The 42,249-nt window shown below is 66.5% G+C and carries 42 protein-coding genes; 23 read left to right on the plus strand and 19 right to left on the minus strand.

The window, feature by feature from the left end; genetic code table 11:
* The 4 genes from BMZ19_RS20990 to BMZ19_RS21005 all read left to right on the plus strand — a co-directional run.
* Nucleotides 1–1,152 (plus strand): OprD family porin (locus BMZ19_RS20990; protein ID WP_090313546.1); only part of this gene is annotated, 1,152 nt, incomplete at its 5' end.
* A gap of 103 nt (nucleotides 1,153–1,255) precedes the next feature.
* Complete coding sequence (locus tag BMZ19_RS20995; RefSeq protein WP_090313611.1) at nucleotides 1,256–2,239, plus strand: TRAP transporter substrate-binding protein; 984 nt, start codon at nucleotides 1,256–1,258, stop codon at nucleotides 2,237–2,239.
* Between the two features lie 80 nt (nucleotides 2,240–2,319).
* Nucleotides 2,320–2,820: a TRAP transporter small permease gene (locus BMZ19_RS21000; RefSeq protein WP_090313548.1), complete on the plus strand. Its 501-nt coding sequence runs from the start codon at nucleotides 2,320–2,322 to the stop codon at nucleotides 2,818–2,820.
* The gene (locus BMZ19_RS21005; RefSeq protein ID WP_090313550.1) at nucleotides 2,817–4,109 is read left to right on the plus strand and encodes a TRAP transporter large permease; all 1,293 of its coding nucleotides are present in this window, start codon (nucleotides 2,817–2,819) and stop codon (nucleotides 4,107–4,109) included. The genes BMZ19_RS21000 and BMZ19_RS21005 overlap by 4 nt, the downstream gene beginning before the upstream one ends.
* A gap of 26 nt (nucleotides 4,110–4,135) precedes the next feature.
* Here the strand turns inward: BMZ19_RS21005 and metR are convergent, their stop codons facing one another.
* Nucleotides 4,136–5,056: a transcriptional regulator MetR gene (gene metR / locus BMZ19_RS21010; protein ID WP_090313551.1), complete on the minus strand. Its 921-nt coding sequence runs from the start codon at nucleotides 5,054–5,056 to the stop codon at nucleotides 4,136–4,138.
* Nucleotides 5,057–5,270: 214 nt separating this feature from the next.
* Here metR and metE point away from each other — a divergent pair, with 214 nt between their 5' ends.
* The gene (gene metE / locus BMZ19_RS21015) at nucleotides 5,271–7,574 is read left to right on the plus strand and encodes a 5-methyltetrahydropteroyltriglutamate--homocysteine S-methyltransferase (RefSeq protein ID WP_090313552.1); all 2,304 of its coding nucleotides are present in this window, start codon (nucleotides 5,271–5,273) and stop codon (nucleotides 7,572–7,574) included.
* Between the two features lie 146 nt (nucleotides 7,575–7,720).
* Here metE and BMZ19_RS21020 read toward each other — a convergent pair whose 3' ends face one another.
* Both BMZ19_RS21020 and BMZ19_RS21025 read right to left on the minus strand, forming a co-directional pair.
* The gene (locus BMZ19_RS21020; RefSeq protein ID WP_090313554.1) at nucleotides 7,721–8,527 is read right to left on the minus strand and encodes an SDR family NAD(P)-dependent oxidoreductase; all 807 of its coding nucleotides are present in this window, start codon (nucleotides 8,525–8,527) and stop codon (nucleotides 7,721–7,723) included.
* Nucleotides 8,528–8,580: 53 nt separating this feature from the next.
* Nucleotides 8,581–9,579: an NADP-dependent oxidoreductase gene (locus BMZ19_RS21025; RefSeq protein WP_090313613.1), complete on the minus strand. Its 999-nt coding sequence runs from the start codon at nucleotides 9,577–9,579 to the stop codon at nucleotides 8,581–8,583.
* A 3-nt stretch (nucleotides 9,580–9,582) separates the two neighbouring features.
* On the opposite strand from BMZ19_RS21025, the gene BMZ19_RS22490 reads away from it, so the two are divergent.
* Nucleotides 9,583–9,858 (plus strand): hypothetical protein, encoded by a 276-nt coding sequence (locus BMZ19_RS22490; RefSeq protein WP_170847821.1) that lies wholly within the window; start codon nucleotides 9,583–9,585, stop codon nucleotides 9,856–9,858.
* 46 nt (nucleotides 9,859–9,904) lie between these two features.
* On the plus strand, nucleotides 9,905–10,348 hold the full coding sequence (locus tag BMZ19_RS21035) for a winged helix-turn-helix transcriptional regulator (protein WP_090313556.1): 444 nt from the start codon (nucleotides 9,905–9,907) through the stop codon (nucleotides 10,346–10,348).
* A 238-nt stretch (nucleotides 10,349–10,586) separates the two neighbouring features.
* Here BMZ19_RS21035 and BMZ19_RS21040 read toward each other — a convergent pair whose 3' ends face one another.
* The gene (locus tag BMZ19_RS21040) at nucleotides 10,587–11,402 is read right to left on the minus strand and encodes a DNA-binding transcriptional regulator (RefSeq protein ID WP_090313558.1); all 816 of its coding nucleotides are present in this window, start codon (nucleotides 11,400–11,402) and stop codon (nucleotides 10,587–10,589) included.
* 426 nt (nucleotides 11,403–11,828) lie between these two features.
* Here BMZ19_RS21040 and BMZ19_RS21045 point away from each other — a divergent pair, with 426 nt between their 5' ends.
* The 8 genes from BMZ19_RS21045 (at nucleotide 11,829) to mhpT (ending at nucleotide 20,040) form a co-directional block, all read left to right on the plus strand.
* The gene (locus BMZ19_RS21045; RefSeq protein WP_090313560.1) at nucleotides 11,829–12,767 is read left to right on the plus strand and encodes a 3-carboxyethylcatechol 2,3-dioxygenase; all 939 of its coding nucleotides are present in this window, start codon (nucleotides 11,829–11,831) and stop codon (nucleotides 12,765–12,767) included.
* A gap of 79 nt (nucleotides 12,768–12,846) precedes the next feature.
* Nucleotides 12,847–14,043 (plus strand): acyl-CoA dehydrogenase family protein, encoded by a 1,197-nt coding sequence (locus BMZ19_RS21050; RefSeq protein ID WP_090313562.1) that lies wholly within the window; start codon nucleotides 12,847–12,849, stop codon nucleotides 14,041–14,043.
* A gap of 64 nt (nucleotides 14,044–14,107) precedes the next feature.
* The gene (locus BMZ19_RS21055) at nucleotides 14,108–14,665 is read left to right on the plus strand and encodes a flavin reductase family protein (protein ID WP_090313564.1); all 558 of its coding nucleotides are present in this window, start codon (nucleotides 14,108–14,110) and stop codon (nucleotides 14,663–14,665) included.
* 17 nt (nucleotides 14,666–14,682) lie between these two features.
* Nucleotides 14,683–15,546: an alpha/beta fold hydrolase gene (locus BMZ19_RS21060; RefSeq protein WP_170847822.1), complete on the plus strand. Its 864-nt coding sequence runs from the start codon at nucleotides 14,683–14,685 to the stop codon at nucleotides 15,544–15,546.
* 368 nt (nucleotides 15,547–15,914) lie between these two features.
* Nucleotides 15,915–16,709 (plus strand): 2-keto-4-pentenoate hydratase, encoded by a 795-nt coding sequence (gene mhpD / locus BMZ19_RS21065; protein WP_090313568.1) that lies wholly within the window; start codon nucleotides 15,915–15,917, stop codon nucleotides 16,707–16,709.
* A 38-nt stretch (nucleotides 16,710–16,747) separates the two neighbouring features.
* The gene (locus BMZ19_RS21070; protein WP_090313570.1) at nucleotides 16,748–17,683 is read left to right on the plus strand and encodes an acetaldehyde dehydrogenase (acetylating); all 936 of its coding nucleotides are present in this window, start codon (nucleotides 16,748–16,750) and stop codon (nucleotides 17,681–17,683) included.
* An 11-nt stretch (nucleotides 17,684–17,694) separates the two neighbouring features.
* Nucleotides 17,695–18,714 (plus strand): 4-hydroxy-2-oxovalerate aldolase, encoded by a 1,020-nt coding sequence (gene dmpG / locus BMZ19_RS21075; protein WP_090313572.1) that lies wholly within the window; start codon nucleotides 17,695–17,697, stop codon nucleotides 18,712–18,714.
* A gap of 78 nt (nucleotides 18,715–18,792) precedes the next feature.
* Nucleotides 18,793–20,040 carry a 3-(3-hydroxy-phenyl)propionate transporter MhpT gene (gene mhpT, locus BMZ19_RS21080; RefSeq protein ID WP_090313574.1) on the plus strand — a complete coding sequence of 416 codons (1,248 nt, stop codon included), beginning with the start codon at nucleotides 18,793–18,795 and terminating at the stop codon, nucleotides 20,038–20,040.
* Nucleotides 20,041–20,090: 50 nt separating this feature from the next.
* Here mhpT and glpD read toward each other — a convergent pair whose 3' ends face one another.
* Nucleotides 20,091–21,710, minus strand: coding sequence for a glycerol-3-phosphate dehydrogenase (glpD, locus tag BMZ19_RS21085; protein WP_090313576.1), 1,620 nt, complete (start codon nucleotides 21,708–21,710; stop codon nucleotides 20,091–20,093).
* Between the two features lie 120 nt (nucleotides 21,711–21,830).
* Here glpD and ybaK point away from each other — a divergent pair, with 120 nt between their 5' ends.
* Both ybaK and glpK read left to right on the plus strand, forming a co-directional pair.
* Nucleotides 21,831–22,301, plus strand: a complete 471-nt coding sequence (gene ybaK, locus BMZ19_RS21090; RefSeq protein WP_090313615.1) for a Cys-tRNA(Pro) deacylase — start codon at nucleotides 21,831–21,833, stop codon at nucleotides 22,299–22,301.
* A gap of 122 nt (nucleotides 22,302–22,423) precedes the next feature.
* Entirely contained in the window at nucleotides 22,424–23,917 is a 1,494-nt protein-coding gene (gene glpK / locus BMZ19_RS21095; RefSeq protein ID WP_090313578.1) for a glycerol kinase GlpK, read from the plus strand.
* 21 nt (nucleotides 23,918–23,938) lie between these two features.
* Here the strand turns inward: glpK and BMZ19_RS21100 are convergent, their stop codons facing one another.
* The 4 genes from BMZ19_RS21100 to argF all read right to left on the minus strand — a co-directional run bounded on the left by BMZ19_RS21100 (nucleotide 23,939) and on the right by argF (nucleotide 28,361).
* Complete coding sequence (locus BMZ19_RS21100; RefSeq protein WP_342028262.1) at nucleotides 23,939–24,721, minus strand: type IV pili methyl-accepting chemotaxis transducer N-terminal domain-containing protein; 783 nt, start codon at nucleotides 24,719–24,721, stop codon at nucleotides 23,939–23,941.
* A gap of 77 nt (nucleotides 24,722–24,798) precedes the next feature.
* Nucleotides 24,799–26,046 (minus strand): alginate export family protein, encoded by a 1,248-nt coding sequence (locus tag BMZ19_RS21105; RefSeq protein WP_090313579.1) that lies wholly within the window; start codon nucleotides 26,044–26,046, stop codon nucleotides 24,799–24,801.
* A 288-nt stretch (nucleotides 26,047–26,334) separates the two neighbouring features.
* Nucleotides 26,335–27,429 (minus strand): ABC transporter ATP-binding protein, encoded by a 1,095-nt coding sequence (locus tag BMZ19_RS21110; protein WP_090313581.1) that lies wholly within the window; start codon nucleotides 27,427–27,429, stop codon nucleotides 26,335–26,337.
* 14 nt (nucleotides 27,430–27,443) lie between these two features.
* A complete protein-coding gene (gene argF, locus BMZ19_RS21115; RefSeq protein WP_090313583.1) occupies nucleotides 27,444–28,361 on the minus strand; it encodes an ornithine carbamoyltransferase in 918 nt (305 codons plus the stop codon).
* 280 nt (nucleotides 28,362–28,641) lie between these two features.
* On the opposite strand from argF, the gene grxD reads away from it, so the two are divergent.
* A complete protein-coding gene (gene grxD / locus BMZ19_RS21120) occupies nucleotides 28,642–28,965 on the plus strand; it encodes a Grx4 family monothiol glutaredoxin (protein WP_090313585.1) in 324 nt (107 codons plus the stop codon).
* Nucleotides 28,966–29,032: 67 nt separating this feature from the next.
* Here the strand turns inward: grxD and bfr are convergent, their stop codons facing one another.
* From bfr to pyrC, 4 genes are all read right to left on the minus strand, one after another.
* A complete protein-coding gene (gene bfr, locus BMZ19_RS21125; RefSeq protein ID WP_090313587.1) occupies nucleotides 29,033–29,503 on the minus strand; it encodes a bacterioferritin in 471 nt (156 codons plus the stop codon).
* Nucleotides 29,504–29,695: 192 nt separating this feature from the next.
* Complete coding sequence (locus tag BMZ19_RS21130) at nucleotides 29,696–29,914, minus strand: bacterioferritin-associated ferredoxin (protein WP_090313589.1); 219 nt, start codon at nucleotides 29,912–29,914, stop codon at nucleotides 29,696–29,698.
* A gap of 171 nt (nucleotides 29,915–30,085) precedes the next feature.
* Entirely contained in the window at nucleotides 30,086–30,763 is a 678-nt protein-coding gene (gene rnt, locus BMZ19_RS21135; RefSeq protein WP_090313591.1) for a ribonuclease T, read from the minus strand.
* Nucleotides 30,760–31,806: a dihydroorotase gene (gene pyrC / locus BMZ19_RS21140; RefSeq protein WP_090313593.1), complete on the minus strand. Its 1,047-nt coding sequence runs from the start codon at nucleotides 31,804–31,806 to the stop codon at nucleotides 30,760–30,762. Before pyrC ends, rnt begins: the two co-directional genes overlap by 4 nt.
* A 172-nt stretch (nucleotides 31,807–31,978) precedes the next feature.
* On the opposite strand from pyrC, the gene BMZ19_RS21145 reads away from it, so the two are divergent.
* Entirely contained in the window at nucleotides 31,979–33,196 is a 1,218-nt protein-coding gene (locus tag BMZ19_RS21145) for an argininosuccinate synthase (protein WP_090313595.1), read from the plus strand.
* Nucleotides 33,197–33,283: 87 nt separating this feature from the next.
* Complete coding sequence (gloA, locus tag BMZ19_RS21150) at nucleotides 33,284–33,676, plus strand: lactoylglutathione lyase (RefSeq protein ID WP_090313597.1); 393 nt, start codon at nucleotides 33,284–33,286, stop codon at nucleotides 33,674–33,676.
* Between the two features lie 61 nt (nucleotides 33,677–33,737).
* Here the strand turns inward: gloA and BMZ19_RS21155 are convergent, their stop codons facing one another.
* The 3 genes from BMZ19_RS21155 to BMZ19_RS21165 all read right to left on the minus strand — a co-directional run bounded on the left by BMZ19_RS21155 (nucleotide 33,738) and on the right by BMZ19_RS21165 (nucleotide 34,977).
* Nucleotides 33,738–33,983, minus strand: a complete 246-nt coding sequence (locus tag BMZ19_RS21155) for a DUF2790 domain-containing protein (protein ID WP_090313599.1) — start codon at nucleotides 33,981–33,983, stop codon at nucleotides 33,738–33,740.
* A 69-nt stretch (nucleotides 33,984–34,052) separates the two neighbouring features.
* Nucleotides 34,053–34,463: a hydroxyisourate hydrolase gene (uraH, locus tag BMZ19_RS21160; RefSeq protein WP_090313601.1), complete on the minus strand. Its 411-nt coding sequence runs from the start codon at nucleotides 34,461–34,463 to the stop codon at nucleotides 34,053–34,055.
* A 13-nt stretch (nucleotides 34,464–34,476) separates the two neighbouring features.
* Nucleotides 34,477–34,977, minus strand: a complete 501-nt coding sequence (locus BMZ19_RS21165; protein ID WP_090313603.1) for a GlcG/HbpS family heme-binding protein — start codon at nucleotides 34,975–34,977, stop codon at nucleotides 34,477–34,479.
* 149 nt (nucleotides 34,978–35,126) lie between these two features.
* Between BMZ19_RS21165 and BMZ19_RS21170 the strand changes: the two genes are divergently transcribed.
* From BMZ19_RS21170 to BMZ19_RS22495, 3 genes are read left to right on the plus strand one after another with little or no spacing between them, the layout of a single operon-like run.
* Nucleotides 35,127–35,798 carry a heavy metal response regulator transcription factor gene (locus tag BMZ19_RS21170; protein ID WP_090313605.1) on the plus strand — a complete coding sequence of 224 codons (672 nt, stop codon included), beginning with the start codon at nucleotides 35,127–35,129 and terminating at the stop codon, nucleotides 35,796–35,798.
* The gene (locus BMZ19_RS21175; protein WP_090313607.1) at nucleotides 35,795–37,165 is read left to right on the plus strand and encodes a heavy metal sensor histidine kinase; all 1,371 of its coding nucleotides are present in this window, start codon (nucleotides 35,795–35,797) and stop codon (nucleotides 37,163–37,165) included. Before BMZ19_RS21170 ends, BMZ19_RS21175 begins: the two co-directional genes overlap by 4 nt.
* Nucleotides 37,166–37,169: 4 nt before the next feature.
* A complete protein-coding gene (locus tag BMZ19_RS22495; protein WP_170847823.1) occupies nucleotides 37,170–37,334 on the plus strand; it encodes a Rossmann-fold NAD(P)-binding domain-containing protein in 165 nt (54 codons plus the stop codon).
* A 175-nt stretch (nucleotides 37,335–37,509) separates the two neighbouring features.
* Here the strand turns inward: BMZ19_RS22495 and BMZ19_RS21180 are convergent, their stop codons facing one another.
* The 3 genes from BMZ19_RS21180 to BMZ19_RS21190 all read right to left on the minus strand — a co-directional run.
* Nucleotides 37,510–39,612: an efflux RND transporter periplasmic adaptor subunit gene (locus BMZ19_RS21180; protein WP_244517295.1), complete on the minus strand. Its 2,103-nt coding sequence runs from the start codon at nucleotides 39,610–39,612 to the stop codon at nucleotides 37,510–37,512.
* A gap of 2 nt (nucleotides 39,613–39,614) precedes the next feature.
* A complete protein-coding gene (locus tag BMZ19_RS21185) occupies nucleotides 39,615–40,979 on the minus strand; it encodes an efflux RND transporter periplasmic adaptor subunit (RefSeq protein ID WP_090313609.1) in 1,365 nt (454 codons plus the stop codon).
* Nucleotides 40,979–42,249 (minus strand): VCBS domain-containing protein (locus BMZ19_RS21190; protein WP_212633263.1); only part of this gene is annotated, 1,271 nt, incomplete at its 5' end. The genes BMZ19_RS21190 and BMZ19_RS21185, both read right to left, overlap by 1 nt.

Below are 42,249 nucleotides of genomic sequence, written 5' to 3' on the forward strand. Positions count from 1 at the left end.
GCGCGCAACTACTACTTCAGCCGCGACTTCCGCGACGTTCCCGCGACGGCCCAGTCCAAGCAGGAAGAGTGGGCCCAGGGCTTCATCCTCAACTTCAAGTCCGGCTACACCCCGGGCCCGGTCGGCTTCGGCGTCGACGCCATCGGCCTGCTCGGCATCAAGCTGGACAGCAGCGCGGATCGCGCCGGTACCGGCCTGCTGCCGGGGGCATTCGGTGACGAGGCGCCCGACGACTACAGCCGTGCCGGGGCGGCGCTCAAGGTCAGGGTCTCCAAGACCGAGCTGAAGATCGGCGAGCTGCAGCCCAACCTGCCGGTGCTGACCTTCTCCGACATCCGCCTGCTGCCGCCGACCTACAGTGGCGCCAGCATCGTCTCCCAGGAAATCGCCGGGCTGACCCTGCAGGGCGGCCAGATGCGCGCCACCAGCCTGCGCAACGAGGCGGGCGATGACGACATCCGCGCCCTGATCCCCACCGGCACGCGCTACCGCCCGACAACCACCAGCGACGGCTTCAACTATCTGGGCGCCGACTACGCCTTCAACCAGAACCGCACCAGCGTCGGCGCCTGGTACGCCCAGCTGGAAGACATCTACAACCAGCGCTTCTTCAGCCTCAAGCACAGCGAGCCGCTGGGCGCCTGGACCCTGGGCGCCAACCTCGGCTACTTCGACTCCGCCGAGGATGGCGACGAACTGGCCGGCGAGATCGACAACCAGGCGTTCTACACCCAGCTGTCGGCCAAGCGCGGCGGCCACAACTTCCTGATCGGCTACCAGGCCATGTATGGCGAGCACGGTCTGCCGCGGGTGTTCGCCAACGTGACGCCGCTGGGCAACGAAGTGCCGACCTTCGAATTTGCCGCGCCCGACGAGCGTTCCTGGCAGGCGCGCTACGACTACGACTTCGCCGCCCTCGGCATTCCGGGCCTGATCAGCACCGTGCGCTACATCACCGGCGACAACGTCGATACCGGTGGCGCCGAGGAAGGCAAGGACTGGGAGCGCGACCTGGACCTCGGCTACACGGTGCAGAGCGGCCCGCTGAAGAACGTCAGCGTACGCGTGCGCAATGTGGTCGCGCGTTCCAACTACCGTCCCGATATCGACGAGAACCGTCTGATCGTCAGCTACAGCCTGGCGCTGTTCTAGTCGTTGGTCAGCGCGCCGATGGGCGCCAGCGGACTGGCCGCAGCCTGTTGCGGCCAGTCCGCCTGCTTCACAACCCATAACAACAACGAGAGAGGTGGACATCATGGCTTTGTTCAACAAGGCACTGACTGCAGCGGCGCTGGCCGTGGCAGGTATCCTGGGTAGCGCCGCTGTGCAGGCGGAAAACCTGCGCCTGGCCCACATCGTGCCGCCCAGCCATGTCTGGCATCAGATTGCCGAACGCTTTTCCGCACAGCTGGACAAGGAGAGCGCCGGCCGCTTCGCCACCAGGATCAGCCCCCAGGCCAAGCTCGGCCGCGATCCGCAGCTGATCAAGCTGCTGCAATCGGGTGGCATCCAGTTCGCCATCCTCACCGCCGGCGACCTGTCCAACCGCAGCGAGTCGATGCAGGCCTGGTTCCTGCCCTACACCTTCACCGATGTGGCCCACGCCGGTGCGGCCGCCCGCACGCCGGCGGCCCGCGAAATGCTCCAGCAGCTCGATGGTCACGGCATGGTCGGCCTCGGCTACGCCTTCGCCGGCATGCGCCATGTGCTCTCCACCAAGCCGGTGCGCTCGCCGGCCGACCTGCACAACAAGAAGATCCGCTCCTTCCCCAACGAGATCTACAGCGACTGGTGGCAGGCCAACGGCGCGGCGCCGACCGCCCTGCCGCTGAGCGAGGTGTCGCCGTCGCTGACCACCAACCTGCTGGATGCGGTGGACGTCGATCTGGATGTGGTGGTGGGCCTCAAGTTCTACCAGCAGGCCGGCAACCTGGCACTGACCAACCATATGGCCTTCCCCGGCGTGATGGTGGTGTCGAAGAAGTGGTGGGAGCGCCAGAGCAGCGAGGATCGCGAGCTGATCGGCCGCGTGTTCGCCGAGGCGGAAGCCTGGGGCATCCAGAAGCAGGTCGAGGCCGAGGCCGCCAACCTCAAGACCCTCAAGGACGCCGGAGTGAATGTGGAGGAGATCGCCCTCGCGCCGTTCCAGAGCGTCGGCAAGGACATCGCGGCCAAGTACACCGCGCGCAACCCGACCATCAAGGCCTTCGCCGAGCAGGCTGCTGCACTCGCGAACTGACCCGCTCGCATTGATCTTGCTGCGATGCCCGCTGCGCGCTTGCGCGAGCGGGCTTGTGCCAACCGATAAGGTGATCCGCCATGCTGTCCTTATTCTACAAACTGGATAACGCCGTCGCGTCGCTGGAAAAGTTGTTGATGGTGATCATGTGTGGCGCGCTGGCGCTGCTGCTGATTGCCCAGGCGACACTGCGTTACGTGTTCAGCGCGCCACTGTTCTGGGCCGAGGAAGTGGCCCTGTTCCTGCTGCTGGGGGTGACCTTCTTCGGCATGAGCTATCTGCTGCACGAAAACAAGCTGATCAACATCGACTTCGTGCTGGTGGCCCTGAAGGCGCCGCTGCGGGCGCTGGTCGAGTGCGTCAATGCGCTGCTCGGCGTGGCGCTGCTGGGCTTCCTCTGCTGGCTCAGCTACGCATGGGTGGCGGCGCCGGAAGTCCGTATGGAAATGTCGGCCACTACCGGCCTGCCGCGCTGGCTGAACTACGGCTTCCTGCTGGCGGCCCTGTGTCTGATGCTGTTCCACCAGGTCGTCGCACTGTTCAAGCGCGTCGAGCTGCTGCTGGCCGGAGCGGCGAAATGAGCGTGCTGCTGAGTTTCCTCGCCCTGCTGCTGGGCGGCCTGCCGATCCTGTTCACCCTGCTGGCGGCGACCCTGCTGTTCATCTATGTCGAGGACGTGTTCGTGCTCGCCGAGAGCTTGCCGACCCAGTTCTACGGCGCGCTGGAGCAGAATGGCCTGCTGGCAATCCCGGTGTTCATGCTGGTCGGCGAGGTGATGAACAAGGGCGGCCTGACCGAGCGGCTGATCGCCGCCGCCAACGTGCTGGTCGGCCGCTTCAAGGGCGGCCTGGCCTACGTCAACCTGCTGACCAACGCCATGGCGGCGTCGATCCTCGGTTCGGCCATCGCGCAGATTGCGGTGATGAGCCGGCTGATGGTGCCGGCCATGGAGAAGCAGGGCTACGACAAGTCGTTCGCCGCAGCGGTGACCATTTCCGGCGGACTGCTCGGGCCGATCATCCCGCCATCCATGCTGATGATCATCTACGGGGTGATTTCCCTCCAGCCGGTCGCCACCCTGTTCGTCGCCGGCATCCTGCCGGGCGTGCTGATGGTGATGGGCTTTGCCGCGGTGATCATCATCACCGGGCTGTTCGTCGAGCTGCCCGCCGGCGGCGCCGCGGCCGCCGCGGACGACGGCGCGCAGGCGAGCGTCTGGAGCCAGCTGGCGCCGGGCCTGTTGCCGGGGCTGGTGCCCTTCGCGGTGATCGCCGGCATCGTCTCCGGGGCGATGACGCCGACCGAGGCGGGTGCCGTGGCGGCGCTGCTGTCGATCCTCATCGGCGGGGTGATCTACCGCGACCTGAAGTTCGCGGACATTCCAGCGATCCTGCTGGAGGTGTCGAAGAGCACCGCGATGATCACCAGCCTGATCGCCGCGGCGACCGTGCTCGGCTGGGCGCTGTCGTTCCAGGAAGTGCCGGACCTGCTGGCCGGCTGGATCCGCGAGTTCAGCGACTCGCCGCTGATGTTCCTGCTGCTGGTCAACCTGCTGATGATCGTGCTGGGCATCTTCCTCGAGTCGATCGCGGTGATGATCGTGTTGGTGCCGATCCTGCTGCCAGCAGCCGTCGCCATGGGCGTTGATCCAGTGCACTTCGGCGTGGTCACCGCGCTGGCCACCCTGGTCGGTCTGGTCACCCCGCCGGTCGGCCCCGGCCTGTTCGTGGTAATGAGCCAGAACCAGATGAAGATGGGCGATCTGTTCAAGGCGATGATCCCCTTCCTGGCGATGATGCTGGCCGTGATGGCGGTGATCAACGCCTTGCCGGCGTTGTCGACCTGGCTGCCGAAGGCGCTGGGCATGTAGCGCTTCGCGGGGACGGCGGAGGACGCTCAGCCCCGCGCCGCACTCACCCCCTCGAGGGTGGCGAACGAGGTGTCCTTGGCGGTGAGCAGGAAGTCGCGCATGAACGGCGCGTCCAGCATGTCGGCGCGGATGCCGGCGTAGAGGGTCGCGTACAGGCCCTTTTCGCCGAGCTTCTTCGCCGTGACGTAGCCGCGCGAGCTGTATTCGTGCAGCGCCCAGTTGGGCAGGCAGCTCACCCCGCGGCCGCTGGCCACCAGCTGCAGCATCATCACCGTCAGCTCGGCGGTGCGCACGCCGGCCGGCTCGACGTCGGCCGGGTCGAGGAAGCGGGTGAAGATGTCCAGGCGGTCGCGTTCCACTGGATAGTGGATCAGCGTCTCGCCGGCCAGGTCCTCGGCGCTGACATAGGCCTTGCTCGCCAAAGGATGCTGGTTGGCCACCGCCAACTGCGCCTCGTAGGTGAACAGCGGCACGTAGGTGATGCCGGCCAGCTCGACCGGGTCGGAGGTGACCACCAGGTCGAGGTCGCCGCGCGCCAGCGCCGGCAGCGGGGCGAAGGAGAAGCCCGAGGCCAGGTCCAGCTCCACCTCCGGCCAGGCGTCGCGGAACTGGTCGATGGTCGGCATCAGCCACTGGAAGCAGCTGTGGCATTCGATGGCCATGTGCAGCCTTCCCGCCGTCCCTCCGGCCAGGCGCGCCAGGTCGCGCTCGGCGCTGCGCAGCTGCGGCAGAATCGCGTCCGCCAGCTGCAGCAGGCGCAGGCCGGCGCTGGTGAAGCGCACCGGCTTGGTCTTGCGCACGAACAGCGACAGGCCGAGGCGCTCCTCCAGTTCCTTGAACTGGTGGGAGAGGGCGGACTGGGTTAGGTGCAGGCGCTCGGCGGCCTCGACCAGACTGTCGGATTCGCGCAGGGCGTGCAGGGTTTTCAGGTGGCGCAGTTCGATCATGGCGGAATGTCCGGGGCAGGCTTTGCGCGTGTGGGAGGCGCGCCCTCGCGGCGATGCGGGCCGCAGGCCTGCCGGAAACCGGGCGTCACCCGGCGGTCGGGCCTCTCACGCTGCAGTGTGAATAAAAATACAGATCATCACGAATTTATTGAGTTTGTCTCATGTGGCGCCGACTGTCGAGAATGACGGCCATCACCCACATGGAGACAGACAAATGGCATTGGCGCACACCCTCGGCTTCCCGCGCATCGGCCGCGACCGCGAGCTGAAGAAGGCCCTCGAAGCCTACTGGAAGGGCGAGCTGGACGAGGCCGGCCTGCGCGCGGTTGGCCGCCAGTTGCGCGCCGAGCACTGGCAGGTGCAGAAGGGCGCCGGCATCGAGCTGCTGCCGGTGGGCGACTTCGCCTGGTACGACCAGGTGCTCAACCACTCGTTGATGTTCGGTGTGGTGCCGGATCGCTTCCGCGACGGCGAAGGCCGCGTCACCCTCGACACCCTGTTCGCCATGGCCCGCGGCGTGAGTGGCGGCTGCTGCGGGGGGAGCGGGGCCCAGGCGCAAGAGATGACCAAGTGGTTCGACACCAACTACCACTACCTGGTCCCCGAGTTCAGCCGCGACCAGCAGTTCCAGCTGAGCTGGGAGCAGCTGTTCGAGGAGACCGCGGAGGCGCTGGCGCTGGGCCACCGGGTCAAGCCGGTGCTGATCGGTCCGCTGACCTACCTGTGGCTGGGCAAGGTGCGCGGAGATGAGTTCGACAAGCTGGAACTGCTCGAGCGCCTGCTGCCGGTGTACGGCGAGGTGCTCGGCCGCCTGGCGGCGCTCGGTGTCGAGTGGGTGCAGATCGACGAGCCGATCCTCGGCCTCGACCTGCCGCAGGAGTGGAAGACCGCCTTCGAGCGCGCCTACAACCTGCTGCAGCAGACGCTGCCGAAGAAGCTGCTGACCACCTACTTCGCCGGCCTGGAGGACAACCTCGGCCTGGCCGCCAATCTGCCGGTGGACGGCCTGCACATCGACCTGGTGCGCGCCCCCGAGCAGTACCCGACCATCCTCGACCGCCTGCCGGCGTACAAGGTGCTCTCCCTGGGCGTGGTCAACGGCCGCAACGTCTGGCGCTGCGACCTGGAACAGACCCTGGACGTGCTGCGCCATGCTCACGAGCGTCTCGGCGAACGCCTGTGGGTGGCGCCGAGCTGCTCGCTGCTGCACAGCCCGGTGGATCTCGGTCGTGAAGACCAGCTGGACGCCGAACTGCAGGGCTGGCTGGCCTTCGCCGTGCAGAAGTGCGCGGAGGTGGCGACGCTCGCCCGCGCCTTGAACGAGCCGGACGCGCCCGAGGTGCAGGCCGCGTTGGCGCAGAGCCGCGCCGTGCAGCAGGCGCGCGCGCAGTCGCCGCGCATCCACAATCCGGCGGTGGAGCAGCGCCTGGCCGCGGTGACACCGGCCGACAGCCGCCGCGCTTCGCCGTTCGCCGCGCGCATCGAGCAGCAGCGCGCCCGTCTCGACCTGCCGGCGTTTCCCACCACTACCATCGGCTCCTTCCCGCAGACCGGGGCGATCCGCCTGGCGCGCCAGGCGTACAAGCTGGGCAAGCTGAGCGAGAGTGACTATATCGAGGCCATGCAGGCCGAGATCCGCCATGCGGTGAGCGTGCAGGAGAAGCTGGGCCTGGACGTGCTGGTGCACGGCGAGGCCGAGCGCAACGACATGGTCGAGTACTTCGCCGAGCAGCTCGACGGCTACGCCTTCACCCGCTTCGGCTGGGTGCAGAGCTACGGCTCACGCTGCGTCAAGCCGGCGGTGATCGTCGGTGATCTGAGCCGCCCGCAGGCGATGACCGTGGCGTGGATCGCCTACGCGCAGAGCCTCACCGCCAAGCCCATGAAGGGCATGCTGACCGGCCCGGTGACCATGCTGATGTGGTCGTTCCCGCGCGAGGACGTCAGCCGCGAGGTGCAGGCGCGCCAGCTGGCGCTGGCGATCCGCGACGAGGTGCAGGACCTGGAAGCCGCCGGGATCGGCATCGTGCAGATCGACGAGGCGGCGTTCCGCGAGGGCTTGCCGCTGCGCCGCGCCGCCTGGCAACACTACCTGGACTGGGCGGTGGACGCTTTCCGCCTGTGTTCCAGCGGGGTGGCCGATGCCACGCAGATCCACACCCACATGTGCTACAGCGAGTTCAACGACGTGATCGAGGCGATCGCGGCGATGGACGCCGACGTCATCACCATCGAGACCTCGCGCTCGCAGATGGAGCTGCTGGAAGCCTTCGAGGCGTTCGAGTATCCCAACGAGATCGGCCCGGGTGTCTACGACATCCACTCGCCGCGGGTGCCGACGGTGGCGGAGATGGTCGCGCTGATCGAGAAAGCGGCGGAGCGTATCCCGGCCGAGCGGCTGTGGGTCAACCCCGACTGCGGCCTGAAGACCCGCGGCTGGGGAGAAACCTTCGCGGCGCTGGAGCACATGGTCGCCGCGGCGCGTCAGCTGCGTGAGAGGGTGAGGGTGGCGGCGTGATCTGCAGCTCGATCGTTCCCACGCTCCGGCGTGGGAGTGCCATGACGGGTGCTCCCGCGCCCTGGTCGGCTGTCCAGGGCAATCGCATGAACGCCGGACAGTCTGAGTGTCCGCATTCCTCGCAGGCATCCTGAGGGCGGTTGCACTCAGTTTTTGCGGTCGCCCCTGGCTTGTGGCTGATAATGTTCAGCCGCATGTGCTTGTCGAATGTCCGACATCAGCCCTTGACGCGCACCATCCAGCGCATCCCAGCGCTCGGCAACATGAAGCGGCGGGATCGTGACCAACTCGCGACGGTCGAAACCGACCAGTGCCGCATCGACCAGTTCACCCACTTCCATCACCTCGGGGAGGGTGTTGACGTCAATGCCGGCACGCTCCCAAATCTCGGTGCGGGTCGATGCCGGCAGCACTGCTTGCACGTAAACCCCCTTGGGTGACAGCTCCAAGTTCAGACCCTGTGACAAAAATAGAACGAAGGCTTTGGTGGCTCCGTAGATCGACATACCGAACTCGGGCGCGAAACCCACCACCGAGCCAATGTTGACGATCGCGCCAGTACCGGACTGTGCGAAGCGCGGAGCGATCGCCGCAGCGAGCCGCGTCAGCGCTGTGGTGTTGAGTGTGATCAGGCGTTCGATGGTCTCAGCGGATTGCTCCAGGAAGCCCCCCGATTGAGGCGTGCCCGCGTTGTTGATCAAGACGCCGATACGGGCGTCATCGCGCAGTCGAGTTTCCAGCGCGGACAGGTCGGCGGGGCTTGTCAGGTCGGCCTGCAGCACTTCAACGGCCACATCGCTTGCCTCGCGCAAGCGCGCGGCCAGGTTATCCAGGCGCGACTTGTCGCGCGCTACAAGGACGAGGTCGTGGCCCCGGCGGGCGAAGCGCTCGGCGTAGGTGGCGCCGATGCCGCTGGAGGCACCGGTGATGAAGACAGTCGGAAGCGTGGTCATGGATTTTTCCTTTGTATCAGTCGTTCTGGTGGGGGGGGCAAACACGGTTGCCATCACATCTTGACCACGACCTTGCCCTTGGATCGTCCCTGGGCAAGGTACTCAAGCGCATCCTTTGCTTCCTCGAACGGAAACACCTTGTCGATCACTGGCTTGATGCGCTGGGCTTCGAGAAGTTTGCCGATTTCGGCGAGTTGAGCGCCATCGGGATGGACGAAGAGAAATGAGTAGGTGACTTCCCGCTTTCTGGCGAGCCGCATGACCTTGCGGCTCATCAGGCCGAATACGAACGTCAGGAACAAGTTCAGCCGTCGAGCGCGAGCGAACGCTGCGTCCAGCGGCCCGACGAGGGAGACGATCTTGCTTCCCGGCTTGAGGATGCCGATGGATTTTTCAATCGCGTCACCCCTGACGGTACCAAGCACAGCATCGTAGCCGCTCAGCACGTTCTCGAATGCTTGCTTCTTGTAGTCGACTACCTCGTCTGCACCCAGACTACGCACCAGTTCGACGTTGCCCGTGCTGGTGGTCGTTCCCACCTTGGCGCCAAGGTGCTTTGCCAGCTGGATGGCAAACGTGCCAATACCGCCGGACCCCGCAGGGATGAACACCTTCTGGCCGGCCCGAAGATTGGCGCGCTCCTTCAACGCTTGCCACGAGGTGAGTCCGACCATCGGGATCGAGGCCGCCTGCACGAAGTCCAGATTGGCCGGCTTCAGCGCGGCAGCGTTCTCCGGTACCACCGCGAGTTCGGCAATCGACCCCGTACCAAGGCCGAAGATGCTGGCGAAGACGGCATCACCTACCTTGAAGCGAGTCACGTCGCTGCCGACCTCCGTCACCACACCGGCCAGATCGCTGCCCAGCGTGGCCGGCAGTTGGAAATGCAGGACCGGTTTGAAGGTCCCGGTCGGAATCATGTTGTCGATCGGGTTCAGGCCGGCAGCGTGGACCTTTACCAGCAACTCGTTGGGCTTCAGCGTCGGGCGGGGAACATTGGCGAGCCCGATCTCGGGCGACTTGCCATAACGTTTGAAGATGAGTGCTTTCATGATTTGATTTTTCATCTCTTGGTCTTTCGTTTTCATCTGGTCGGTTCAGTCAGCGAGGAAGTCCAGAACCTCGGACACAAAGTCCTGGTGGTGCTGGAAAACGCCGCCGTGCCCGGAGTCCGGGTAGATCGTCAGCTGGGCATGACGAGCCTGGAGCGAGATGGCCTCGTCGCAGTCCTTGGTGCGTTCCTTCAACCCGGCGAAGTAGTCTTTCGCAACGCGCTTGCCTTGCGGCGTGCGGGTGGATTGCCTGTTGTCGAGGTGTTACTATCAAATTGAAACTAACGGTACTATCGATTTGAGAGTGAGTCACTATCAAAAACGTATGAACGGCGAAAATAATTGCAATGAGCCCTGCCCGATCGCGCGCAGCCTGGCTTTCGCTGGTGACGCGTGGAGCCTGCTGATCCTGCGGGACGCCCATGCCGGCCTCACGCGCTTCGACCAATTCCGGAAAAGCCTGGGCATCGCACCGACGATGCTGACCCGGCGGCTGGCGACGTTGACTGAGGAGGGATTGCTGGAGAAAAGGCGCTACTCGGAGCATCCGCCGCGAGAGGAGTATCTTCTGACCGCTGCCGGTCGCGATTTTCTGCCGGTGCTCTTCATGATTGGCGAGTGGGGACGCCAATACCGGGGGGGCGGCAAGCTGGTTCGTTTCTTCGACGCTGAAACAGGAACAGAAATCAAGGCGGTGGCAGTGGATGAAGTGACCGGGGCAAGGATCGGGACTCGTCCGATACGTATAGTCACGCCAGAGGAAAGCTGACAGGAGACTTGATCGACCGGATGGCTGCCCTACGTATCAGACGGTGGTGGACGCAGCCCTTTGAGCACCAAACTTCACCACAGTCAGCCTTTGTCGGCCACGATCACCTCAGTTGCGGGGAGCTGCTCGATCAGCTCAGGTGCCGCGGCTCAGATCATTGATCTGCCCACCAGCGATTTCGAACCCCACCGACAAATCATGCGCATCCATCGACAGACCCTAGGCTTTGCGCGGGGGGTCACGACAGCACCGGCCCGGCCTGCTCGCGCTCGCGGATGCCCTGCTCGATGGTGGCGGCGAAGCGCTGCAGCGCCGGCAGGTAGCGCTGGGCGGCCTGCTCGATGGTCATCGCCTTGAGCACGTAGACCAGGTTGACGCAGCCGTACACGCGCTGTTCGCCGCGGATCGGCACGGCGATGGAGGCGATGCGTTCCTCGGTGTTCCAGCTGCCGTAGTTCTCGCCGTAGCCGCGGTGGCGGGTGCGGCGCAGCAGGTTGTCCAGCGCCACCGGGTTGCGCGCCAGGCGACTCTCCTCGTCGTCGCGCTTGGCCAGCAGCTCGACGATCCGTTCGCGCTCGGCGTCCGGGCAGAACGCCAGGTAGGCCAGGCCGGTGGCGGTGATCAGCATTGGCAGGCGGCGGCCGACCATCGAGCGGTGGAACGACAGGCGGCTAAAGCGGTGGGTGGTCTCGCGCACCACCATGGCGTCCACGTCCAGGGTGCACAGGTCGGTCGGCCAGTGCACCTCCTGCAGCAGCTCGGCCAGCAGCGGTGCGCCGAGTTCGGAAATCCACTGCTCGTCGCGGAAGCCCTCGCTCAGTTCGCGCACCTTGAGGTTGAGGCGAAAGCTGTCGTCCGACTCGCTGCGCCGCACGTAGCCCTCGTCCTGCAGGGTTTCCAGCAGGCGGCGCACCGTGGTGCGGTGCAGCCCGGTCAGCTCGGCCAGCTGCGCCGGACTGGCGCCGCCGTCCACGCGGTTGAGGGCGTTGAGGATCTGCAGGCCACGGGTCAGGCCGCGCACGGTCTTGTATTCGGTCTCGCGCGTGCTGCTCATCTTGCGGTTACCAAGGGAAGGTCCGGTTTCCCAATATTCAAACACGCCGGCCGCTTGCCGGCCCAGAGCCGAGGCGCGTCGCGCGGCCGGTTTTCCACAGGCAAAAAAGGGTCTTTGCGCCGGCGGCAGACGCCGCGCTGGGGCTGCACACCTCCAAAACGCCCCGCGCTTCATGAAAAATCTTTTTAAAACAATGGCGTGCACATAGTGCACGGAAGGGCAGATAGTTTTTTTCCTTCCCGAGTCACGCCCCTAGAATGGCCAGCGTACGTTCTGAACAAAAAACAACCAGGGAATAGACCGGCCTGAGGACGAATGGATGGCGGGCTCGCATGCGCGGTGCTACCGGTAGTCCACGGCAAATTTCCTGACACGTTGCGCTTTGGTCGGCGGAGGCGGGTGGTCTCCAACGATCACGGAGGTTTCATGACTGTAAAACTCAAATGCCTGTCGCATACCCCCTTGCGTGGCTTGAATGACCCGGGCGCCGCTGTCGTCGCCGAAGTCGATGCGGCGCTGGCCAAGGCCCGTGCCGAGGTCGAGGCCTTCGATCCCGAGCTGATCGTGATCTTCGCGCCGGACCATTACAACGGCCTGTTCTACGACCTGATGCCTCCGTTCGTGATCGCCACCGCCGCCGACTCGGTGGGCGACTACCTGACCCAGCCCGGCCCGCTGTCGGTGGACCGGAGTCTGGCCCTGGAGCTGACTCGCCACGTGCTCGACAGCGACGTCGATATCGCCCTGTCGCACCGCCTGCAGGTTGACCACGGCTGCACCCAGACCCTGGAAGAGCTGACCGGCAGCATCGACCGCTACCCGGTGATCCCGATCATCATCAACTCGGTGGCCCCGCCGTTCGCCCCCTATCGCCGGGTGCGCAAGCTGGGCGAGGCGGTCGGTCGCTTCATCGCCAAGCTCGACAAGCGCGTGCTGATCCTCGGTACCGGCGGTCTGTCCCACGAGCCGCCCGTGCCGCTGCTGGCCGATGCTCCCGAGGCCATCGCCGAGTTCCTGATCGCCGGACGCAACCCGACTCCGGAAGCCCGTGCCGCCCGCCAGGCGCGCACCATCGCCGCCGGCAAGATCTACGGCACCTCGGAGTCGCTGCAGACCCCGCTCAACGCCGACTGGGACCTGGCCTTCATCGACCTGCTGGTGCAGGGCCGCCTCGACGAGATCGACGAGTTCAAGATCGACGAGATCTCCAAGGCCGCCGGCCGCTCGGCCCATGAAGTGCGCACCTGGGTCGCCGCCTTCGCGGCGCTGGCTGCCACCGGCGCCTACACCGCCCGCCAGGACTACTACCGGGCGATCAACGAATGGATTGCCGGCTATGGCGTGGTAAGCGCCGAGCAGAACTGAGCCCCTGCGCGGGTTGCAGCCGTCCACCACAAGAATGCGTCACCCGCCGCGTGTGCAGCGGAGAGAGAGGACTAGAAACATGAGCAACATCGACACCCAGATCCCCAGCGAAGCCGAAATCGTCGCCCGTGCCGAGGCGATGATCCCCTGGCTGCGCGAGAAGGCCGAGTCCTGCGAGAAGGCGCGCATGGTTTCCCGCGAGACCATCCAGGCCTTCCAGGAAGCCGGCTTCTTCAAAATCCTGCAGCCCAAGCGCTGGGGCGGCTACGAGATGCACCCCAACGTGCTCAACAAGGTGCTGATGGAACTGGCCCGCGGCTGCCCGTCCAGCGCCTGGAACGTGATGGTGCTCGGTGTGCATCCCTTCGAGATCGGCCTGCTCGACCCGCGCTGCGGCGACGAGCTGTGGGGCGAGGACAACACCCGTCTGGTGTCCTCTTCCTACGCGCCCTTCGGCACCGTCACCCGCGTTGACGGCGGCTACCAGCTCAACGGCGAGTGGCTGACCTCCAGCGGTTGCGACCACGCCGCCGGCGGCGCCTTCCTCGGCGGCCGCGTGGTCAACGATGCCGGTCAGATGGAGTTCCGCTCGTTCTGGGTGCAGGCCAGCGACTTCGAGATCGTTGACGACTGGCATGTGGTCGGCCTGGCCGGCACCGGCAGCAAGAAGCTGATCATCAAGGAAGTGTTCGTACCGACCTATCGCAGCCACGTGATCGGCGACTACGACGAGCACTCTCACGGCCACGTCAACAACCTGTTCAAGATGCCGTTCTTCTACGTGTTCTACGCCGCGGTGTCCTCGGTGATCATCGGCATGGCGCGTGGCATGGTCGACCTCTATGTTGACCACATGAAGCCGCGTCAGAACCTCAACCAGGCCGTCGGTGCCGCGGTCAACGACCCGTTCATCAAGAGCCGCCTGGGCGAGGCCTACGCCAAGATCCTCGGCGCCACCACCCGCGTGCTGCACAACACCGAGGAAGCCTGGAGCTATGCTTCCCAGGGCCAGCTGGTGCCGCTGGAGGTGCGCGTGCGCCACTTCGCCACCAACCAGTTCACCGGCGGCGAGTGCTTCGATGCGGCGCACATGATCTTCAAGAAGACCGCCACCCGTGGCGTGTGGCTGAGCAGCCCGATGCAGCGCCAGATGCGCGACATCCTGGTCGGTGCCAACCACATCACCCAGAACCAGGACAACATCGGCGACCTGCTCGGCGGCCAGCTGCTTGGCAACCCGATGCCGGCGGCTAACCCGTTCGGCGTCAAGGCCTGAGTCGCCATCGATGGGCGGACCATGTAGTCCGCCCGCACCTGCCTGCTGCGTGAGAGATAAAGCCGTGAGCAAAGAGATCAACCAGCTGCTGGACTGGATTCCCAACGCCGACCTGGCCGCCCTGCCGGTGGTGAGCGCCGACGACCACCGCGTCGGCATGCGCAACCTGGCCGCCGCCGTCACCATCATCACTGCGCGCGACGGCGATACCCATCTCGGCCTGACCGCCACCGCGGTGTGCTCGGTGACCGCCGAGCCGCCGCGCCTGGTGGTGTTCGTCAACAAGAAGGTCGCCGCCAGCGAGGCCATCCTCAAGAGCGGCGCCCTGTGCGTCAACGTGCTGTCCGGCGACCAGGAGCATGAAGCCAAGGTGTTCGCCGGCATGGTCGAGGGCGTGCATGGCGAGGCGCGCTTCCAGCATGGCCAGTGGCATGACCTGGCCAGCGGTGTGCCGGTGCTCGACGGCGCCGTGGCCAATTTCGATTGCCGCGTGGTCAAGGTCTTCGATGAAAGCACCCACCACGCCTTCCTCTGCGAGGTCCTGGCCACCCGTGGCCAGCCGGGCGGCGAGCCGCTCCTGTACCTGAACGGCGCCTTCCGCCGCCTCGCCCCCCAAGCCTGATTTCGAGGAACACGTTGATGACCAGTATCACCCTGAGCGAAGCCTCCACCAGCAAGTTCGTCCGCATCCAGGACGGCGAGCTCGACCTCAACATCCACTACAACGACTGCGGGGAAGGTGCGGAAACCGTGGTCATGCTGCACGGCTCCGGTCCCGGCGCCAGCGGCTGGGCCAACTTCAACCGCAACATCGAGCCGCTGGTAGCCGCCGGCTTCCGGGTGATCCTCATGGACTGCCCGGGCTGGAGCAAGAGCGACAGCATCGTCTGCACCGGCTCGCGTTCCGACCTCAACGCCCGCGTGCTCAAGGGCCTGGTCGACGCGCTGGAGCTGGATCGCGTGCACATCCTCGGCAACTCCATGGGTGGCCACAGCGCCGTCGCCTTCGCCCTGGCCAACCCCGAGCGCGTCGGCAAGCTGGTGCTGATGGGCGGTGGCACCGGCGGCATGAGCCCCTTCGTGCCGATGCCGAGCGAAGGCATCAAGCTGCTGCAGGGCCTGTACCGCGAGCCGACCATCGAAAACTTGAAGAAGATGATGAACATCTTCGTCTACGACACCAGCGACCTCACCGAGGAGCTGTTCCAGGCTCGTCTCGATAACATGCTCAACCGTCGCGATCACCTGGAGAACTTCGTCAAGAGCCTGGCGGCCAACCCCAAGCAGTTCCCCGACTTCAGCCCGCGTCTCGCCGAGATCAAGGCGCAGACCCTGGTCATCTGGGGCAGCAACGACCGCTTCGTGCCGATGGACACCGGCCTGCGCCTGCTCGCCGGCCTGCCCAACGCCGAGCTGCACGTATTCAACCGTTGCGGCCACTGGGCGCAGTGGGAGCACGCCGACAAGTTCAACCGCATGGTGCTGGACTTCCTGAGCCACTGATCCGCTTGCGGCCGGCGCCTCGCTGCCGGCTCCGTTTATCGGTCTACCCGGCCTCTGGCCGAAGCCGGGTCTCCTGCCTGTACCACCCGTCCGCCGGCACACCGGAGCGCGGGCCAGTACAGGCTTTTTATTGTTAAAAATCCTTTAAAAACAATAGCGTGCACTAAGTGCACGCTTGGCTTGTTTTTCATTGTCGGGGTTTTCCGGCCGTTCCTATACTCGCGGCGACAACAAAGGCCCCACGGCAGGTGCGGCCAAGCCTGCGGGCTTCGCCCCGTCGCTCCCTGCCCGGCCACCGACAGCCACCGGTCCACGATCCGCTCACGGTTCGACGGCGGCACCCGAATTGCGCGCACCCGAGGTAAGCCATGAGCGTGACCCAACAGACCCTGGAACAACTGGCCGCCGCCCTGCGCGGCGCCGAGGCGAGCGGGGTGGCCGTCGAGCCGCTGCGCGAGCTGATCGGCGTGGATAACGGCGCGGCGGCCTACGCCATCCAGCGCCTCAACATCGCCCACGGCGTCGCCAACGGCCGCCGCGTGGTCGGCCGCAAGATCGGCCTGACCAACCCCAAGGTGCAGGCCCAGCTCGGCGTCGACCAGCCGGACTTCGGCACCCTGTTCGCCGACATGGGCTACGGCGACAACGAGGTGGTGCCGTTCAACCGCGTGCTGCAGCCGAAGATCGAGGCCGAGATCGCCCTGATCCTCGAGCGCGACCTGCCGCGCGCCGACACCACCTTCGCCGAACTGGTAGCGGCCACCGGCTGGGTGCTGCCGGCGCTGGAAATCGTCGGTTCGCGCGTGCAGGCCTGGAACATCCGCTTCGTCGACACCGTGGCCGACAACGCCTCCAGCGGCTGCTACGTGCTCGGCGGTCCGGCGCGGCGCATCGCCGATGTCGACCTGCGTCTGGCCGCCATGCGCATGACCCGCAATGGCGAGGAGGTCTCCAGCGGCAGCGGCGCCGAGTGCCTCGGCCATCCGCTGAATGCCGCCGTGTGGCTGGCGCGCACCATGGCCAGTCTGGGCGAGCCGCTCAAGGCCGGCGACGTCATCCTCACCGGCGCCCTCGGGCCGATGGTGGGCGTGGCCGCGGGCGACCGCTTCGAGGCCGAAATCGAAGGCATCGGCCAGGTCGGCGTCAGTTTCAGCGCCGAGTGATTTCCTCGCCCCACCTGGGTGCAGTAGAGAGAACCAGAATGAAAAAACTCAAAGTCGCCATCGTCGGCTCCGGCAACATCGGCACCGACCTGATGATCAAGATCCTGCGTAACGGCAAGAACCTGGAAATGGGCGCCATGGTCGGCATCGACCCGGCCTCCGACGGTCTGGCCCGCGCCGCGCGCATGGGCGTGGCCACCACCCACGAGGGCGTCGAAGGCCTGACCCGCATGGACGTGTTCAAGGACATCGACTTCGTCTTCGACGCCACCAGCGCCGGCGCGCACGTCAAGAACGACGCCTTCCTGCGCTCGCTCAAGCCAAACATCCGCCTGATCGACCTGACCCCGGCGGCCATCGGCCCGTACTGCGTACCGGTGGTCAACCTGGAAGAGCACCTGGATGCGCTGAACGTCAACATGGTCACCTGCGGCGGCCAGGCCACCATCCCGATGGTCGCCGCGGTATCGCGCGTGGCCAAGGTGCACTACGCCGAGATTGTCGCCTCGATCGCTTCCAAGTCGGCAGGACCGGGCACCCGTGCCAACATCGACGAGTTCACCGAAACCACCACCCAAGCCATCGAAGTGATCGGTGGCGCCGCCAAGGGCAAGGCGATCATCGTCATGAACCCGGCCGAGCCGCCGCTGATCATGCGCGACACCGTGTTCGTGCTGTCCGAGCTGGTCGACCAGGCCAAGGTCGAAGCCTCGGTCGAGGAAATGGCTGCCGCCGTGCAGGCCTACGTGCCGGGCTACCGCCTCAAGCAGAAGGTGCAGTTCGACGTGATCCCGGAGGACGCGCCGCTGACCATCCCCGGCCACGGCCAGTTCTCCGGCCTCAAGACTTCCGTGTTCCTCGAAGTCGAAGGCGCCGCCCACTACCTGCCGGCCTACGCCGGCAACCTCGACATCATGACCTCCGCCGCGCTGGCTACCGCCGAGCGCATGGCGCTGTCCATCATCAACGCCTGAGGAGACCCGCCATGACCTTCGACCCGAGCAAGAAGCTGTACATCTCCGACGTGACCCTGCGCGACGGCAGCCATGCCGTGCGCCACCAGTACTCGATCCAGAACGTGCAGGACATCGCCCGCGCCCTGGACGAGGCCAAGGTCGACGCCATCGAAGTCACCCACGGCGACGGCCTGCAGGGCTCCAGCTTCAACTACGGCTTTGGCGCGCACACCGACCTGGAGTGGATCGAGGCCGCCGCCGACGTGATCAAGCACGCGCGGATCACCGTGCTGCTGCTGCCCGGCATCGGCACCGTCCACGACCTCAAGGCTGCCTACGACGCCGGCGCCCGTTCGGTGCGCATCGCCACCCACTGCACCGAAGCGGACGTGTCGAAGCAGCACATCGAGTACGCGCGCAGCCTGGGCATGGACACCGTCGGCTTCCTGATGATGAGCCACATGATCCCCGCCGAGCAGCTCGCCGCCCAAGGCAAGCTGATGGAAAGCTACGGCGCGCAGTGCATCTACATGGCCGACTCGGGCGGCGCGATGAACATGCAGGACATCCGCGACCGCATGCGCGCGTTCAAGGCCGTGCTCGATCCACAGACCCAGACCGGCATGCACGCCCACCACAACCTCAGCCTCGGCGTGGCCAACTCGATCACCGCGGTGGAAGAGGGCTGCGACCGTATCGACGCCTCGCTGGCCGGCATGGGCGCCGGCGCCGGCAACGCGCCGCTGGAGGTATTCATCGCCGCCGCCGAGCGCATGGGCTGGAACCACGGCACCGACCTGTACCGGCTGATGGACGCCGCCGACGACCTGGTGCGTCCGCTGCAGGACCGTCCGGTGCGCGTCGACCGCGAGACCCTCGGCCTGGGCTACGCCGGCGTCTACTCGAGCTTCCTGCGCCACGCCGAAGTGGCCGCCGAGAAGTACGGTCTGAAGACCCTGGACATCCTCGTCGAACTGGGCAAGCGCCGCATGGTCGGCGGCCAGGAAGACATGATCGTCGACGTCGCCCTGGATCTGCTCAAGCGCTGAGTCTGCGGAAAAGAACCATCTCGGCTGCCGCAAGGCAGCCGGTTGTCGTCGTCCCCCCAAATGAGAGGCACAACAATAATGACGACCTACACTGCGCAACACACCGAGGTCACTGCCGTGAATCAAGACAGTCGCCGTACCTGGCTGACCATCGCCCTGTGCTTTGCTGTCGCCGTGCTGGAAGGCATCGACTTCCAGGCGCCGGGCATCGCCGCGCGCGGCATGGCCGCCGCCTTCGAGCTGGACAAGCTACAGATGGGCTGGGTATTCAGCGCCGGCATTCTCGGCCTGCTGCCCGGCGCGCTGGTCGGTGGCTGGATGGCCGACCGCATCGGCCGTAAGCGGGTGTTGATCGCTTCGGTGGCGCTGTTCGGCATCTTCTCCATCGCCACCGCCCATGCCTGGGAGCTGTACAGTCTGATGGGCGCGCGTCTGTTGACCGGCGTTGGCCTCGGTGCGGCGCTACCCAACCTGATTGCCCTGTGCTCGGAGGCTGCCGGCGAGCGCCTGCGCGGTACTGCGGTGAGTCTGATGTACTGCGGCGTGCCGCTGGGCGCGGCCTCGGCGGCGATGATCGGCATCGTCGGCTTCTTCGACGACTGGACCGTGCCGTTCTATGTCGGCGGCGTATTGCCGCTGCTGGTGTTGCCGCTGCTGGTACTGTGGCTGCCAGAATCCGCCGCCTTCCGTGCCAAACAAGCGTCGTCCTCCCAGCAGGTACGTGTGCCGGTGGTTCAGGGACTGTTCCACAACGGCGCGGCGCTGCCGACCGTGCTGCTGTGGGTGGCCTACTTCTTCACCCTGATGGTGGTGTACATGCTGATCAGCTGGCTGCCGAGCCTGCTGGTCGGCCAGGGTTTCAGCGGCGTGCAGGCCAGTTGGGTGATCTTCTCCCTGCAGATCGGCGCCACGCTCGGCACCCTGATGCTCGGCGTGCTGATGAACACCCTGCGTCCGCTGGCGATCGCCGGGCTGATCTATATCGGCCTGCTCGCCGCGCTGGCTGCCCTCGGCATCGCCGAGAGCTTCGCCAGCATGCTGGTGGCCGGATTCGCCGCCGGGGTGTTCGCCACCGGCGGGCAGGGCGTGCTCTATGCCTTGGCACCTCTGTTCTACCGCACCGAAGTGCGCGCCACCGGCGTCGGCAGCGCGGTAGCGGTTGGGCGGCTGGGCGCCATGAGCGGCCCGCTGGTAGCCGGCAAGATGCTGGCGCTGGGCACCGGCACCGCCGGGGTGATGATTGCCTCGGCTCCGGGCCTGGTGGTCGCCGGCATCGCGGTGTTCTACCTGTTCGTGCGTTCGCGCAAGAACCCGTTGGCGAACTGATCGTCGGCCCAGCGGCGGTACCCGGTCAGGGACCGTCGCGGGCAGGCAAGTTAGCGCTGCAGCGGTCGGGGCGAGGTGCCTTCGTCCCCGGCCTGCGGCAGCAGGGCACGCGGCGCCAGCCGTTCGTGCACGACAACCGGGGCAGCCTCGCTGCCGCCGGTTTTCTGCGTTTGCAGGTAGCGCGCCAGTTTCTGCTGCTGCATCGGGCCGAGCAGCAGGCCGAGTTTGCTGCGCCGCCAGAGGATGTCCTCCAAGGTGACGGCCCACTCCTCCTCGCACAGATAGTCCACCTCGCGGGCGTACAGGCCGGCGCCGAAGTTCTCGCCCAGATCCATCAGGCAGTGCACGTCCTCCAGCAGTTGCCAGGCGCGGGTGCCATAGCTGTTTGCCCAGCGCCGCGCCAGGTCGCTGGCCAGCCAGCCGTGGGCATCGCACAGCGCCTCGGCCAGGGTGCTCACTGAGTCCAACTCCTCGGCGCCGGGTAGCTTGCTGCTCGCCGTCCAGGTCGGTCCCATCGGCGGCAGGAACGGCGCCAGTTGCTCCAAAACCGCCTCGGCCAGCTTGCGGTAGGTGGTCAGCTTGCCGCCGAACACCGACAGCAGCGGCGTGCCGTCGTGCTCGCTGCTCAGCTTCAGGTGGTAGTCGCGGGTGACCGCCGAGGGGTTGTCCTCGGCATCGTCGTACAGCGGGCGCACGCCGGAGAAGTGGCTGACGATGTCGCGGCGCTCGATCTGCTTGCGGAAGTGGGCGTTGGTCACCTCTAGCAGATAGTCGATCTCCTCGTCGCTAATGCGCACGTCGGCCGGATCGCCCTGGTACTCGCGGTCGGTGGTGCCGATCAGGCTGAAGCGCTGCAGATAGGGAATGACGAAGACGATGCGGCCATCGCGGTTCTGCAGGATGTAGGCCTGCTCGCCGTCGTGCAGGCGCGGCACCACGATGTGGCTGCCCTGCACCAGGCGCAGTTGCTGCTTGCCCGGCTGGTGCAGGGTGTCGCGCAGGACCTGCGCGACCCAGGGCCCGGCAGCGTTGACCAGCGCCCTGGCGCGCAGGGAAAAGCGGCTGCCATCCGCGCGCTCCAGTTGCAGGTGCCACAGGCCCTTGCTGCGTCGCGCGCCGATGCAGCGGGTGCGGGTGTGGATGTGCGCGCCGTGCTCGCGGGCGCTCATGGCGTTGAGCACCACCAGGCGTGCGTCGTCGACCCAGCAGTCGGAGTATTCGAAGCCTTCGCTGATCTCGGCCTTGAGCGGGCAGCCGGCGCCGAAGGTCAGGTGGCGCGAGCCGGGCAGGCTGTGGCGGGCGCCCAGGTGGTCGTAGAGGAACAGGCCGGCGCGGATCATCCACGCCGGGCGCAGGTGTGGGCGGTGCGGCAGGATGAAGCGCATCGGCCGCACCAGGTGCGGCGCCATGCCGAGCAGTATCTCGCGTTCGCCGAGGGCCTCGCGCACCAGGCGGAACTCGTGGTGCTCCAGATAGCGCAGGCCGCCGTGGATCAGCTTGCTGCTCGCCGAGGAGGTGTGCGCGGCGAGGTCATGCTGCTCGCAGAGAAATACCGACAGGCCGCGTCCGGCGGCGTCGGCGGCAATGCCGCAACCGTTGATGCCGCCGCCGATCACCGCCAGGTCGTAGACCTCGGCCAGCGGGGCGGTGCCGTACAGGGATGCTGTCATGATGGCTGCGCCTTTTCTTGTGTGTCTGGAGTCCATTGCCCGTTCTCTGGGCCTGACTGCCCGACTGTTGGCTTTTGCGTTACCTTTGACTTCATTCTCGACCCTTTTCATGAAGCCAGCATAACCCCTGCCATAGATCTGTTGAAGAAAGTTCGCGCACCTCACATGGTTCACAGTTACAGCCACGATCCCAAGGCGCCGTCCTACGGTCTGGAGGCGGCGGAGAAGCTCGGCCTCGCGCCGGAGCGGGTGTTCAAGACCCTGCTCGCCGCCAGCGAGAAGGGCGAGCTGCTGGTCGCGGTGGTGCCGGTGGCCGGCAGCCTCGACCTCAAGGCGCTGGCCCAGGCCGCGGGCGTGAAGAAGGCCGAGATGGCCGACCCGGCGGCGGCGCAGCGCGCCACCGGCTACCTGCTCGGCGGCATCAGCCCGCTGGGCCAGAAGAAACGCCTGCGCACCTTCATCGACGAATCGGCGCGGGCGTTCCCGACCGTTTTCGTCAGTGCCGGTCGTCGTGGCCTGGAGGTGGAGCTGGCCGCCGAGGTGCTGGCGCAGCACACCCAGGCCGGCTTTGCGCCCATCGGCCGCGGCTGACAACTAGCCGCACAGGCACTGGCGCGGGATTTATCTGCGATGCTGTAAGGACACATCGTGAATGCAGGTGCCCCGGCTGGTTGTGCGGACCGTGGGGCCTGCCGCCACACGGAGGTTCCGCCATGCCCGCCCATCTGCTCGCCATCGACCAAGGCACCACCAGCAGCCGCGCCATCGTCTTCGATGCCGCCGGCCGGGTGTTGGCCCAGGCCCAGCAGGAGTTCCGCCAGCACTTCCCCCGCGACGGTTGGGTCGAGCACGACGGCGAGGAGATCTGGCAGGGCGTGCTGCAGGTGTGCCGGGCGGCGCTGAGCCAGGCCGGCCTGGAGGCCCGGCAGATCGCCGCCATCGGCATCACCAACCAGCGCGAGACCACCCTGGTATGGGAGGCGGCCAGCGGCGCGCTGATCCATCCGGCCATCGTCTGGCAGGACCGGCGCACCGCCGCCGCGTGCGCCGCGCTCAAGTCCGCCGGCCATGAGCCACGGGTAGCGGCGAAGACCGGCCTGCTACTCGATCCGTACTTCTCCGCCACCAAGCTGCGTTGGCTCCTCGATCAGGTGCCCGGCGCCCGCGAGCGCGCCGAGCGTGGCGAGTTGCGCTTCGGCACCGTGGACAGCTTCCTGCTCTGGCGCCTCACCGGCGGCCGGGTGCACCGCACCGACGCCAGCAACGCCGCGCGCACCCTGCTGTTCGACATCCACACCCAGCGCTGGGACGACGAGCTGCTGGCGCTGTTCGACATTCCGCCGAGCCTGCTGCCGGAGGTGCTCGATTGCGCCGCCGAGTTCGGCAGCACCGATCCGGCCCTGTTCGGCGCGCCCATCCCGATCCGCGGCATGGCCGGCGACCAGCAGGCCGCGCTGTTCGGCCAGGCCTGCTTCGCCCCGGGCATGCTCAAGAGCACCTACGGCACCGGCTGCTTCATGATCCGCAACACCGGAGCCACGCCGCTGGTCTCGCACCATCGCCTGCTGACCACGGTGGGCTACCGCCTGCAGGGCGAGACCACTTATGCCCTCGAGGGGAGCATCTTCGTCGCCGGTGCGGCGCTGCAGTGGCTGCGCGACGGCATCCGTCTGATCGCGCACGCCAGCGACAGCGAGGCGCTGGCCGAGCAGACCGATGCGGCCAGCGGCGTGTACCTGGTGCCGGCCTTCACCGGTCTCGGCGCGCCCTACTGGGACCCGCAGGCGCGCGGGGCGATCCTCGGCCTCACCCGCGACACCGGGATCAAGGAGATCGTCACCGCCGGGCTGCAGGCGGTGTGCTACCAGAGCCGCGACCTGCTCGAGGCCATGCGCCTGGACGGCGCCGGCGCGCTGACCGCGCTGCGTGTGGATGGCGGCATGGTGGCCAACAACTGGCTGATGCAGTTCCTTGCCGACATCCTCGGCGTAGCGGTGGAGCGACCGCAGGTTATCGAGACCACCGCCCTCGGCGTGGCCAGTCTGGCCGGCCTGCAAAGCGGGGTGTACCAGGACCTCGACGAGCTGGCGACGCGCTGGCAGGCGAGCCAGCGCTACCTTCCGGGCATGGCCGAGGTGCGCCGCCAGGCGCTGTATGCCGGCTGGCAGGATGCCGTGCGCCGGGTGCGCAGCGGCGACGTGGGGTGAGCGCGTCGCCGCTGCCGGGGATTACGACTCGCGCTGCATCTGCGCGGTATAGGCGACCGTCAGCTCCTGCATCTGCGTCAGCAGGCTTTCGGTGGTGATGGCGATCACCGTCGGTACGTAGCGGCCTTCCGCGGACAGCTCGAAGCCGACCCGCGAGTACTGCCACTGGGCGTCGGCCTTGCTCAGCGCCGCGCTGATCTCGCGGGTGTTCTGCTTGGCGTTCTGCAGCTCGCCCAGCGCCTGGCCGAACTCGTTCACCGCCTGCTTGAACTGCTCGTCCAGGCTGTTGACCGGCAGGTGCCAGCTGCGCGCCAGGTACAGCTTGGCGATGCGCTGGCTGAGCATGCGCTGGCGACCGCTACGGTTGACCAGCCAGGCGCTGCTGCTGCCGGTGTGACGCTCGATCAGCTGCACCACCTTCTCGCACTGCGCCAGCAGCTCGTCGCTCAGCCCCAGCAGCTCGACGGCGCGCTGCTTGTCCGGGCTGCTCAGGGCCAGCTCGCGATAGCGCTGCCACAGGCCGCCGGCCTTGCCCAGTTCGCTGCGGATGGTGTCGTTGGGCGCGTATTCGACCAGCGCCAGGTGGTTCTTCTCGAAGGTGGCCATGCTCTGGTCGAGTTGGACGTTGGCCTCGTCGGCGCGCACCTCGGTGCCGATCATCAGGTAGCTCTTGGCGATGCGCTGGCTGAGCATGCGCTGCATGCCGGACAGGTTGACCGCTTCGGCGTTGCCGATGGCGGCCTGGGTCACCGGGCTGCACAGGCCGAGTACGAGTAGCAGGGGGAGGGCAAGGCGTTTGATCATGATGGTTTTCCTTTGGTGGAACGTGGCGGCGGAGACCGCCGCCCACAAGGTGACGGGCTCCTCCGGAGCCCGCTGGATCAGTAGCTGTACTGCAGTTGCACCCAGAACTTGTCGGTATCGACGGCGAACTCGTCGGCAGCGTAGCGGGCGTACTTGACCAGGCCGGTTAGTCCCTTGATCCCGGGGATCGCGCGGCCATAGGAGAGGTCGAGTTCCTCGCCGTACTGGCTGGAGCCTTCCTCGGCGCGGAAATCGTGGTACCAAGCCTGCAGGGTGCCGCCGAGCAGCGCGGTGCTGGCGCCGAGGTAGGCATCCTTGATGCCGTCGGCCGGGGTGGTGAGGAACACGTCGGCCCAGCCCTGGAAGGCGTGCTTGGTCGCCAGCGGGGTCTGGAAGGCGCGGTTGCCGGGGCCGTCGTCGCCGCCGAGCACCTCGTAGCCGGCCTTGAGCTGCACACCCGCGAAGGTATAGCCCAGCTCGGCCAGGTAGTAGTCGCTGTCCAGCTCGAGGGGGTTGTCGGCGTAGTCCTGCTGCTGGGCGTACTCGAGGACGTAGCTGATGCCCTGCACGGCGCCGTTCAGGCGCACGCCGCTGGTCTTGCTGGACAGCGTGCCGTAGGCGCCGGCGGCGCTCAGGGCGAGGTTGTCGAGGCCGAGCAGGTAGTGGTAGGCGGTGACGGTCAGCTCCGGGCGCACGATGTACTGGGCGTTGAGCAGGTGGCTGTGGCCCTCGATGTTGGCCGGGTTGCTGCGATTGTCGAAGCGGCCGTTGTCCGGGCCGAAGATGCTGTTGATGTTGTCGAGATAGGCGTAGGTGAGGGTCAGGCCGTCGAGCGGCTTGAGCTGACCGAGCAACGCGTCGTAGGTCTGCTCGTTCTGCCGCCAGGCGACGCCGCCGACGAAGCGCTGGTTGTCGAGGTTGATGCGCTGGCGGCCGACCACCGCGCTGCCGCGGCTGTGGTCGTAGCGCAGCAGCGCTTGGTTGATCTCGCTGCCGTCCGGATCGGCGACCACCGAGTAGTCGGTCTGGCCGTTGCGGGTGTCGTTGTAGGCGGCATCGCCGAGGCGGGCGACGTTGTCGGCCTCGACCAGGGCGGACAGACCGTACCACTTGCCGCTCTGCAGGCTCAGGCGGGTGCGCAGGGTCTGGGCGTTGGCGTGGCCGAGGGGGTTGTCCTGATCGACGTGTTCGTAGCGGTAACGGGCGTCGATGCCGACCTTGCCCTCGGTGAACAGGTTGCCGAAGTCTTCGGCGGCGAAGGTGGCGTGGCTGAATGTGCTGGCGGCGATGGCAAGCGACAGCAGCGAGGGTTTCATCATGCGCATTCCAAGCGTTCCTTATGACCCAAAACGAAAAAACGCCACAGCCTCCCGCTCTGGATGAGGGGGATGCGGTGACGTCGTTGTCGGAAGTTGGCAGACACGCCGTTGTGCTGACCGGGGCTTGGTCAAGCAAGGGGCATGCCAGTCGGCCGGAGGCGCTGGGTTCGCGGGATGCAGGGTGCTGGAATGAGGGCGGTGCCGGCGGGGGTGCACCGATTTGACCACGCCCGCCTTGTCCGGGGGCAGGGCTGCAGGGCGGAGCCTGCGGCGTGGCTCCGCTGGGGTTCAGGGTCAGGCGTGAGCGTGGGGTTCAGCGCGCGCCTGCTGGGCGGCGACGCTGCCCTGAGCGGCGAAGGCGACCAGATGGTCGGCGGCGACCTGGATGCCGATTTCCTCGCCGACCAGATGGTCGTCATGGCTGGCGAACAGCGATTCGAGGCGGGTTCCGGTGGGCAGCTGCAGGCGGTAGAGGGTGGAGGCGCCGAGGAACGACTTGCCGACGATGCGCGCCTTCAGCGCGCTGCCCGGCGCGTGGACGATGTCGTCCGGGCGCAGCAGCATGTCCACTGCGGTGCCGGGAGCCCACTGGTAGGCGCGGTTGCCGCGGATCACCCCGAGCTCGGTCTGTACCGTGTCGGGGCTGAGCATCTGGCCGCGGACGAAGTAGCCCTGGCCGATGAAGCTGGCGACGAAGGGGGTCAGCGGCTCGTGGTAGAGGTTGAACGGGGTGTCCCACTGCTCGAGGCGGCCATCGTTGAACACGCCGACCTGGTCGCTGACGGCGAAGGCTTCCTCCTGGTCGTGGGTGACCAGGATGGCGCTGGTGCCGCGCGACTTGAGGATCTCGCGGACCTCCTGGCTGAGGCTGCGGCGCAGTTCGACGTCGAGGTTGGAGAACGGCTCGTCGAGCAGCAGCAGGCGCGGTTCGGGAGCCAGTGCGCGGGCCAGGGCGACGCGCTGCTGCTGGCCGCCGGACAGCTCGTGCGGATAGCGCTTGCCCAATGCGCCGAGCTTGACCAGCTCGAGCATCTCTTCGGCGATGCGCTCGCGCTGGGGATGCTGGCGGATGCCGAAGGCGATGTTCTCGGCCACGGTCAGGTGCGGAAACAGCGCATAGTCCTGGAACACCATGCCGATGCGGCGTTTTTCCGGGGCCAGGGTGAAGCCGGGGCGGGAGATGGTCTCGCCGGCCAGCTCGATGCTGCCCTCATGGACTGGCTCGAAACCGGCGATGGCGCGCAGGGTGGTGGTCTTGCCGCAGCCGGAGGGGCCGAGCAGGCAACCGATGTCGCCTGCGTTGAGGTGCAGATTGAGATTCTGCACCACCCGCTGTTCACGGTAGCCGCAGGCGAGGTCGCGGAGTTTGAGCAGCAGGGTGTGGTTCATGGCAGCGGCGCGTCCTATGCGGGGTAGGCGTGTTCGACGAGGAACTCCAGCAGGGCCTTCTGTGCATGCAAACGGTTTTCCGCCTGGTCCCAGGCGACCGAGCGCGGGTCGTCGAGCAGATCGACGCTGATTTCCTCGCCGCGGTGGGCCGGCAGGCAGTGCATGAACAGCACGTCGCTGGCGGCCTGGTCGAGCAGCGCGCGGCTGACCTGGTACGGGGCGAAGCGCTGCATGCGCGCCGCGGCCTCTTCTTCCTGACCCATCGAGGCCCACACGTCGGTGCTCACCAGGTGGGCGCCGGCCACGGCTTCGCGCGGATCGCGCAGCACGGTCACGCGGCCTTGGGCCAGATCGAGGAACTCCTGCTTGGGCTCGTAGCCTTCCGGGCAGGCGATCTTGAGCTGGAAGTCGAACTGCACGGCGGCCTGGGCGTAGGTGTTGCACATGTTGTTGCCATCGCCGACCCATGCCACGGTCTTGCCCTGGATCGAGCCGCGATGCTCGTGGAAGGTCTGCATGTCGGCCAGCAGCTGGCAGGGGTGCAGATCGTCGGTCAGGCCGTTGATCACCGGCACCCGCGAGTTGGCGGCGAAGTCGAGCACGTTCTGGTGGGCGAAGGTGCGGATCATGATTGCGTCGAGCATGCTCGACATGACGATGGCCGAATCGCTGATCGGCTCGCCACGGCCGAGCTGGGTGTCACGCGGCGACAGGAAGATGGCCTGGCCGCCGAGCTGGATCATGCCGGCTTCGAAGGATACGCGGGTACGGGTCGAGGCCTTCTCGAAGATCATGCCCAGCACGCGGTTCTTCAGGGGCTCGTAGAGTACGCTGCGATTGCGCAGGTCTTTCAGCTCGATGCCGCGGCGGATCAGGCTGGCCAGCTCCTGGGGCGTGCAGTCCATCAGCGAGAGAAAGTGCCGTACACTCATTATTCACTACCTGTAAGACAGGCCGCAGAAATGTCCGGTTTTATTAAGAACGGGCGAAAACTGCGGCGGGACCGCACTGTGCGGTACTCGAAAAAGAAACCGATCTTATAAGGAAATAATGCGACTGCGCAAACCGGCAGCGGGGCGGTGCTGCCCATCAGCCGGGCACCAGAATGGCCTCGCCACGATCCTCGAGAGACCGAGCGCAGTGCTTGGCTTTCCGTTACAATCGGCGCATCCCGCCGGTCAGGGACCGGAAAACCTTCAGTTGAGGTAGACCATGGACATCATCGAAACCATCAAAGACCAGATCGCCAGCAACCCCGTGCTGCTGTACATGAAGGGCTCGCCCAACGCGCCGCAGTGCGGCTTTTCCGCCCGCGCTTCGCAGGCGGTAATGGCCTGTGGCGAGAAGTTCGCCTATGTCGACATCCTGCAGCACCCGGAAATCCGCGCCAGCCTGCCGAAGTACGCCAACTGGCCGACCTTCCCGCAGCTGTGGGTCGACGGCGAGCTGGTTGGTGGCAGCGACATCATTCTCGAAATGCACGAGAAGGGCGAGCTGCAGCCGCTGATCAAGGCGGCGGTAAGCAAGGGCGAGTGATCGCGCACGCTACATATGCCGTAATGAAAAAGCCCCTCGCAATGAGGGGCTTTTTCGTTGTTGGCGCTTATTCGCTCATCTGCGACTGCAGGTAGTTCTCCAGACCGACCTTGCCGATCAGGTCGAGCTGGGTTTCCAGCCAGTCGATGTCGTCTTCCTCGGCCTCGAGGATCTCCTCCAGCATGTCACGGCTGCCGTAGTCGCCGATGCCCTCGCAGTAGGCGATGGCTTCCTTGAGGTCGACCATGGCCCTCTGCTCGATTTTCAGGTCGCACTCGAGCATTTCCTTGGTGTTCTCGCCGATCAGCAGCTTGCCGAGATCCTGCAGGTTGGGAATGCCCTCGAGAAACAGGATGCGCTTGATCAGCTTGTCGGCATGCTTCATCTCGTCGATGGATTCTTTGTACTCGTGCTTGCCGAGCTTCTCCAGGCCCCAGTCATCGTACATGCGCGCGTGCAGGAAGTACTGGTTGATCGCGACCAGTTCGTTGCCAAGGATCTTGTTCAGGTGCTGGATGACTTTCTTGTCGCCTTTCATGCCTTAGCCCGCCTCGCCAGTGGTTGCCAGATATGAAGTCTGGCTGGCTCTGGGTGGCTGTCAAATGCAACTTGTTGCAAGCGGGGCTGGCTGCGTGAAAAGGGCGGGGATGGCTTCGCGCGAGCGGGGTAGGGCAGCCCCGCCGTGCTGAGGAGTGCAGCGCAGCGCGGCGAACAGCGGCTGTGGCCGGTCTCAGGCGGCGGCGAAGGCGGCCGGATGGGCGAGGGCGAGTTGGGACTGGTGCACGTCGTGGATGGTGTGGCGCACCAGGTTCTTGGCCTCGCAGGCGCACTTGCCGCACTGGGTGCCGACACCGGTGGCTTCACGTACCTGGCGATAGCTGCAGCAGCCCTCGTAGATGGCATCGCGAATCTGGTGGTCGGTTACACCGAGGCAAAGACAGACGTACATGGCGCTACCCGCAAGCAGTCAGTTGATGCTGTCGATCCTAGTTTTAATGAGAAGTATTGTCAAACACGAGCAATGACCATTTGTCGTGTGGCTGCAGCGGTTGGCGTCGGGGTTGCAGGCATTAAAAACCCGGCCGGGGCCGGGTTCGTCGGGCGGCGCGGGCGCCGGGGATCACTCGTCGAAGTCGATCCAGCCGCCCATTTCCTTCCAGCGGTTGACGATGCCGCAGAACAGCTCGGCAGTCTTCTCGGTATCGTAGCGGGCGTTGTGTGCCTCGCGGTTGTCGAACGGAATGTCCGCTGCCTGGCAGGCCTTGGCCAGCACCGTCTGCCCGTAGGCCAGGCCGGCGAGGGTGGCGGTGTCGAAGCTGGAGAACGGATGGAACGGGTTGCGCTTGATGCCGGTGCGGGCGACCGCGGCATTCAGGAAGCCGAGGTCGAAGCTGCTGTTGTGGCCGACCAGCACCGCGCGCTTGCAGCCGCTGGATTTCAGCGACTTGCGCACGCTCTTGAAGATCTCGCCGAGCGCCTGCTCCTCGCCCACCGCCATGCGCAGCGGATGGCCGAGCTTGATGCCGGTGAAGTCCAGGGCCGCCTGTTCGATGTTGGCGCCCTCGAACGGCTCGATGCGGAAGAACGAGGTGTGCTCGGGGTAGAGCAGGCCGTCGTCGTCCATGGCGATGGTGGTCGCGGCGATCTCCAGCAGGGCGTCGGTGGCGCAGTTGAAGCCGCCGGTCTCGACGTCCACCACCACCGGCAGGAAGCCGCGGAAGCGGCGCGCCATCGGCGGCTTGAAGCCGCTGCTGCTGGGTTCCAGTTCGTACTCTTCGTAATCGATCTGCTCGCTCATGCCTTGCTCTCCTGTACGCGCCAGCGCAGTTTCTCGCCGGCGCGCAGCGGCACCAGCTGGTGGTCGCCGAAATGCAGTTCGGTCGGGGCGACCCAGTCCTCGCGGATCAGGGTGATGGTGTCGGTGTTGCGCGGCAGGCCGTAGAAGTCCGGGCCGAACTGGCTGGCGAAGCCTTCCAGCTTATCCAGCGCGCCGCGGCGGTCGAAGGCCTCGGCGTACAGCTCGATGGCGGCGAACGCGGTGTAGCAGCCGGCGCAGCCGCAGGCGGCTTCCTTGACGTGACGGGCGTGCGGCGCCGAGTCGGTGCCGAGGAAGAACTTCGGATTGCCGCTGGTGGCGGCGTCCAGCAGGGCTTCCTGGTGGGTGTTGCGCTTGAGGATCGGCAGGCAATAGAAGTGCGGACGGATACCGCCGACCAGCATGTGGTTGCGGTTGTACAGCAGGTGGTGGGCGGTGATGGTGGCGCCGACGTTGGCCGACGCTTCCCGGACGAACTGCGCGGCATCGCCGGTGGTGATGTGCTCGAAGACCACCTTGAGGGTCGGGAAACGCTCGACCACCCGGCGCAGGTTCTCGTCGATGAAGCGCTTCTCGCGGTCGAACACGTCGATGTCGGCGTGGGTCACCTCGCCGTGCACCAGCAGCGGCAGACCGACCTCGGCCATCGCTTCCAGTACCGCGAAGATGTTGTCGACGGAGGTGACGCCCGAGTCCGAGTTGGTGGTGGCGCCGGCCGGGTACAGCTTGGCGGCATGCACCAGACCGCCGGCCTTGGCCGCGCGGATCTCCTCGGCAGTGGTCTTGTCGGTGAGATAGATCACCATCAGCGGCTCGAAGCGGCTGCCGGCCGGCCGAGCGGCGAGGATGCGCTCGCGGTAGGCCGCGGCCTGCTCTGCGTTGCGTACCGGCGGCACCAGGTTGGGCATGATGATGGCGCGGCCGAAGGTGCGTGCGGCATCGGGCACGGTGTGCGCCAGGGCGGCGCCGTCGCGCAGGTGGATGTGCCAGTCGTCGGGACGCAGCAGGGTCAGGCGGTCGGACATGCGGGGAATTTCCAGGCGGGGTGACTCGTGGGGTGTGATGCTACCGAAAAGCCGCCGGACGGTCACGCTGCAGCGCCGGCCGGCCGCCGTGCGGGGCAGCGCGCCCCCTGTAAATTCGCGGTAGGGGCGGCTAGAATGCTTTTTTTCGTAGCAACCCCCCGTGGAGTAACGAATGGCGGACGTAAAAAAGGTAGTTCTGGCCTATTCCGGCGGCCTGGATACCTCGGTGATCCTCAAGTGGCTGCAGGATACCTACAACTGCGAAGTGGTGACCTTCACCGCTGACCTGGGTCAGGGCGAGGAAGTCGAGCCGGCCCGTGCCAAGGCACAGGCGATGGGCGTCAAGGAAATCTACATCGACGACCTGCGCGAAGAATTCGTCCGCGACTTCGTGTTCCCGATGTTCCGCGCCAACACCGTGTACGAAGGCGAGTACCTGCTGGGTACCTCCATCGCCCGTCCGCTGATCGCCAAGCGCCTGATCGAGATCGCCAACGAGACCGGCGCCGACGCCATCTCCCACGGCGCCACCGGCAAGGGCAACGACCAGGTGCGTTTCGAGCTGGGCGCCTACGCGCTGAAGCCGGGCGTCAAGGTGATCGCTCCCTGGCGCGAGTGGGACCTGCTGTCGCGCGAGAAGCTGATGGACTACGCCGCCAAGCACGAGATCCCGATCGAGCGCCACGGCAAGAAGAAGTCGCCGTACTCCATGGATGCCAACCTGCTGCACATCTCTTATGAAGGCGGCGTGCTGGAAGACACCTGGACCGAGCACGAAGAAGACATGTGGCGCTGGACCAAGTCCCCGGAAGCCGCGCCGAACGTGCCGACCTACCTCGAGCTGACCTACCGCAACGGCGACATCGTCGCCATCGACGGCGTCGAGATGACCCCGGCGACCGTGCTGGCCACCCTGAACAAGATCGGCGGCGAGAACGGCATCGGTCGTCTGGACATCGTCGAGAACCGCTACGTCGGCATGAAGTCGCGCGGCTGCTACGAGACCCCCGGCGGCACCATCATGCTGCGCGCCCACCGCGCCATCGAGTCGATCACCCTCGACCGCGAAGTGGCCCACCTGAAAGACGAGCTGATGCCGAAATACGCCAGCCTGATCTACAACGGCTACTGGTGGAGCCCGGAGCGTCTGATGCTGCAGCAGATGATCGACGCCTCCCAGGTCAACGTGAACGGTGTAGTGCGCCTGAAGCTGTACAAGGGCAACGTCATCGTGGTCGGCCGCAAGTCCGACGACTCGCTGTTCGACGCCAACATCGCCACCTTCGAGGACGATGCCGGCGCCTACGACCAGGCCGACGCCGGTGGCTTCATCAAGCTCAACGCGCTGCGCATGCGCATCGCTGCAGGCAAGGGCCGCAGCCCGCTCTGATAAGCTGGTTGTACCAAGCCTGACCATGACCCCGGCCGCGTGCCGGGGTCATGCTTTTTGCACCGTGAAAAGCCAAGGAGATCCCTGATGAGACTGCTGCACACCATGCTGCGCGTCGGCGATATGGACAAGTCGATCGCCTTCTACACCGAAGTGCTGGGCATGACCCTGCTGCGCCGCAAGGACTACCCGGATGGCCAGTTCACCCTGGCTTTCGTCGGCTACGGTGACGAGGCGCACAACAGCGTGATCGAGCTGACCTACAACTGGGGCGTGGACAGCTACGAGCTGGGCACCGGCTACGGCCACATCGCCCTGGAAGTCGAGGACGTCTACAAGGCCTGCGAGGACATCCGCGCCCGCGGTGGCAAGATCACCCGCGAGCCGGGGCCGATGAAGCACGGCTCGAGCATCCTTGCCTTCGTCGAGGATCCGGACGGCTACAAGATCGAGCTGCTGTCGCCGCATCGCAAGGACTGACCGCCCCGAAACGACGAAGCCCCGCCAGATGTGCGGGGCTTCGTTGTTTCGGGGCGGCCGCTCAGTTCTGCCGCGTGCAGGCCTCGGAGGTGGTGAGGTAGGACAGCTTGCGCAGGCTGTCGTTGGAGTCGCGGTAGGTCATTACCGCGGTGACGAGTTCGCAGCGAAGGCTGGCTGGGGTGTCGATCCGCAGCACCCGCTCGACATCCAGTTGGTTGCCGTAGCGGTAGGGCTGCACGTCGTTGTCGCTGGCCTGGGCAAGGCCGGCCGCCAGCAGCAGGGGAAGGGCGATGAGGCGCATATTCATGGTCGAACCTGTGGAATACAGGGCGCCTGCCGCCGTCGCGGACGGGGCAGGGCACCGTGGTGAAAGGGATCAGTTGCCGCGGTAGGTCGAGTAGCCGTAGGGGCTGAGCAGCAGCGGGATGTGGTAGTGCGGCACGCTGCCGTCGGCGCTGAAGATCACCGGCACCTCGGGGAAGAAGGTCGAGGCTTTGTGTTCGGCGAACCACTCACCGGTCTTGAAGGTCACCCGGTAGTTGCCCTTCTCCAGTGTCTTGCCTTCCGGGAACAGCGCGGTTATGCGGCCCTGCTCGTTGGTGGTGGCGCTGTTCAGTGCCTGCCAGGCGCCGCCGGCCTGCTTCTCCAGGGTCACCTCGACGCCCGGCGAGGGCAGACCGTCCTCGAGGTTGAGTACATGCACGCTGAGCGGGTTGCCGGCGGCCAGAGCCAGGGACGACAGGCCGCTGAGCAGTGCGCCGACGAAGAGGGACTTGAGTGTGTTCATGGGATTCTCCGGATCAGTGGGTTTGCGGTAGCAGTTGGGAGATGGCCTTGAGGGCGCAGCCTTCGTCGATGGCCGCGCCGCCGGCGCCGGCCACGCCGATGGCGCCGATCACTTCGCCGCCGACCTGCAGCGGCACACCGCCGCCGAGCAACAGCAGTTCGTCGAGGGTGTTGAGGTTTTCCGCCTCCGGGTTGCTGCGCGCCCGTTCGGCCAGCAGGCGGGTGGCGGTCTTGGTCGACAGCGCGGTGTAGGCCTTGCGCTGGGCGGCGAGGGTGTTGTGCGGGCCGACGTTGTCGTCGCGCTGCACCGCCACCAGGTTGCCGCCGCGGTCGACCACCGCCGCCACGGCGCTGCGGCCGTCGGCATGGCAGGCGGCCAGGGTGGCATCGAGCAGCTGGTTGGCAAGTGCCAGCGAAACATCGCTGCGTTGTTCGATCTGGGCCGGGGCGGCGAAGGCGTTCGCGGCGCACAGGGCCAGGCCAAGCAGCGACAGCCGGGCGGTACGGATGGACATGGGCTTCTCCTTCAAAGGGCTCCGGGGAGCGAGTGGCGGCCATGGTGCCTGCGCCCGCCCGTCAAACCGATTGCCGGCGGATTACCAATTTGTAATGGGAGAAAGCCTGGGATCGGCCTAGCCTATGCGGGACTTTGGGGGAGGCAGCGATGCGCATTCTGGTGGTGGAAGACGAGCTGAAGACCGCGGACTACCTGCGCAAGGGGCTGGGCGAGTCCGGCTATCTGGTGGAGGTGGCGCTGAATGGCCTGGACGGGCTGCACCTGATCCAGGAAAGCGAGTTCGACCTGATCATCCTCGACGTGATGCTGCCGGGGCTGGATGGCTGGCAGCTGCTGCAGGTAATCCGCCGCAAATTGCAGACGCCGGTACTGTTCCTCACCGCCCGCGACGCGGTGGAGGATCGGGTCAAGGGCCTGGAGCTGGGTGCCGACGACTACCTGGTCAAGCCGTTCTCCTATGCCGAACTCCTGGCGCGGGTGCGCACCCTGCTGCGCCGCGGGCCGCCGCGCGAGGTCGAGCAGTTCCGCGTGGCGGACCTCGAGCTGGATCTGCTGCGCCGCCGGGTCACCCGTGCGGGCGAGCGCGTCAACCTGACCAACAAGGAGTTCGCCCTGCTGCACCTGCTGCTCAGCCGCGAGGGCGAGGTGCTGTCGCGCGCCTACATTGCCTCGCAGGTCTGGCAGATGAACTTCGACAGCGACACCAACGTGGTCGACGTGGCCATCCGCCGCCTGCGCGCCAAGATCGACGATCCCTATCCGTGCAAGCTGATCCATACCGTGCGCGGCATGGGCTATGTGCTGGAAGTGCAGCCGTGAGCCTGTGGCCGCGCGCGCTGAGCCTGCGTCTGGCGCTGCTGTTCGCCCTGGTCGGCGTGCTGCTGCTCGGCGCCATCGGCTTCTACCTGTACCAGTCGCTGGAGCGGGAAATCGCCTGGCGCGACGACCAGGCCCTGCTCGGGCGCCTGGAACGCATGCGCACGCTGCTCGATGACAGCGCGAGCATCGAGGCGCTGCGCCAGCGGCCGCAGCTGTACGCCAACATGCTGGGCAATCGCGACAGTCTGCTGTGGATCGTCAGCGACAGCGGGCAGGTGCTGATCGAGATCAACCCCGCCGCACTGGCCGTGCCGCAGCTGCCGCGCGGGCCGGCGGTGCAGCTGCGCGACGCCTTGGCGGCCGAGCCGGCGCGGCTGGCCTGGCTGCACGTCGAGCACGAGGGCCGCGGCCTGACCCTGATCGCCGGCAAGCTGCTCGCCGAGCGCAGCCAGATGCTCGCCGCCTACCGGCTGAAACTCTGGCTGGCGCTGGCCGCCGGGGCCGTGCTGGCCTTCCTGCTCGGCTGGCTGGTCAGCCTGCGCGGCCTGCGTCCGGTGCGCGAGCTGGCGGCGCGGGCGCAGGCCATCGACGTGCAGCACCTGCACCTGCGTCTCGACGAGGTCCAGCAGGTAAGCGAGCTGCGCCGCCTGAGCGCGGCGCTGAACCAGATGCTCACCCGCCTGGAGGAGGGCTTCGCCCAGCTGTCGCGCTTCTCCGAGGATCTCGCCCACGAGATGCGCACGCCGCTGAGCAACCTGATGGGTCACACCCAGCAGACCCTGCGCCACCCCCGCTCGGTCGAGGACTACCAGAACCTGCTGGCCTCCAACCAGGAGGAGTACGAGCGTCTGGCGCGGATGATCGACAGCATGCTGTTCCTCGCCCGCACCGAGCAGCCACAAGCCTCGGTGAACCGCGAGGCGGTCGACCTGCACGGGCTGGTCGAGCAGCTGTGCGAGTACTTCGAGGGCATGGCCGAGGAGCGCGAACTGCAGCTGGTCAACCGGGCCGAGGGCACCCTGCAGGCCGACCCGGGCCTGCTGCGCCGCGCCCTGGCCAACCTGCTGGCCAATGCCCTGCGCCATGCCGCGCCGGGCAGCCCGGTGAGCATTGCCAGCCAGCTGTGCGACGGGCGGCTCGAAGTCGGCGTGCACAATCTGGGCGAGCCGATCGCCGCCGAGCATCTGCCGCGGCTGTTCGAGCGTTTCTATCGCTGCGACCCTTCGCGCGCCCAGCCCGGCGATTCCGGCGGTCTGGGTCTGGCGATCGTGCGCTCGATCATGCAGCTGCATGGCGGCAGCGTGCGGGTCGAAAGCGACGCGCACGGCACGCGCCTTATGCTGCTTTTCCCGTTGGGACGGCCGTGATTTCGTGAGCTTAATTGTGCACTCGCGGCTGTCGCAGCCATTTCGGGGCACCGAGATCGGTCGTGCGCTGGCGCTGGCGGCACGGCAGATGCTGGTGGTGATCGACGGCTTGGGTCCGCAGGCCAGCGGGCAGCTCCATGCCTGGAGCGGCGAACGGTTGCCCAGGTAGGCGTTCGGACGCTTTGCGCGCCTGCCGGGCTGCGGGGCAAATGAGTTTTTGTTCATCGATGGGAGTAGTTGGAGGACTATCGGCGACAAGGTCGAGCTGTCGTAACCATACCGCGCCGACTGAGTCGCTCCTGCACAAAGGCCGCATGTCTGTCGGCATGGCGGCCTTTGTCGATTCAGAAGCTGGCCTCGCGCACCACGATCGCCAGCGCATTGCGCAGGTAATGCCATGCCGGTGCCTCCCAGCGTGCATGCACCACCACGTGGCCGCGCCAGGACTGTCCGTCGAGACTGCCCAGTGGCGAATCGACGGCCAGCGTGACGCGATAGACGGCATGCTCAGGCACCAACTGGTCGTTACGCGGACGGGTCAGAATGTGTCCGCCAGCGTCGGCCGCGAGCATGCCTGTGTTCAGCACCCGCGAAGCATCCGTATCGATGTTGGTGACCCGCAGGGTAAGGAGTGGGCCGTCTCCGGCATCGGCCATGAACAGCCCGCGATCGCCGTCCCGGATACGCTTGACGGCCGACTCGTCCAGATAGGTTTCCACCAGATTGCCTTGCTGGCCGACCAGCAGGGCAATCGGCTCCTTGGCAGCTAGCCACTGCCCATCATGCAGGTCGGGGTCCACGTCACGCAGGCGCCCGGCGAAGGGAGCCTTGGGCGCGTAGCGACTCAGCTCCTCGTCGAGGCTGGCCAGTTCTGCCGTGGCGGTGGCCAGTTCTTCCTGGCTGCTTTGCAGGCGTGCGCGCGACTCGGCGCCGAAGCCGGCCGAGGCGGCCTGCCAGCGCAGCGCCTCGATGCGAGCCAGCAGACCCTCGCGGCGCAGTTGCAGTTCTGGGGTGGCCAGGCGGATCAGCTCCGCGCCGGCCGTCACCGCTTGGCCTTCGCTCAAGGCAAAGCGTGCAACCTGAGCGGGGCCGGGAGCGAACAATGGCCAGATCTCGACCGGCCGCAGCACGCCGCTGGAATGCACCCGCCCGGGCCAGGGCACCAGCAACAGGGCGATCAGGCCGAGCAGCAGCACGAAGCTGAGCCGGCCGCGTCGGTGGGTGCGGATGAGGGGCCAGCGCTGGTGCCAGGCCTGCAGTTCATGGCGGATGGGCATGGCGATGAACCAGACGATTTCCACGATAAAGAGAAAGATCCCGACAATTTTGATGAAGAAGTGGTAGACCAGTACGGCGATGCCGAGGAACACTACCAGTCGGTAAATCCAGGTCGCCCAGGCAAAGGCGATCAGCCCGATTTCGCGCGGCCGGGAGAAATGTTCGGGACGCTCCTCGCCGAGTGCGAACAGCCACTCGCGCAGCTTCCAGCGTGCCAGGGCGAAGCTGCGCTCATGCAGGTTGGGCATGTCCAGCCAGTCGGCGATGATGAAGTAGCCGTCGAAGCGCATGAACGGACTGGCGTTGATTGCCAGGGTGGCGACCCAACTGGTGGTGGCCAGCACGAAGGCTGCCGAGCGCAACTCGCCGTCGGGCAGCAGCGCCCAGGCGAGGGTGGCCCAAGCGGCGATCACCAGCTCAGTTAGGATGCCGGCTGCGGCGACCTGCAGGCGCTGCCAGCGACTGGTGAGCCGCCAGGTTTCGTTGGTGTCGGTATAGGCCATCGGCCACAGCACTAAAAAGGCCACGCCCATGGTCGGCACGCGACAACCGAAGCGCTTGGCGGTAAAGGCATGGCCCAGCTCATGCAACAGCTTGACCAGCACCAGCGCCACGCCATAGGCCGCGAGGCCTTCCCAACTGAAGGTATCGACCAGCGAGGCGAAGAAGCCGTCCCACTGGCGCACGATTTGGGACAGACCCAGGGTCAGGGCCAGCAGCGTCAGCAGAGCGAAGCTGCGGGTATAGAGCAGGCCGGCCAGGTGCTGCCAGCGACCGAGCCAGGCATCCGGGCGCCACAGCGGCACGCGGAAGAACAGATAGTGGTGCAGCAGCCACTTCAGGCGGCTGCCCTCCTGGCGTGCCCGCCGCTCGGCCAGGTGGCGCGCGCTGTCCCGGCCGGCGGGCTTGAGCAGTTGGTTATCGAGCAGGAAGCGTGCGACTTGCTGCACGTCCTCGCCGCTCAGCTGCAGAGTGGTACTCACCCCGATCGCCTCGGCAATCGCCGCGGGGTCATCGAACGACCAGCGCTGCAGGATCTCGAAGGTGGGCCAGTCGATGCTGAAGAAACGATTGCGCACCGGGTCGTGCAGCGTCCAGCTCGGCTGGCCATCGGCCATGATGGGACCAGGCAGCAGGTCCAGCTCCTCGCGCAGTTGCGGCAGGCCCACGGTTACCACCCGATCGTCGTGCGAATGCTAGCCAGCGGTCGGCGTAGCATCCAGTAGGCCAGCGGCACCCAGCGGCCACGCAACTTGGCGCTGCCCTTGAGGCCGACGCGGTGCCCGGTCGGCTCGGCGAGACGGGCACGCAGGCGGTAGGCGTAGCTTCCGTCCGGGCGTTGCACGGCGTCATGGGCCAGATAGCGCAGGTTCGCCTGCACCGGATCGAGCGGGCTGGCGTTCAGGTACAGGCTGAGCGCTGCGGCCTCCTCCAGGGGAATGGCGTCGGCCAGCGGCACCCAGGCTTCCACTTCGACATCTCCGGGCGTGGCGATGCGCATGATGCGCTCGCCCACGGTGACTGGCCGGCCGATCCACTCGGAGGGGTCGTCGAACAACGCAATGCCGTCGCGTGGCGCCAGTACCCGTGCACGACTCAATTGATCGGTGATGAACACCACTTCCGTGCGTTTCTCCTCGATCTTGCCGGTGAGCACGGCGAGTTGAGCCTTGGACTTGGGATCGAGCAGCGCCTGCTGCATGGTCTGCCGGTACTCGGTTTCGGCCGTCGCCAGCGCCTGGCGGGCGACCTCCAGGCGCGACTGGATCAGTGCCTCGTCAAAACCGAACAGCGGCTGACCCTGGTTGACCTCCTGGTTGGGTTGGACATGGAAGGTGTCGATCACGCCCTCCAGGGGCGCGCGGATCACCGCCGGATGCGCCGGAACCAGCTCGCCGGGGGCGAGCACGCTCAGGCGCACGGGCAACATAGCGATAAGCACGCCCGCTAAGGTCCAGCGCAACGGCGTCGACCGCCACCAGCGCCGCCTGGCTTCGGCAACCTGCGCTTTGTGACGGCCCCATGGCCAGCGTGCCGGTACCTGGCGCGACTGCCAGGCATGCCGCCAAATATCCGCCCATTCGGCCAGCAGGGCCTGCTCCCGATCCGTCCACGGCAGGTCGCGGGCCAGCAGCAATCCGCCGTCGGCAGGTGCCCGCCCGCCCTCGTCACTGTCGTCGGCCAGCCCCAGCCACAGAGCGTGGCGCGGCAGCCATTCGGCCCACTCCGTGCCGAGCGGCTCGGGCAGCGAGGCGGCATCGACCCGGGCAACCGCCGGTGCGTTGTCGGCCAAGTGCCGGCAGGCCTTGGCCAGCCACTGTGCGTAGGGCACGTTGGCCTCGACCTGGATCACCCCGGACAGACTGGCGATGCCTTGCCTGGACGACCACAGCGCCGCCTGGCGATAGGGCACCAGCTGGTGGCTGTCGTTCACCGCGATGAACTCAAGCTCGCGTACGGATGCGGCATGCCGCACCCGGCGTCCCAGCTCGAGCAGTACCGCCAACGGGTTGGTTTCCTGCACGACGTGCTCCATCAAAGTGCCTGCACCTTGGCCGCGGTCTTGGCGGCCGGCAGGTCGGCGAGAGCGAATGCCGGTCGCTTGGCGGCCATGCGCAGTTGCTCGCTGAGCCCCGCGCGACCATTGCCGGTGGTTGCGCTCGGTTTCTCGCCGACGCTGATGCGGAACAACGCGCTCACTTCGCGGCCCTGACTGTCGCGGGCGATCACCTTGACGGTCAGATCACCATGGAAGCCATCAGGTGCCATTACCTCGAACTTTCCGGTCATCGGGTTGAAGATCACCCAGGGTGGCAATTGCTCGCCATTGGCCTGCATGGCTGCCAGCACCACGCGTGCTTGAGGATCGGTATGCACGAAGGCGTCGTAGGGGATCGAGAAGCTGCTCGCCGCCCCCGCATCAGCGTACTGGTCGCCCATGCCGCGGTAGATCGTCAGTGTCGGCTCGGGCGCATCCATCACAACCACGCGGAAGCCGGTAGTGCTGGTGTAGACGTCGCTGAAGGCGGCGCTCTGCATCGAGCCGAGGTCCAGCGCTCCGAGGCCGGTGACCATCGGCTTGGCATCCGCCAGCGCCGCCTGCAGTGCCGGGCTGTTGACGATGGCCGGAGCCGGAATGGGAGCCGGATTCGGGCTGCTGGGCGCGGCAGGCGGTTCGCTAGCCTGCGGCGGCGTGATCGGCGCCGGCGCCTGAGGCTGAGCGGGCGGCACGTCATCCAGGCCGCGGACGCTGACCTCGACCACTCGCGAGGTGCCGTCGAGAGTCTGGACGGTGAAGCGCTCGCTCATCGTCTCGCTGCTGGTCAGGCGCTGCACATGGCGGGCGTCGTTATCCAGGAGGTAGGTCCAGTTGCCGTCGACATCGATGGCGAAGGTGCCATAGCTGCCTGCGACGGCCTGCTGGGCGACGAAGGCAGCCTGGCCACTGTCGGCATCGTTGACCTGCAACCGGCCTGCGGTCGCCAGGGTGGTGTCCTCTTGCACGCTGCCGCTGCCGCTGCCGCCGATCACGGCGGCGTCGTTGACGCCGGTGATGGTGACCACCACCTCGTGCCCGGTGCCGTCGAGGGCCTTGACGGTGAAGGTCTCGACCTTGGTCTGGCCGGCCTGGAGGTACTGCACGGCGGCGTTGGCGACGCTGTAGGTCCAGGCGCCGCTCTCGTCGATGCTCAGGCTGCCGAGGGCGCCCTGGCTGGCGACGATGCCGGAGGTCTGGAACGTGGCTTCGCCCGTGTCGGCGTCCGTGATGGACAGGGAGCCGGAGTCGGTGAGGTTCGGGTTGCTGG

Source organism: Pseudomonas linyingensis, assembly GCF_900109175.1.
Lineage (GTDB): Bacteria > Pseudomonadota > Gammaproteobacteria > Pseudomonadales > Pseudomonadaceae > Geopseudomonas > Geopseudomonas linyingensis.

Coding starts and splice junctions, on each gene's coding strand:
- BMZ19_RS21000 (WP_090313548.1), top strand. CDS start 2,320: ATGCTGTCCTTATTCTACAAACTGGATAACGCCGTCGCGTCGCTGGAA.
- BMZ19_RS21185 (WP_090313609.1), bottom strand. CDS start 40,979: ATGGAGCACGTCGTGCAGGAAACCAACCCGTTGGCGGTACTGCTCGAG.
- BMZ19_RS21165 (WP_090313603.1), bottom strand. CDS start 34,977: ATGTCCATCCGTACCGCCCGGCTGTCGCTGCTTGGCCTGGCCCTGTGC.
- gloA (WP_090313597.1), top strand. CDS start 33,284: ATGAGACTGCTGCACACCATGCTGCGCGTCGGCGATATGGACAAGTCG.
- BMZ19_RS21170 (WP_090313605.1), top strand. CDS start 35,127: ATGCGCATTCTGGTGGTGGAAGACGAGCTGAAGACCGCGGACTACCTG.
- grxD (WP_090313585.1), top strand. CDS start 28,642: ATGGACATCATCGAAACCATCAAAGACCAGATCGCCAGCAACCCCGTG.
- BMZ19_RS21035 (WP_090313556.1), top strand. CDS start 9,905: ATGAACGGCGAAAATAATTGCAATGAGCCCTGCCCGATCGCGCGCAGC.
- BMZ19_RS21155 (WP_090313599.1), bottom strand. CDS start 33,983: ATGAATATGCGCCTCATCGCCCTTCCCCTGCTGCTGGCGGCCGGCCTT.
- BMZ19_RS21060 (WP_170847822.1), top strand. CDS start 14,683: ATGACCAGTATCACCCTGAGCGAAGCCTCCACCAGCAAGTTCGTCCGC.
- metE (WP_090313552.1), top strand. CDS start 5,271: ATGGCATTGGCGCACACCCTCGGCTTCCCGCGCATCGGCCGCGACCGC.
- BMZ19_RS21105 (WP_090313579.1), bottom strand. CDS start 26,046: ATGCGCATGATGAAACCCTCGCTGCTGTCGCTTGCCATCGCCGCCAGC.
- BMZ19_RS21145 (WP_090313595.1), top strand. CDS start 31,979: ATGGCGGACGTAAAAAAGGTAGTTCTGGCCTATTCCGGCGGCCTGGAT.
- BMZ19_RS21005 (WP_090313550.1), top strand. CDS start 2,817: ATGAGCGTGCTGCTGAGTTTCCTCGCCCTGCTGCTGGGCGGCCTGCCG.
- BMZ19_RS21110 (WP_090313581.1), bottom strand. CDS start 27,429: ATGAACCACACCCTGCTGCTCAAACTCCGCGACCTCGCCTGCGGCTAC.
- mhpT (WP_090313574.1), top strand. CDS start 18,793: ATGACGACCTACACTGCGCAACACACCGAGGTCACTGCCGTGAATCAA.
- uraH (WP_090313601.1), bottom strand. CDS start 34,463: ATGAACACACTCAAGTCCCTCTTCGTCGGCGCACTGCTCAGCGGCCTG.
- BMZ19_RS21025 (WP_090313613.1), bottom strand. CDS start 9,579: ATGAAAGCACTCATCTTCAAACGTTATGGCAAGTCGCCCGAGATCGGG.
- argF (WP_090313583.1), bottom strand. CDS start 28,361: ATGAGTGTACGGCACTTTCTCTCGCTGATGGACTGCACGCCCCAGGAG.
- BMZ19_RS21020 (WP_090313554.1), bottom strand. CDS start 8,527: ATGACCACGCTTCCGACTGTCTTCATCACCGGTGCCTCCAGCGGCATC.
- BMZ19_RS21070 (WP_090313570.1), top strand. CDS start 16,748: ATGAAAAAACTCAAAGTCGCCATCGTCGGCTCCGGCAACATCGGCACC.
- BMZ19_RS21040 (WP_090313558.1), bottom strand. CDS start 11,402: ATGAGCAGCACGCGCGAGACCGAATACAAGACCGTGCGCGGCCTGACC.
- mhpD (WP_090313568.1), top strand. CDS start 15,915: ATGAGCGTGACCCAACAGACCCTGGAACAACTGGCCGCCGCCCTGCGC.
- bfr (WP_090313587.1), bottom strand. CDS start 29,503: ATGAAAGGCGACAAGAAAGTCATCCAGCACCTGAACAAGATCCTTGGC.
- BMZ19_RS21045 (WP_090313560.1), top strand. CDS start 11,829: ATGACTGTAAAACTCAAATGCCTGTCGCATACCCCCTTGCGTGGCTTG.
- BMZ19_RS21130 (WP_090313589.1), bottom strand. CDS start 29,914: ATGTACGTCTGTCTTTGCCTCGGTGTAACCGACCACCAGATTCGCGAT.
- BMZ19_RS21100 (WP_342028262.1), bottom strand. CDS start 24,721: ATGATCAAACGCCTTGCCCTCCCCCTGCTACTCGTACTCGGCCTGTGC.
- rnt (WP_090313591.1), bottom strand. CDS start 30,763: ATGAGCGAGCAGATCGATTACGAAGAGTACGAACTGGAACCCAGCAGC.
- glpD (WP_090313576.1), bottom strand. CDS start 21,710: ATGACAGCATCCCTGTACGGCACCGCCCCGCTGGCCGAGGTCTACGAC.
- pyrC (WP_090313593.1), bottom strand. CDS start 31,806: ATGTCCGACCGCCTGACCCTGCTGCGTCCCGACGACTGGCACATCCAC.
- metR (WP_090313551.1), bottom strand. CDS start 5,056: ATGATCGAACTGCGCCACCTGAAAACCCTGCACGCCCTGCGCGAATCC.
- glpK (WP_090313578.1), top strand. CDS start 22,424: ATGCCCGCCCATCTGCTCGCCATCGACCAAGGCACCACCAGCAGCCGC.
- dmpG (WP_090313572.1), top strand. CDS start 17,695: ATGACCTTCGACCCGAGCAAGAAGCTGTACATCTCCGACGTGACCCTG.
- BMZ19_RS20995 (WP_090313611.1), top strand. CDS start 1,256: ATGGCTTTGTTCAACAAGGCACTGACTGCAGCGGCGCTGGCCGTGGCA.
- BMZ19_RS21050 (WP_090313562.1), top strand. CDS start 12,847: ATGAGCAACATCGACACCCAGATCCCCAGCGAAGCCGAAATCGTCGCC.